This is a genomic window from Azospira sp. I09 (assembly GCF_009177135.1).
In the GTDB taxonomy this organism is placed as follows: Bacteria; Pseudomonadota; Gammaproteobacteria; order Burkholderiales; family Rhodocyclaceae; genus Azospira; species Azospira oryzae.
On the sequence record NZ_AP021844.1, the window covers coordinates 3138950 to 3195006 of the forward strand.

A 56057-nucleotide genomic window follows, 5' to 3' on the forward strand; every position below is an offset into this window, starting at 1 on the left:
TGCCGCAGCCACCGGGGATGATGCCGGGGAGGAAGCATGAGCCAGGGGCCCCTGCGCGTCGGCCTGGTCTCCATCAGCGACCGGGCATCCAGCGGCGTCTATGAGGACAAGGGCCTGCCGGCCCTGCGCCAGTGGCTGGACGGGGTGCTGCTGACCCCCTGGGAGGAAGAATCGCGCCTCATCGCCGACGACCAGCCGGGCATCGAAGCCACCCTCATGGAACTGGTGGACGATGAAGGCTGCCATCTGGTGCTGACCACCGGCGGCACCGGTCCGGCGCCCCGGGATGTGACGCCGGAAGCCACCCTGGCGGTGGCGGACAAGGTCATGCCCGGCTTCGGCGAGCAGATGCGGCAGATCGGCCTGCAGTTCGTGCCGACCGCCATTCTTTCGCGCCAGGTGGGGGTGATCCGCAAGCAGGCCCTGATCCTCAATCTGCCGGGCCAGCCCAAGTCCATCCAGGAAACCCTGGAAGGGGTTAAAGACGGGGAGGGCAAGGTGCTGGTGCCCGGCATCTTCGCTGCCGTGCCCTACTGCCTGGACCTCATCGGCGGGCCCTATGTGGAAACCCGGGAGTCCGTGGTGGCGGCCTTTCGTCCCAAGTCGGCACGGCGCCCGCCGGCCGCCTGAGTCGGCCTTCAGTTGTCGCTGCGCAGTTCCCGGTAGCGGGCGATTTCGTAATCGCTGCCGCTTTCCTGGATGTCCATGGGGGTCAGCAGCAGGTGCCGGCCTTCGGCTTCGCACTCCAGGTTTTCCCGCACGTCGAAGCTGGCCGGCGGCATTACCAGCCGCACTTCCCCTTCTTCCATGCCGTCCCGCAGCAGCATGCCCGGAATGCCCGCCGCCAGGGCGTAGGCCGAGGTGCTGCGGGGCCGCAGCTCCACCGCCAGGGCCTGGCGCGCCAGGGTCTGGATGCCGACCGCGGCCTGGGTATCCGATTCCCGGCCGTAGCGCCGCACCACGCCGAGCAGCCAGTTGCTGCCGCCTTCCGGCTGCATGGCCAGGAGGGCGCCGATGCGCAGCCAGTCGCCGCGCAGGTTCGGCACCAGGGCGCCGAAGCCGCCCAGGCTGACGTTGTCGGCGATCCAGCTTTCCGCCGCTCCGTCCCCGTCCGGCTTGCCGGAAAAGACCTGGAAGGCCGCCTCGAAACCGTTGACCACGGTGAGCAGGGATTTCACCTGGTGCCGCCGGTGTTCCCGCAGGGGCGGGGTCGGCGCCCAGTGCATGGCCAGATGGTGCAGCACCGGCAGGATCATGCGGGCCGGATACTGGCCCCCCAGATTCACCTCTTCCGGCACGGTGCCCAGTTCGACGCTGCGGATCAGTTCGGCCAGGGTCTGGGGTGCGTTGCCCGGGGCGAAGAAGCGCAGGGTCGGTGCCGCCAGGGGCTCCCGGGTGAGGCGCACGGGCGGCAGGGGCTGGGCCGGGTCGATCCAGTACACGCTTTCGGGACCGGAGCGGCTGCCGAACACGAACTGGGGCAGGCAATGGCCGATCAGCCTTTCCGCCAGTTCGATCTCCGCGGGCAGCAGGCTGTCCATGGAGGAGGCGTGGAACATGAGCACCTTCAGGTATTCCAGGGTGGCGGAGGAGGAACTGCTCTGCCCCGGATAGAGCAGCAGCAGGCGCCCGGCGACGCCTTCGCTTTCCGCCGCCAGATAGGCCTGGCCCAGGCGCAGCCAGATGTCGCCTTCCACCGGGCCGTAGTGGTACTGGCGCCACTTCAGCTGGTTGCCGTAGGCCAGGATGAGGCGGGCGTGGATCAGGGACAGGTGGGGCTTGAGGGCGTCGGCCCCCTTCTCCTTGCCGCGGTAGCGCGCCAGGGATTGTTCGTAGAGCCGTGCCAGCAGGTCCCAGAAGGCGGTGCTGGCGGTCCACAGGCGCCGCTCTTCGGTCTTGGATAGGCGGGGGGAGTGCAGGTAGTCCCGGGTCAGGCGGCGCAGGTGGGGCTGGGCCGCCTCGTCCAGCTGGCGCACGGTGTCGAACAGCTGCTCGGGCTTGAAACCTTCGGCGCTGAGCAGGGACTCGAACCAGGCCAGCACCTCGTCCACCGCCTTGAAGGCATTGTCCAGGGGCAGTTCGGCGATGGCGCGGCGCAGTTCCTTGGCGTCGGCCAGGGGGTGCTCCGGCTTGGCGGAAAAGAGGCTCAGAATCACGATGTTCCCCGTTGAAGTCGTTCCAGCGATATTGGCGGTCCTGTCGCCGCCTCCATGGACGGGTCCGCCTGTGCCGGCGGCTCCGGAGCCAAGCTTACGTCATTTTCCCCATGCTGCGAACTGTCCCCCAGGCGTTGGCGGCGGCGGGGTCTCCGTCAACGGCCCCGCCCGTCGCCGCCATGGGCGGGACGGGGGCAAACGGCTACAATGCCAGCGATAAAAAAGTAGCGGAGCCCCTCTCCATGCAGCAGTACCACGACCTCATGCGCCACGTGCTCGAGCACGGCCACGTCAAGACCGACCGCACCGGCACGGGCACCCGTTCCGTCTTCGGCTGGCAGATGCGTTTCAACCTGGCGGACGGCTTCCCCGTCATGACCACCAAGAAGCTGCACCTGCGTTCCATCATCCACGAACTGCTGTGGTTCCTGCAGGGCGACACCAACATCCGCTACCTCAAGGACAACGGCGTCTCCATCTGGGACGAGTGGGCCGACGCCAACGGCGACCTGGGGCCGGTGTACGGCAAGCAGTGGCGCCGCTGGGAAACGCCGGACGGGCGTCTCATCGACCAGGTGGGCCAGCTGGTGGAAAACCTGAAGAAGAACCCGGATTCCCGCCGCCACGTGGTTTCCGCCTGGAACCCGGGGGACGTGGATTCCATGGCTCTGCCGCCCTGCCACTGCCTGTTCCAGTTCTACGTGGCCGACGGCAAGCTGTCCTGCCAGCTGTACCAGCGCAGTGCCGACATCTTCCTCGGCGTGCCCTTCAACATTGCCTCCTACGCCCTGCTCACCCACATGATCGCCCAGGTCTGCGGCTACCAGGTCGGTGACTTCGTGCACACCCTGGGTGATGCCCACCTCTACAGCAACCACCTGGACCAGGCGCGCCTGCAGCTGTCCCGGGATTTCCGTCCCCTGCCCAAGCTGGTGCTCAATCCCGAGGTGAAGGACCTGTTCACCTTCCGCTTCGAGGACATCGCCCTGGAAGGCTACGATCCCCATCCTTCCATCGCCGCGCCCATCGCCGTCTGACCGGGAATACCGCCCATGCCCATGGACATCACCCGCACCGCGCCCTGGCAGGCCCTCCTGGCCCACCGGGAGCAGCTTCGTCCGCACCACCTGCGGGAGTTGTTCGCCCGGGAACCGGCCCGCTTCGAGAAGCTTTCCTTCCGCCTCGGCGATTTTCTCGCCGATTTTTCCAAGCAGCGCATCACTCCCGAAACCCTGGGTCTGCTCACCGACCTGGCCCGGGCGGCGGATGTGGAAGGCTGGCGCGATCGCATGTTTGCCGGCGAGCGCATCAACGTCAGCGAACAGCGGGCGGTGCTGCATCCGGCCCTGCGTTTCCTCGGCACCGGCCCCTTCCCCAGTGCGGCCAAGGACGTCATGCCCGAGGTGCGGGCGGTGCGGGCCCAGATGCGGCAGTTTTCCGAGCGGGTGCGCAGCGGCCTGTGGCGCGGTTACTCCGGCGAGGCCATCCGCCATGTGGTGAACCTGGGCATCGGCGGTTCCGACCTGGGGCCCAAGATGGCGGCCCGGGCCCTGTCGGCCTACGACCATCCGGCCCTGCACGTGCATTTCGTCTCCAACCTGGACGGGGCCCAACTGGCGCCCCTGCTGGAGACCCTGGACCCCCGCACCACCCTTTTCATCGTCGCCAGCAAGACCTTCACCACCCAGGAAACCCTGCGCAACGCCGAGACGGCCCGGGACTGGCTGCTGGCGGCGGCCGGTCCGGAGAACGAGGCGGCGGCCCTGGCCCGGCACTTCGTGGCGGTGACGGCGGCACCGGCCGAGGCGGGTCTGTTCGGCATCGGCCACGACAACATCTTCACCATGTGGGATTGGGTCGGCGGCCGCTATTCCCTGTGGTCCGCGGTGGGCCTGGCCCTGGCCCTGGCCATCGGCATGACCCAGTTCGAGCGGCTCCTGGCCGGGGCCCAGGCCCTGGACCAGCATTTCCTCAAGGCGCCCCTGGAGCAGAACCTGCCGGTGCTGATGGGCCTGCTGGGCATCTGGAACACCAACTTCCTCGGCGCCGAAACCCTGGCCATCCTGCCCTACAACGAGTCTTTGCGCACCCTGCCCGGCTACCTGCAGCAGCTGGAGATGGAGAGCAACGGCAAGATGGTGACCCGCAGCGGCAAGCCCCTGTCCTGCCATCCCAATCCCATCGTCTGGGGCGAGATCGGCATCAACGGCCAGCATGCCTTCTTCCAGCTGCTGCACCAGGGCGGCTGGCTCATTCCCAGCGACTTCATCGTCGCCGCCACCAGCGACTACCCCCTGCCGGGCCACAACGGTCCCCTGCTGGCCAACTGCCTGGCCCAGAGCTCGGCCCTGGCTTTCGGCCGCAGCGAGCAGGAGGCCCGGGCCGAGCTGGAGCTGGAGGGCTGGGCCGAGGCGGAGATCGCCGCGGTCCTGCCCTACAAGGTGTTTGCCGGCAACCAGCCGTCCACCACCCTGATGCTGCCCCGCCTGGACCCCTACCACCTGGGGCTGCTGATCGCCCTCTACGAGCACAAGGTGTTCGTCCAGGGGGTGGTGTGGGGCATCAATTCCTTCGACCAATGGGGGGTGGAGCTGGGCAAGAAGCTCGCCGGCCGCCTCCTGCCCGCCCTGGAAGGCACGCCCGACGAGGGGCTGGACGCCTCCACCCGGGGCCTCATTGCCTACTGCCGTCGCCATGGCCAACTCTGAACCGACCACTTCCTCCGAGGCTCCCCAGCTCGTCGCCCTGATCGTGGCGGTGGGGGCCAACCGGGCCATCGGCCTGGACAACCAGCTGCTCTGGCGCCTGCCGGAGGACATGGCCTATTTCAAGGCCACCACCCAGGGGCGCCCGGTGATCATGGGGCGCAAGACCTGGGAATCCCTGCCGGAGAAGTTCCGTCCCCTGCCGGGGCGGCGCAATGTGGTGGTCAGCCGCAACCGGGACTACCTGGCGCCCGGCGCCATCCTCTCCCATTCCCTGGAAGAGGCCCTGGCCGCCGCCGGCGGCGGCGAGGTCTTCGTCATGGGCGGCGCCGATCTCTACGCCCAGGCCCTGCCCCTGGCCCGGCGCCTCTATCTCACCGAGGTCCGGGATGAACCCCGGGCCGACGCCTTCTTTCCCGCCCTGGAAGCGGATGCCTGGGAGGAGCGTTCGCGCCGTCCCGGCAGCCCCCCCGCCGGCGCCCCGGCCTACGATTTCGTGGTCTGGGAACGCCGTCCCCGCTGATCCAGCCTCGCCTAAGTAGCGACTGCTAGGGAGGCTTCGATCGCTTAGTCATGCTCGATGCTACTGGTCAAAAAAACGGCGGGGAGGCCCCGCCGTTTTTGCGTGGTGGCAGCGCGTCAGCGTACGCAGTCCACGTAGTAGCCTACCTTGCCGTCTCGCTCTTCCTTGACCAGACCGTGGATGTCGGTCTCGAAGCCGGGGAATTTCTCGTTGAAATCCCGGGCGAACTGCAGGTACTGCATGATGGTCCGGTTGAAGCGCTCGCCCGGGATAAGCAGGGGAATGCCCGGGGGGTAGGGGGTGAGCAGCACTGAGGTGACCCGGCCTTCCAGCTCGTCGATGGGCACCCGGTCGATTTCCCGGTGGGCCATCTTGGCGAAGGCGTCGGCAGGCTTCATGGCTGGCACCATGTCGGAGAGGTACATCTCGGTGGTCAGGCGGGCCACGTCGTTGGAGCGGTAGACGGCGTGGATTTCCCGGCACAGGTCGCGCAGGCCGACCCGCTCGTAGCGCGGGTGCTTGGCGACGAAGGCGGGCAGCACCTTCCACAGGGGCTGGTTCTTGTCGTAGTCGTCCTTGAACTGCTGCAGTTCGGTCACCATGCTGTTCCAGCGGCCCTTGGTGATGCCGATGGTAAACATGATGAAGAAGGAGTAGAGGCCGCACTTCTCCACGATCACGCCGTGTTCGGCCAGGTACTTGGTGACGATGGCGGCGGGAATGCCCCGTTCAGCGAACTCGCCGTCCACGTCCAGGCCCGGGGTGATGATGGTGGCCTTGATCGGGTCCAGCATGTTGAAGCCGTCGGCCAGGTTGCCGAAGCCGTGCCAGCGGTCGCCGGGCTTGAGCATCCAGGCGTCCCGCTCCTCGATGCCTTCCTCGGAGAGGTCGTCCGGGCCCCATACCTTGAACCACCAGCCGGAGCCCCACTCCTCGTCCACCTTGCGCATGGCGCGGCGGAAGTCCAGGGCCTCGGCGATGGATTCCTCCACCAGGGCGGTGCCGCCCGGCTCTTCCATCATGGCCGCGGCCACGTCGCAGGAGGCGATGATGGCGTACTGGGGGCTGGTGGAGGTGTGCATGAGGTAGGCCTCGTTGAACACGTCCCGGTCCAGGTGGCTGTTCTCCGCGTCCTGCACCAGGATCTGGGAGGCCTGGGAAAGGCCGGCCAGGAGCTTGTGGGTGGACTGGGTGGAGAAGACCATGGACTCCTTGCAGCGGGGCCGGTCGGCGCCGATGGCGTGGTAATCGCCGTAGAAGTCGTGGAAGGCGGCGTGGGGCAGCCAGGCTTCGTCGAAGTGCAGGGTATCGATCTTGCCGTCCAGCTCTTCCTTGATGGCTTCCACGTTGTAGAGGATGCCGTCGTAGGTGGACTGGGTGATGGTCAGCACCCGGGGCTTGGCGTTCTTGTCCGTGGCGAAGGGATTCGCGGCGATCTTCTTCTGGATGTTCTCCCAGGCGAACTCGCTCTTGGGGATTGGGCCGATGATGCCGAAGTTGTTGCGGGTCGGCATGAGAAAGACCGGGATGGCGCCGGTCATCATGATGGCGTGCAGGATGGACTTGTGGCAGTTGCGGTCCACCACCACGATGTCGCCCGGGGCCACGGTGGAGTGCCAGACGATCTTGTTGGAGGTGGAGGTGCCGTTGGTGACGAAGTACAGGTGGTCGCAGTTGAAGATGCGTGCCGCATTGCGCTCGGAGGCCGCCACCGGGCCGGTGTGGTCCAGCAGCTGGCCCAGTTCCTCCACGGCGTTGCAGACGTCGGCGCGCAGCATGTTCTCGCCGAAGAACTGGTGGAACATCTGGCCCACCGGGCTCTTCAGGAAGGCGACGCCGCCGGAGTGGCCGGGACAGTGCCAGGAATAGGAGCCGTCCGAGGCGTAGTGGGTGAGGGCCCGGAAGAAGGGCGGCGGCAGGGATTCCAGGTAGGCCTTGGCTTCCCGCACCACGTTGCGGGCGATGAATTCCGGCGTGTCTTCATACATGTGGATGAAGCCGTGCAGTTCCCGCAGCACGTCGTTGGGGATGTGGCGGGAGGTGCGGGTCTCGCCGTGCAGGAAGATGGGAATCTCGCTGTTGCGCAGGCGGATTTCGCTGACGAAGGCGCGCAGGCCGGCAATGGCCTTGGCGGAAGCCTCGGGCGAGGAGAACTCCTCGTCGTCGATGGACAGGATGAAGGTGGAGGCCCGGCTCTGCTGCTGGGCGAAGGAGGTCAGGTCGCCGTAGCTGGTGACGCCCAGCACTTCCAGACCTTCGGCCTGGATGGCTTCCGCCAGGGCCCGGATGCCCAGGCCCGAGGCATTCTCGGAGCGGAAGTCTTCGTCGATGATGATGACCGGGAAGTGGAAGCGCATGGCTGTTCCTCAAAAGACGGCGACCCGCCGGAGCGGGTCACAGGATAAGTCGAAAATGTTGCGCGAAGGCGTCAGATCTTGGGCAGGGTGACGCCCACCTGGCCCTGGTACTTGCCGCCCCGGTCCTTGTAGGAGGTCTCGCAGACCTCGTCGGACTCGAAGAAGAGCACCTGGGCGCAGCCCTCGCCGGCGTAGATCTTGGCCGGCAGGGGGGTGGTGTTGGAGAACTCCAGGGTGACGTAGCCTTCCCATTCGGGTTCGAAGGGGGTGACGTTCACGATGATGCCGCAACGGGCGTAGGTGCTCTTGCCCAGGCAGACGGTGAGTACGCTGCGGGGGATGCGGAAGTATTCGACGGTGCGGGCCAGGGCGAAGGAGTTGGGCGGGATGATGCAATAGTCCGCCTCGATCTCGACGAAGGACTGGGGATCGAACTTCTTCGGGTCCACGATGGTGGAGTTGATGTTGGTGAAGACCTTGAATTCCCGGGCGCAACGGATGTCGTAGCCGTAGCTGGAGGTGCCGTAGGAAACGATCTTCTCCCCATTGACCTCGCGCACCAGCCCCGGCTCGAACGGTTCGATCATGCCGTGCTGCTCCGCCATGCGGCGGATCCATTTATCGGATTTGATGGCCATGCCAGCTACCCCAACACCTTGGAAAAAAGCGGATTCTACTTGGTGTTGGGGTGCACAAAAAGGGTTTTTACAGGAGGGGAAGCCCGTGGTGGGCGGGACGGGGGGCGGCGGTGCCGCTGCCGGGGGAAAAATGCAGGCAGATCAAGTGGATGGCGGGGGCTCGGGTAGTCCTTTGCCCCCGCCGGCGGCTCAGGTGTTCTGCACCACGATGTTGGGGAACTTGGCGGTCAGGTCCTTGGCCTTGTCGGCGATCTTCACCGCCACCCGGCGGGCGATGGTCCGGTAGATTTCCGCCGGGCGGGAATCGGGGGCGCCGACCACGGTGGGCTTGCCGGTGTCGGCCATTTCCCGGATGGCCAGTTCCAGGGGCAGGGCGCCGAGGAATTCCACGTCGTAGTCCTTGCACATCTGCTCGCCGCCGCCGTGGCCGAAGATGTGTTCTTCGTGGCCGCACTTGGAACAGATGTGGATGGACATGTTCTCGACGATGCCGAGGATGGGAATGCCCACCTTCTCGAACATCTTCAGGCCCTTGCGGGCATCGATGAGGGCGATGTCCTGGGGCGTGGTGACTACCACGGCGCCGGTCACCGGCACCTTCTGGGAGAGGGTCAGCTGGGTGTCGCCGGTGCCCGGCGGCATGTCGATCACCAGGTAATCCACGTCGCGCCAGTTGGTGTCCCGCAGCAGCTGTTCCAGGGCCTGGGTGACCATGGGGCCGCGCCAGACCATGGGGGTTTCCACGTCTTCCAGGAGGAAACCGATGGACATGGCCTGGATGCCGTGGGCTTCCAGGGGCTCCAGGCTCTGGCCGTCCTTGGATTCGGGCTGTTTGCCGGCCAGACCCAGCATCTGGGGCTGGGAGGGGCCGTAGATGTCGGCGTCCAGCAGGCCGACCGTGGCGCCTTCCTGGGCCAGGGCCAGGGCCAGGTTCACGGCGGTGGTGCTCTTGCCGACGCCACCCTTGCCGGAGGCCACGGCGATGATGTTCTTGACGCCCGGCAGCAGCTTCACGCCCCGCTGCACGGTGTGGGAGACGATTTTCACATAGACATTGGCGGAGACGTTGCCGGCGCCGGGCAGGGCCTTGATGGCGGCGATGACCCGGGCGCGGATGGCGTCGATCTGGGTCTTGGCCGGGTAGCCCAGCTCGATGTCCAGGGAGACGTCGTTGCCGTCCACCTTGATGTTGCGGGCGGCCTTGGAGGAAACGTAGTCCTTCTGGGTATTGGGGTCGATCAGGGACTGCAGGGCAGTGTGGACGTCGGCGACGCTGATGGTCATGGCAGGGAACTCCTGTGGGAAGCCTGATACTTGAGTTATTTTGTCGAGTATACCCCAGGGCAGGGGCCGGCCAAAAGCGCTCCTTGGCCGTCGGGCCAGCTTCTTTTCGTTCTTTTCCGGGGCCGGGCCGGGTCCTGGGCCCCGCGTTTGGTAAACTCCCGCCTTTGCTCCGACTTTTTCAGGCTCCCCCATGAAGCGCAAGATCCTCGTCACCTCCGCACTGCCCTACGCCAACGGCTCCATCCACCTGGGCCATCTGGTGGAGTACATCCAGACCGACATCTGGGTGCGCTTCCAGAAAATGCGGGGCCACGACTGCTGGTACGTCTGCGCCGACGACACCCACGGCACGCCCATCATGCTGCGGGCCCAAAACGAAGGCATCACCCCGGAAGCCCTGATCGAGCGGGTCTACGGCGAGCATACGCGGGACTTCGCCGGCTTCCTGGTGGGCTTCGACAACTACTATTCCACCAACACCCCGGAAACCCGCCGCTGCGCCGAAGACATCTACGGCAAGCTGCAGGCGGCCGGCCTGATCGAAGTGCGCTCCATCGAGCAGTTCTACGATCCGGTGAAGGAGATGTTCCTGCCGGACCGCTTCATCAAGGGCGAATGCCCCAAGTGCGGGGCCAAGGACCAGTACGGCGACAACTGCGAGGTCTGCGGTGCCGCCTACACTCCCAACGACCTGAAGGACCCGTACTCCGCCGTCTCCGGCGCCAAGCCGGAAATGCGTTCGTCCGACCACTATTTCTTCAAGCTCTCCGATCCCCGCTGCCAGGACTTCCTGCGCCGCTGGACTCGGGACGAGGGGCGCCTGCAGCCGGAAGCCGCCAACAAGATGCAGGAGTGGCTGGGGGCCGAGGGCGAGAATAAGCTCACCGACTGGGACATCTCCCGGGATGCGCCCTATTTCGGTTTCGAGATTCCCGGCGCCCCCGGCAAGTACTTCTACGTCTGGCTCGACGCCCCCATCGGTTACATGGGTTCCTTCGCCAATCTGTGCGAGAAGCAGGGCCTGGATTTCAACGAATACTGGAGCAAGGATTCGAAAGCCGAGCTGTACCACTTCATCGGCAAGGACATCCTCTATTTCCACGCCCTGTTCTGGCCCGCCGAGCTGGAGCAGGCCGGCTTCCGCACCCCGACCAAGGTTTTCGCCCACGGCTTCCTCACCGTGGATGGGCAGAAGATGTCCAAGTCCCGCGGCACCTTCATCACTGCCGAGAGCTACCTCAAGCAGGGCCTCAACCCGGAATGGCTGCGCTACTACTTCGCCGCCAAGCTGACCAACACCCTGGAAGACATCGACCTGTCCCTGCCCGACTTCACCGCCCGGGTGAATTCCGATCTGGTGGGCAAGTATGTGAACATCGCCAGCCGTGCTGCCGGCTTCATCGCCAAGCGCTTCAACGGCCAGCTGGCCGTGGCTGACGAGTCCCTGGCTCCCTATGCCGCTATCCGGGAAGCCGCCCCGCGCATCGCCGAATACTACGAGAACCGGGAATTCGGCCGCGCCCTGCGGGAAATCATGGCCCTGGCCGATGGCGTTAACCAGTATGTGGACACGGTGAAGCCCTGGGAGCTGGCCAAGCAGGAGGGCCAGGACCCGGCCCTGCACGCTGCCTGCACCAATGCGCTGAACCTGTTCCGCCTGCTCACCGTGCTGCTGAAGCCGGTGCTGCCGGTGCTGGCCGACAAGGTGGCCGCCTTCCTCAACGTCGCCCCCTTCGCCTGGGACGACGTCAATGCCGTGCTGGCCGCCGGCCATGCCATCCAGCCCTACGAGCACCTCATGACCCGCATCGACCCCAAGCTGGTGGAAGCCCTGGTGGAGGCCAACAAGGCTTCCCTGGCGCCTGCCGTTGCTGCAGCCCCGGCCAAGGCCGCGGAGAAGGGCGCCGAGCATTCCCAGCAGCGCCACGCCGAAAAGCAGCAGAAGGAAGCCCAGGTGGCCCAGGCCGCCGCCGAGACCGGCCCCCACATTTCCATCGACGACTTCATGAAGGTGGACCTGCGCATCGCCAAGATTGTGGACGCCAGCCACGTGGAAGGCGCCGATAAGCTGATCCGCCTGCAGCTGGATATCGGTGAGGAAAAGCCGCGCCAGGTCTTCGCCGGCATCAAGTCCGCCTACGATCCGGCCGCCCTGGTGGGCCGCCTGACGGTGATGGTGGCCAATCTGGCGCCGCGCAAGATGAAGTTCGGCATGTCCGAAGGCATGGTGCTGGCGGCCTCCGATCCGGAAGGCAAAACCGGTGGCCTGTACATCCTTTCCCCCGATGCCGGCGCCCAGCCCGGGATGCGGGTGAAATAACCAAGGGGTCTAAGTTTGCTAAAAATTCAGCCTGTAAGTTCTGTGTCAGGCCCAGGCCCTAGGCTGACGCCATGATCCTGCCCCAAGGTAAAAGGCGCTTTTCCCTGACCCTGCCCATCGTCGGCTTCGCCCTCCTGGACGTGGCCGGCATGGTGGCGTTCGCCGTCGGCCTGGCCTACCTGACGGGCAAGGAACCCCTGTTTTTCCGCAACTTCCCGTCCTCCATGGGCGAGGCCATCCTCAGCACCCTCGCCGGTTTGGGGCTCATGCTCTGGGCCGCCGCCCAGATCCTGCGCGAGACCCTGAAACAGGTTCCCCCACAAGACAGCACAGCACAACAATGAGCGCTTTCCGACCGAAGCTCCTGGACTGCCTGCCTGACTACGACCGGGCCCAGTTCGGGCGCGACGTGTCGGCCGGCCTCACTGTCGGCGTCCTGGCCCTGCCCCTGGCCATGGCCTTCGCCATCGCCTCCGGTGTCGATCCGGCGGCCGGTATATGGACCGCCATCGTCGCCGGTTTCATCATCGCCGCCCTGGGCGGCTCCCGGGTGCAGATCGGCGGCCCCACCGGGGCCTTCATCGTCATCGTCTACGGCATCGTCGCCCAGTACGGCCTGGCCAACCTGCTCATCGCCACCATGCTGGCCGGGCTGATCCTCATCGGCATGGGCCTGGCCCGCCTCGGCGCCCTGATCCGCTTCATCCCGGTGACGGTGGTGATCGGCTTCACCAACGGTATCGCCGTGCTCATCTTCATCAGCCAGATCAAGGAATTCCTCGGCCTGGACATGGAGGCCCTGCCGGCCGAGTTCTTCGCCAAGATGAAAGTGCTGGCGGCCAACCTGCCCAATACCGATCTGCCCACCCTGGCCCTGGCTTCCGCCTCCCTGGTGCTGCTGGTGCTGTGGAACAAGAAGGTGGCCGGCAAGCTACCCCTGCTGGGCAAGTTGCCCGGCCCCCTGGCGGTGCTGATCGCCGGCACGGTGGCCCAGTCCCTGCTCGAATTCCCGGTGGAGACCATCGGCAGCCGCTTTGGCGGCATTCCCCAGTCCCTGCCGGCCTTCGCCTTTCCCGAGCTGACCCTGTCCACCCTGCGCAACCTCATTTCCCCGGCCATCACCATTGCCCTGCTGGGGGCCATCGAGTCCCTGCTCTCCGCCCGGGTGGCCGACAGCCAGATCGACGACCGCCACGATCCCAACCAGGAACTGCTGGCCCAGGGCGTCGCCAATGTGGTGGCCCCCCTGGTGGGCGGTTTTGCCGCCACCGGCGCCATCGCCCGCACCAGCACCAATGTGCGGGCCGGCGGCCGTACTCCGGTGGCCGGCATGGTGCACGCCCTGACCCTGCTGGCGGTGGTGCTGGTGGCGGCCCCCCTGGCCAGCGACGTGCCCCTGGCCACCCTCTCCGCCATCCTCATGGTGGTGGCCTGGAACATGGGCGAGTGGCACGAGTTCAAGGAACTGCCCCGTTACTCCATGAACTACCGGGCCATCCTCCTTTCCACCTTCTTCATCACCGTGGTCTTCGACCTGACCCTGGCGGTGGAGATCGGCATGGTGCTGGCTTCCCTCTTCTTCATCTACCGCATGTCCGAGCTGACCAAGGTGGCGCCCCTGAGCCTGCCCGACTGGGCGGCGGGCCAGCCGGTGGCGGCCTACAGCCTCTACGGCTCCCTTTTCTTCGGCGCCGTGGGCAAGCTGCAGACCCTGCTGGACCAGCATGCCCAGGGCACCCAGGTGCTGATCCTGGACCTGCACCAGGTGATCAATCTGGACACCACCGGCCTGGACACCCTGGAGGCCCTGCAGCGCATGCTGGCCAAGCGGGGCGGCTGCCTGATCCTGGCCGGGCTCAATGCCCAGCCCGGTTCCCTGGTGTCCCGCTCCGGCTTTGCCGACGACGTGGGGACGGACAACCTGGTGGCCAGCCTGGCCGAAGCCTGGCAGCGGGCTGCCATCCTGTTGCCCCGGGATGAGGCAGCAGGCTCCCCGTCCCATGCCTGAACGGGCGGTGCGGCTGCGGGTGCGCGGCCTGGTGCAGGGTGTCGGCTTCCGCTGGTCCCTCTGCCGCGAGGCCCAAGGCCTGGGGCTGAGGGGCTGGGTGCGCAACCGCAGCGACGGTTCGGTGGAGGCCCTGGCCTGGGGCGAAGCCGAGGCGGTGACCGGACTGCTGGCGTGGGCCGCCCAGGGACCGCCGGCCGCCCGGGTGAGCGGGGTGGAGATCCTGGAAGCCGCGCCGGAAGCCGATCCGACAGAAGGTTTTGAACAGCGCCCCAGCCTCTGACACAATGCCGTCATGGATAATCTCCTGCGCGGCGCCGCCCCCCTCGAACTCTATGTCTGGCTAGAGCCGGAGGAGTCCTTGCCGGGATGGGATTTCCAGAGCGGCGGCCCCCATGCCGAGCCGCGTACCGTCTTTCCCTCCGGCATCAATCCCCAGCTGGTGCACAACTACTTCGCCGAATACAACCTGGAGTTCTTCCGCCAGCGCAGTTTCGAGCGTTATCCCTCCCGTCTGCACGCCCAGTTCCTCTTTGCCACCCGCACCGACGCGGAGAACTACCGCAACAAGCATCCCGGCCGGGTCTTCGGCAAGTTGCTGACCCGGGTCACCACCCGGGGCGCCTATACCTGCTCCTACCACGACGCCAACTGGATCGATTACCTGCACCTGCCCCACAACCTGGATCTGGATACCCTGGGCGAGATTTCCCGGGCCTACTGGGCGGGCACCCTGGTGGAAGAGGCTGGACTGACCTTCATGGACCAGCCCTGGCGGGAGCCGCCGGTGATCGAGGCGGTATTCCAGGGCAGCCTGGTGCCAGAACCCCTGCCGGCCCGGGCCATCGGTCTGTTGCCGGGCTTCGAGCCTTACCTGGCGCGAAATTGACAGCGTCCTGACCCTCGGTTAGATTCGAAAAGCACTGGCACGGGCGCCAACCATGGCGTCCGGCCTGGGGCTCAGACCCCGATCCCGATTCCCCATCCCCGTCATTCAGGAGAAAAACAATGGCCGTTCTCGTCGGTAAACAAGCCCCCGATTTCAAAGCCCTGGCCGTCCTCGGCAACAACGAAATCAAGGAAGTGACCTTTTCCGAGCACATCAAGGGCAAGTACGCCGTCCTCTTTTTCTACCCCCTGGACTTCACCTTCGTCTGCCCCTCCGAACTGATCGCCTTCGACCATCGCCTGGCCGAGTTCAAGCAGCGCGGCGTCGAAGTGGTGGGCTGCTCCATCGACTCCCAGTTCACCCACCTGGCCTGGAAGAACACTCCCGTCGAGAAGGGCGGCATCGGCCAGGTCGGCTATCCCCTGGTGGCCGACATCAAGCATGAAATCTGTCAGGCCTACGACGTGGAAGCTGCGCCCGGCGTCGCTTTCCGCGGCTCCTTCCTGATCGACAAGGCCGGCGTGGTGCGCCACCAGGTGGTGAACGACCTGCCCCTGGGCCGCAATATCGACGAGATGCTGCGCATGGTGGATGCCCTGCAATTCACCGAAGAGCACGGCGAAGTCTGTCCCGCCGGCTGGAACAAGGGCAAGAAGGGCATGACCGCCAGCCCCGAGGGCGTCGCCAAGTACCTGGCCGAGAACGCCGAGGCTCTCTGAGTCCTGCGTCCGCCCTCCGGGGCGTCGCCCGGAAAGCCACCGGCAACGGTGGCTTTTTTTATGGTGCAGGGCGTGCAGATGGCCTGGCACCACTTCGGTGCGACACCGTGTCACATTCCCGCCCGGCGCCGCTGCCGCCAGAATCCCACCCCTGAAAAGCAGTCAATAACATCTCAGGGGAGCATCATGCAGTTCATGCCTAGCCGGCTCAGTCTGGCCATTTTTCTCGCATTTCCACTGGTGGCCGTCGCTGAAGACGGCACCACCCTCGACACCGTGGTCGTCACCGCCCCGCGCATGGAAGAGCCGCTCAAGGTCGTCACCGACCCCAAGGCCCCGCGCCAGCCGCTGCCGGCCCACGACGGTGCCGACTTCCTCAAGACCATCCCGGGCTTTTCCGTCATCCGCAAGGGCGGCACTGACGGCGACCCGGTGCTGCGGGGCTTTTCCGGCTCCCGCCTGGGCATCCTCCTGGACGGCCAGGAAATCTACGGCGGCTGCGGCGGCCGCATGGACCCGCCGACGGCCTATGTCTATCCCGAATCCTACGACCGCGTGACGGTGCTCAAGGGCCCCCAAAGCGTGCTCTACGGCGCCGGCCAGTCAGCCGGGGTGGTGCTGTTCGAGAAGGACATCAAGCGCTTCCGCGAGGCCGGCTGGAAGGCCAACGGCAGCCTCACCTTCGGCAGCTTCGGCCGCAACGACCAGATGGCCGACATCCGGGCCGGCAACGGCAACTTCTACGTCCAGGCCGGGGCGACCCGGGCCGATTCGGACGACTACAAGGATGGCAACGGCAACACCGTGCACTCCCGCTACACCCGCTGGAGCAACAATGCAGCCATCGGCCTGACGCCGGACGACAACACCCGCATGGAACTGTCCCTGGCCCGCAGCGACGGCGAGGCTGCCTACGCCGACCGCTCCATGGACGGCTCCAAGTTCGCCCGGGAGAACGTGGCCCTGAAGTTCGAGAAGCGCAAGCTTTCCGCCCTGGTGGACAAGGTGGAGGCTCTGGCCTACTACAACTATGTAGACCACGTGATGGACAACTACAGCCTGCGCACCAAGCCGCCGACAGCCATGTACATGGCCAGCAATCCGGACCGCAAGACCCTGGGCAGCCGTTTCTCCATCACTCTGGCACCCGGCGATAGCACCAAGGTCACCATCGGCGTGGACCAGAAGGAAGATACCCACCGCTTCCGTTCCGGCATGTCCATGATGAGCGCCGCGGCGGCTGAAACGAGCTACCAGTCCAAGGCCTGGGCCGAGGACATGATCTTCAAGCAGCATGGCCTGTTCAGCGAAGCCACCCACCTGCTGGCCGAGGATCGCCGTGTCATCGGCGGCCTGCGTGTGGACTGGCATGAGGTGCAGGACAAGCGCGCCACCAGCATCACCCGGGGTAAGACCGACAAGGAGACCCTGGGCAGCGGCTTCCTGCGTTACGAGAACGACTTTGCCAAGGGTGCCGGCACCTGGTACGCCGGTCTGGGCCATGCCGGCCGGACCGCCGATTTCTGGGAGCGGGGCAAGGGCAATCCCCTGGCGCCGGCCACCAGCGTCTTCCTCGACGTCAAGCCGGAAAAGACCACCCAGCTGGACGTGGGAGCCAACTATCGCAACGGTCCCTGGAGCGGTGCGGTCTCCGGCTTCTACAGCAAGGTGCAGGACTACCTGCTGATCCGCTGGGTCGGCACGGCGGTGACGCGCAATGTGGATGCCACCATCTACGGCGGCGAAGCCGACCTGGCCTACCAGTTCAATTCCGCCTGGAAGGGCTACGGCACCCTGGCCTACGTGCGCGGCAGCAACGACACGGACGACAAGCCCCTGGCCCAGCAGCCGCCCCTGGAGCTGCGGGTCGGCCTGTCCTATGACGACAAGACCTATTCCGTCGGTGCCCTGGCCCGGCTCGTTTCGGCCCAGGACCGCTACGACGTGGGTTCCGGCAACATCGTTTCCAACGGCAAGGACCTGGGACGCAGCGGCGGCTTCGGCGTCTTCTCCCTCAACGCCGGCTATCGTCCCAACAAGAAGGCCCTGCTCAGTGCCGGCGTGGATAACCTGTTCGACAAGGTCTATGCCGAGCATCTGTCCAAGGGCGGCTCCGACATTGCCGGCTACCTTGGTGCGTCGACGTTACGCATCAACGAGCCCGGGCGCACCTTCTGGCTGAAGGCCCAGATCGCCCTCGACTGAGTTCCTGTACCACCTCTCGAAAGTTCAGGCCCGCTCCCCAGCGGGCCTTTTTTTAGCTTGCCGGGGCGGCGAAGAGGCGGGCCAGGGTGGCCTGGTAGGCAGCCGCTTCCACCTGGCCTTCCGCCGGGGCCCAGGGGGCCAGTTCGTCACCGGTGAGGGGCAGGTAGGGGCCGGACTTGGCTTCGAGGAAGACGGTGCCCGGGCACAGGGCCAGGACGGAGTGCCAGGTGCCGTGGGGGATGTCCACGCCCAGGGTGTGGCTGCCCGGGGCCAGCACGGCGGTGCCGGTGATGTTGCCCTGCCCGTCGAAGGTCACCAGGCCCAGGCGGCCGCTGAGGACCACCATGGTTTCATCCTTGTTGGGGTCCAGGTGGCGGTGGGGCGGCACGTAGGAGCCTGGTTCCAGGGCGTTGAGCAGGCGGTGGCCCGGGTAGTCGTCCCGGGGATGGAAGTTGCGGTTCTTGCGCAGCCGGGGCGAGGCCTGGGCTTCGGCTGTCACCTCCGCCAGCAGGGCGCCGTCGATGAGGCGGATGGACATGGGCCTACTTCAGGTTGCGGGCGGAGAGCAGGACCACCTGGCCGCCAAAGAAATTGACGGTGATGCCCTGCTGTTCGCTGCCCCAGGCGCAGGAACGCACCCCCAGGGTTTCGTCGCAGTGGCTGGGCTCGCCGATGATGGCCGTCACTTCCTCGTACTTCTGGCCCATTTTCAGCTTGCCGTAGTTTTCCAGGGTGACCTTGGAACAGGCGGCCAGGGCCAGTGCCAGGGCAACGGCGAGAAGGGGTTTGCAGTTCATGGCGGGCTCCTCAGGAGTGGGGGAAGCATGGCCCGGGGGCCGGGGTTAGTTGTACTGCAGCTCGACGCCGGCGGGGCTGAGCCAGTCCTGCAGGGTTTGCAGCAGGTCGTCGTCCGGTCGCACCCGGGTGCCTTCGCCCAGGATCAGCTCGCACTGGGCTTCGCCGTTGCGGTAAGCGATGCGTACCGGGCAGCCGCCTTCCATGCGGAAGGGGGTGAGCAGTTCCTGCAGCTTGCGCGCATCGGCCTGGCCGTTCATCGACAGGCGCAACTGGCGGGCGAAGCGGGTGCGGGCTTCGGGCAGGGTGTAGAGATTCTCGGCGACGATGCGCAGGCCGTCGCGGAAGTCGTCCTTGCTCACCTTGCCTTCGATGATCAGGGGTTCGTCCACCTTCAGCTTGTTGCGGTGGGCATCGAAGACCTCGCTGTAGACCGTCACCTCCAGCGACGGGCAGGAGCCGTCGTCCAGGATGATGATGCCCATGCGACCCCGGCTGGTCATCTTCACCCGCAGGTCCATGACCACGCCGGCCAGGGTCTGGGGCTCCCGGGCCGGGGCCAGGGCGCTCAGGGGGCGGCCGGCGAAGCGCTTGGCTTCGCTGCGGATGCTGTCGAAGGGGTGGCCGGAATAGAAGAAGCCGAGGGCGGTCTTTTCTTCCAGCAGGCGCTGCTTGTCGCTCCAGGGGCGGACGCTGACGTACTGGGGCGCTTCGGCCACGGCGTCGTCGCCGCTGCCGAACATCTCGAAGAGGCCGCCCTGGTGGGCGTTGCGCTCGGCCTGGTCGGCCGCTTCCATGGCGATGCTGACGGAGGCGATGAGCTGGGCCCGGTCCCGGCTCGGGTCCAGGGTGTCGAAGGCGCCGGCGCGGATCAGGGCTTCGATGGTGCGGCGGTTCACCAGGCGTTTGTCCACCCGCAGGCAGAAGTCGAAGAGGTCCTTGAAGGGGCCGCCTTCGGCGCGGGCGGCGAGGATGCACTCCACCGCCTGCTGGCCGGTGCCCTTCACCGCCCCCAGGCCGTAGCGGATGGTCTTGCCGTCCACCGGCACGAAGCGGTAGTCGGAGTGGTTCACGTCCGGCGGCAGCACCTTGATGCCGTTTTTCACCGTGTCTTCGTAGAAGATTTTCACGGTGTCCGTGTTGTCCATGTCCGAGGACATGGTGGCCGCCATGAAGGCCGAGCAGTGGTGGGCCTTGAGCCAGGCGGTGTGGTAGGTGACCATGGCGTAGGCGGCGGTGTGGGACTTGTTGAAGCCGTACTCCGCGAACTTGGTCATGAGATCGAACAGCTGTTCGGCCAGGGCCGGGTCGTAGCCCTTCTTCTTCGCCCCTTCGGCAATGGTCTCCCGGTGCTTGGCCATTTCCTCGGCCTTTTTCTTGCCCATGGCCCGGCGCAGCATGTCGGCGCCGCCCAGGGTGTAGCCGCCGATGATCTGGGAGATCTGCATCACCTGTTCCTGGTACACGATCACCCCGTAGGTGGGGTCCAGGCAGCCCTTCAGGTCCGGGTGGAAATAGTCGATCTTCTGCTGGCCCTTTTTGCGCAGGATGAAGTCGTCCACCATGCCCGAGCCCAGGGGGCCGGGACGGTACAGGGCCAGCACGGCGATGATGTCTTCGAAGCGGTCGGGGGCCAGCTTCTTCAGCAGCTTCTTCATGCCCTCCGATTCCACCTGGAAGATCGCCGTGGTGTTGGCGTCCTTGAGAATCTGGTAGGCGGCGGGGTCGGTGAAGGGCAGGGAGAGCAGGTCCAGCTTTTCGCCGGTGAGCCGTTCCACGTACTCCACGGCCAGCTCGATAATGGTCAGGTTGCGCAGGCCGAGGAAGTCGAACTTCACCAGGCCGACCTTTTCCACGTCGTCCTTGTCGTACTGGCTGACCACCGAGTCGGAGCCGGGCTGGGCGTAGAGGGGGCAGAAGTCGGTGAGCTTGCCCGGGGCGATCAGCACGCCGCCGGCGTGCATGCCCACGTTGCGGGTCAAGTCCTCCAGCTTCATGGCCAGCTCGAACAGCTCGGCCACTTCCTCTTCCTCCTCCATCTTCTCCTTCAGCTGGGGTTCCATTTCCAGGGCCTGGGCCAGGGAGACAGGCTTGTTGGCCTCAACGGGAATGAGTTTGGAGAGGGAGTCGCAGAAGTTGTAGGGCAGGTCCAGCACCCGGCCCACGTCCCGGATCACCGCCTTGGAGGACATGGTGCCGAAGGTGGCGATCTGGGACACCGCATCGACGCCGTACTTGTGGCGCACGTACTCGATCACGCGCCAGCGGTTGTCCTGGCAGAAGTCGATGTCGAAGTCGGGCATGGAGACCCGCTCGGGGTTGAGGAAGCGCTCGAACAGCAGGGCGTACTGCAGCGGGTCCAGGTCGGTGATGCCGAGGCTGTAGGCCACCAGGGAGCCGGCGCCGGAACCCCGGCCCGGGCCCACGGGGACGCCGTTGTGCTTCCCCCAGTTGATGAAGTCGGCCACGATCAGGAAGTAGCCGGGGAAGCCCATCTGCACGATGGTCTTGGTCTCGATTTCCAGGCGCTCGTCGTACTCCGGGCGCCGCCGCTGCCGCTCCTCCGGGTCCGGGAACAGCAGTTCCAGGCGCTTCTCCAGGCCGGCCTTGGCCTCGTTGATGAGGTGCTGGTCCAGGGAGATGCCGTCGGGGGTGGGGAACTGGGGCAGGAAGTTCTTGCCCAGGGTCAGGGTCAGGTTGCAGCGCTTGGCGATTTCCAGCGTGTTTTCCAGGGCCTCGGGCAGGTCGGCGAAAAGCTCCGCCATTTCCGCCTGGGTCTTGAAATACTGCTGTTCGGTGAAGGTCTTGGGGCGGCGCCGGTCGCCCAGGACGTAGCCCTCGGCGATGCAGACCCGGGCCTCGTGGGCCTTGAAGTCGTCGGCGTCGAGGAACTGGATCGGGTGGGTGGCCACCAGGGGCAGTTCCAGGTCGGCGCCGAGGTCGGCGGTGGCCGACACCAGTTGCTCCTGCTGGGGATGGCCGGCCCGCTGCACTTCCAGGTAGAAGGCCTGGGGGAACTGGGCACTCCAGGCCCTGGCCCGGGCCGCCGCCAGGTCCCGGTTGCCGGCCAGGAGGGCGTCGCCCACGTCGCCGTCCTTGGCGCCGGAGAGGGCGATGAGGCCGTCGCAGCCCACTTCGTCGAACCAGGCCCGCTTGATCTCGGCCCGGTCCCGCCGGCCTTCGGCCAGGTAGGCCCGGGACAGCAGTTCGCACAGCTGCAGGTAGCCCCGGTGGCTGCGCACCAGCAGCAGCAGGCGGAAGGGGCGGTCGGTCTCGGTTTCGTTGGCGATCCACACGTCGGCGCCGGCGACGGGCTTGACGCCCTTGCCGCGGCAGGCGTTGTAGAACTTCACCAGGCCGAAGGCGTTGGCCAGGTCGGTGAGGGCCATGGCCGGCTGGCCGTCGGCGATGGCGCGGGCCACGGCGTCGTCGAGGCGGACGATGCCGTCGGTGATGGAGTATTCGCTGTGGAGGCGGAGATGGACGAAGCGGGGATCGGTCATCCGGGAATTTTACCCTGCCCCCCAGCCGCGTGCATTGGCGACGACGGTATAATTCCCACGCTTCCCTTTGGGTAAACTAATGCTGCCTTTTCAACTATCCCCTTTCCCCACTGAACACCGCTGGCCTCTGGTGTTGCTATTGCTGTTGCTGCTGGCGGTCTGCGTGCTGGCGCCCGGCATCCAGTCGCCCACTGGCCTGACCGGCAAGGACGAGTACGCTCTGGGCCTACGTACTCCCCTGGAAATGATGGAGAAGGATGTCTGGCTGGTGCCCGAACTGAACGGTCAGCCGCGTCTGAAAAAGCCCCCCTTCCTCTACTGGCTGGGTCGAGCTAGTTACGAGACCTTTGGCGTTTCCCTGGTCTCGGCCCGAGGCATCGGCACCCTGTTCGGTGCCCTGCTGGTGGTGGCCGCCGCCGGTATCGGCCGGCGCCTCCTGGGGGACCGCCGCGCCGCCCTCTGCGGCGCCCTGCTGGTACTTACTAGCCTGGGGCTAAACAGCGAAGCCCGGCGCTTCATGCTCGACGTACCCACTGCGGCTCTCTCCGCCCTGGCCTTCTGGGGCCTGCTGCGCTGGTACCAGGATGGGCGCTGGGTGGGCATGCTGCAGGCGGCCCTATGTCTGGCCGCCGGCTTCCTAGTGAAGGGCCCCATTGTCGCCCTGGTCTGCGGCGGCGGTGTCCTGGCTTGCCTGGGCAGTGGCCTGTGGTCCTGGCGGGAGCTACTGCGGCGCTGGCCGGCCTGCCTCGGCGGCAGTACCCTGTTCCTGCTCCTAGCCCTACCCTGGTTCGTCTATGTACGCCTACACTACCCGGATGCCGCCGCTGCTGAATTTCAGGAGGAACTGGAGGCGCGGCAGCTCTTCTCCCTCTCTCCGGAGTCTCTGCTGGGCCTGGTGCAGATCGGCCTACCCTGGAGCCTGGCCGCCCTAGCTCTGCTGCCTCGGGCCTGGCGCGGCGGCCCGGCAGCACGGACCCTGGCCTTATGGCTGGCCGCCACTTTCATTCCTTTCCTCTTTATCCGCAGTTTCGACCGCTATCTGGTGGGGTCCCTGCTGTCCATGGGACTGCTAGCCGGCTGGTGCTGGGCGGGGGCGCAGCCCCTGCCCGTCTGGGGGCGCCGTCTGGGGACGCTCTTTGCCGGCCTCTTCGTGCTGATCTTCGTCCTCATGGCCTGGTGGTTCCGTTGCGGCGGCTGGCTGCCCACCGCCGCGGCCCTGCTGTGGTTGCTGTGGGAGGGCTGGCGCGGTGCCAGCCTGCTGCGGGGGGCTGCCGCCGCGGCTTTGGTGTGGATGACCTTCTACGCTTTCCTTTTTCCCGCCTTCGGCATCAACGTCCTGCCGCCCCAGGTGGCGGCCCTGGCGGCGGAGCGGCCGGTGCTGATGTTCGACGGCCCCCAGCCGGCCCTGTTGCCTATGGCTCTGGGGCGGGCCTTGGGACATTCCAGCCAGCTTTCCCCGGCCTTCCTGGAGCAGCCCGGCCTGTTGGTTTTTGCCCGCCTGGAGGATGTGCCCAAGCTGACCGGCCAGGCCGACGAGTTGGGGCGTGACCTGCGGGAAGCGGGACGCTATCGGGTCCTTTCTTCCCGCGGCTCCGGCATCCGCTTCGCCCGGGAGGGTAGCGGCAAGGCCGAGTGGCAGGCTGCCTTCGCCGCCCGTTCCCTGGCCCCCCTGGAGTCCACAGTGGTGTATTTTGAGGTGCAGCGGTGAGGCGTTCCCTGCGCTTCTGGGCCCGGCTTGTCCTTGGCCTGGGCATCGTGGCGGCGATCCTACGCCTGTTCTCTCTGCCTTCCCCCGGGGTGCCGCTGTCGCCAGCGACAGATGCCGTTGCTGCGGCGGTGGTGGATGGCCCATCGACGACCCTGCTGCTGCCCCAGGTGGCGCCCTCCTCCCATGCTGCAGCCCTAGCCGCTGATGCCGAGGGGCGGCCCCTGCTGGTCTGGTTCGCCGGTTCCCGGGAAGGGGCGGCAGATGTGCAGATTTATTTCTCCCGCTTTACCGCCGGCGTGTGGTCGGCGCCCCGGGCCGTCGCCGAGCGGCAGCAGATACAGGCCGTCGGTGGTCGCTACCTGCGTAAGCTGGGCAATCCCCTGCTGGCCCTGGATGGGGAAGGACGGCTGCATCTGTGGTTCGTCAGCGTCTCCATCGGCGGCTGGGCCGGGGCTTCCCTTAACCATCAGTCTTCCGCCGATGGGGGCATAACCTGGAGTCCCCCTCGACGGCTGGTCACGGCTCCCTTCCTCAACGTCAGTACCCTGGTGCGCAATTCGCCTCTGCTGCTGCAGGGGGGCGGCTTCGCTCTGCCGGTGTATCACGAGTTCATCAGCAAGCATGGGGAATGGTTACTCCTAGCGGCGGACGGGGAAACGGTCTTAGACAAGGCCCGCATGCCCGCTGCCCGGCCCCTTCTGCAGCCTGCCGTGGCGCCGACGTCGGAGGGACTGCTGGCCGTCCTGCGGGATGCCGGCCCCGGCCCCGGGGCCCTGCGCACCGCCCGCTCCAGCGATGGTGGAAGCCACTGGAAGGAGGGGCCTGCCCTAGCTATCGCCAATCCCAATTCCGCCGCCGCTATGATCCGTCTGGCGGATGGCCGGCTACTGCTGGCCTGCAACCCCATTGCCCAGAACCGCAACAAGCTGTCCCTGTGGCTGTCCGGGGATGCAGGGGCGTCCTGGCGGGAGTCCCGGGTAGTTGAGTCCAGCCCCAGCGGGCGCGAGGAGTATTCTTATCCGGCCCTGCTCCAGGGCGGGGACGGTCAGGTACACCTGGTCTATACCTGGAACCGCCAGACCATCAAGCACGTGCGCTTGCCCTTGGGCGTCCTGGCTGCGGGAGCGCCGTCATGATGGCCCCTGCCCTGTGGTTTCCTCCGGCCGCCCTGGCCTGTTGCATGGCGGCGTTGGCCTGGTGTCTCCTGGTCGGAACGCCCCTGGGTGCTCGGGCCCGGGGGGGGGTGGTACTGGCGCTGCTGCTGGCGGCCTGCCTGCCCCTGGGGCGTAGCAGTTCTTTCCTGGGCATGTTGTGGGGTGTCCTGGGCTCGCCCTCCATGCCCACCCTGGCGGTAGCCCTGGCCGCCCTGTCCGGCTCGGCCTCCCTGCGTCGGGATGTGGGCTGGGGTGCGGCGCTCCTGGCTCTGCTTGGCCTGTTGCTGCTCTATCCCCTGTCTCTCGGCCCTTGGGATCTGGACCCTTACCGCTGGGGTTTCGCTCCCTGGGTTCTGAGCGGGGCCCTGGCTGCCGTCGGCATTGCGGTTTCCTTTTGCCTACCGGCCCTGGCCTTGCTTCTGGGGCTGGCCCTGGCCGGTTTTGGCCTGCGCCTGTCGGGTTCGGACAATCTCTGGGATTATGTTCTCGATCCGATGCTGGTAATCTACTCCGTTTTTTTTCTCTCTAACCGGCTCCGTCGGGGCCCACTACCGAGGGGGGGCTTCGCCTCCTAGTACCCCATGTCCAGCGCCATTCCCGATATTTCCATCGTCATTCCGGTCTATAACGAGGCGGAGAACGTCACGGACCTGGTGGCCCGGGTCGAGGCGGCAATTCGCCCCACCCGCTACAGTTTTGAACTGATCTGCATCGACGACGGTTCCCGCGATGACACCGCCTACATCCTACAATCCCTGGCGGCGGAGCGACCCTGGCTGTGTCCCCTTTTCCTGATGCGGAACTACGGTCAGACCGCGGCTCTGCAGGCCGGTTTCGATGCCGCAGGTGGGCGCTACGTGGTGACTCTAGACGGCGATCTGCAGAACGATCCCCTGGATATTCCAGGCCTGGTGGACCGCCTGGAAGAGGATACTTCCGTGGACATGATTTCCGGTTGGCGCAAGGAGCGCCAGGATCGGGCGTTGTCCCGAAAGCTTCCCTCTATGCTGGCCAACCGGCTCATTTCCTGGGCCACAGGAGTGAGCCTGCACGACTACGGCTGTGCCCTGAAGGCGTACCGGGGGGAGATCATCGCTCGCATCCGCCTCTACGGCGAGTTGCATCGCTTCATCCCCATCTTGGCGGCAGAGGCCGGGGCCCGCATCGTCGAAGTGCCGGTGCGCCACCATGCGCGCACCCGGGGCCAGTCTAAATACGGCATCGACCGGACCTTCCGAGTCATTCTCGACTTGCTGCTGATGAAGTTCCTGATGCGCTACCTGCACCGCCCCCTGCATGCCTTTGGCGGCGTCGGCCTGGGCCTGCTCATCCCCGGCCTATCTATGCTCGGCTGGCTACTGCTGCAGAAACTGCTGGGGGCCGATATCGGCGGGCGTCCCCTACTCATGGCGGGGGTCACTCTAACCCTGATGGGGGTACAACTGCTGGGCTTGGGACTATTGGGAGAAATCCTCATCCGGGTCTACCACGAGCCCGAGGGACGAGCTCAGTATCGGTTGCGAGACGTGCCGCGACCGAAGTCCTGAGCCATGGCCCCGCGGCAGTTGCTCAAACTGATAGCGGCGCCACTGCTGCTCGGTGGCGTCCTCTGGCTGGCGCGCCCGGAAAAGGTGTTGTTGGCCCTCGGCAACGCCCATCGGGGCTGGCTGCTGGCGGGTTTTATCGCCGCTCTTGCGGCCAATGTCCTGTCTGCCTGCCGCTGGCGGCGCATGTGCCTGTGGCTGGGTTTGCAACTGTCCGGGAGAGGCGCTCTGAGTGCCTATTTTCAAGGGGTGGCAGCGAATGTGCTGCTGCCGGGAGCCACATTGGGGGGAGATATGCTGCGGGTGACCCAGGTGGTGCGCCTGGGTAATCCGGCCTGGGAATCCGGCTGGAGCGTGCTGTTGGATCGTCTCAGTGGCCTATGGGTACTCTGCGTACTGTCGGTCGCCACCCTGGCGACCTGGCTGGGAGCTGGGCGGGAAGTGCCGGGTCTGGCCGCTTGGCTGCCGGGCGGCTCAGGAGCGGGAGCCTGGGTCGGTGCTGCAGCCCTGCTTGGCTTGCTGCTACCGCCTCTGCTCTATGTGTGGGGCCGACACGGCCTGTTGCCCCTACTGACCCAACGCTGGCGCGAGCTTTTCACCCGCCTGCTGGTGCGAGCCGGCCCGGGCCGGTTGTATCTACAGCAGTTAGGGTTGTCCTGCCTGGTACAACTGCTGTCGGCGGGGGCTCTGGCCTGTGCCGGCTTTGCCTTGGGGCTGGACCTGGCTCCGGCCGTTTTTCTTATCGTTGCCGCCCCCATTTTCGTTATGGCGGCTTTGCCCGTCAGCTTCGGCGGTTGGGGCACCCGGGAGGCGGCGGCGGCGGTGAGTTTCGGTTTTTTCGGTGCTGCTGCGGATCTGGCAGTGGGGACTTCCCTGGTCTACGGCTTCTATGCGGTGGGCCAGGCTCTGCTGGCGATCGGGGGGGGGGTGCTGCCCCGACGTTGTGGAGACTGAGGCGCTACAGGCAGAGGTCCGGGCGTAGGCCCTGGGTGATCTCGGACTGGATGGCAGGCTCCTCCAGGGCCGCCAGGAACCAGGCCAGGGCACGACCTTCGTGGGAGGGGCGCCAGGCAATGTGGAGCGGGGTGCTGCCCTTGGGTTCGGCCAGGGTCCTGGTGATCAGGCGGCCTGCCGCCACTTCCCGCGCCACCAGCCAGGGTGGCAGGTGGCCGACGCCAAGACCGGCGGCCTGGGCCGCCGCCTTGCTCTGCATGTCCGGCACCCGCAGGGCGTCCTGGCCTTCCAGCAGGCCGCTGGTGCGGGCGGCCAGTTCCCGGGAGGTGTCGGCCAGCACCACGGCCCGGTATCGGGCCAGTTCGTGGGCCGGAATGGGCTCGGGCACCGTGCTCAGGGGATGGCCGGGGGCCATGGTGAATACCAGTTCCATGGTGCCCAGGGGCCGGGTAGCGATGCCGCCCCGGGCCGGCATGTCGCCGGGGGCGCCGATCACCAGGTCGGCCCGGCCCGTGGTCAGGGCGTCCCAGCAGCCCCCCAGGACTTCGTAGGAGAGGCGCAGGCGGGTGCCGTGGCCTTCGTCGTAGAAGCGCTGCAGCAGGGGATAGAGGCGCTCGCCGGGGATGACCGAGTCCACCGCGATGGACAGCTCCGTTTCCCAGCCGGTGGCCACCCGCTTCACCCGGGACTCCAGCTCCAGGGCGGCGCGCAGCAGATGGCGGCCGTCCTCCAGCAGGGTGCGGCCGGCGGCGGTGAGGACGGCCCGGCGGCCGCTCTTCTCGAACAGTTCCACCCCCAGCTCCCCTTCCAGCTTCTGCATGGCGTGGGAGAGGGCCGAGGGTACCCGGTGCAGGCGGCTGGCGGCGGCAGCGTAGGAGCCCTGGGTGTCGATGGCGTCGAGGATCTGCAGGGCGTCGAGGGAGATGCGCATAGGTGAAGGAAATTGAATGAATCGGTGAGTTCATTTCGCTGGAATCACTCTAATCCATTGCTTAGTATGGCTTCAACCCATGAATGCAAATGAACAATACTTCTTGCCAAGGAGCCCGACATGATCCAGCTACGTCCGTCCGACGCCCGGGGCCAGGCCGATCACGGCTGGCTCCAGGCCAAACACAGCTTTTCCTTCGCCGACTACTACGATCCCCGGGAAATGGGCTGGGGCGCGCTGCGGGTGATCAACGAGGACCGGGTGGCGCCGGGCACCGGCTTCCCCATGCACGGCCACCGGGACATGGAAATCGTCACCTACATCCTCTCCGGCGCCCTGGAGCACAAGGACAGCCTGGGCAACGGCGGCATCATCCGCCGCGGCGAGGTGCAGCGCATGAGCGCCGGCAAAGGCGTGCTGCACAGCGAGTTCAACCCTTCCGCCGATGAGGAAACCCATCTGCTGCAGATCTGGATCGAGCCGGCCCTCAAGGGAGGCAGGGCCAGCTACGACCAGCACCGGCTGTTCACGCCGGACAACGCCAGCCAGTGGGTGCTGGTGGCTTCGCCGGACGGCCGCGACGGCAGCGCCGTGATCCAGCAGGACGCCCTGCTGCTGGCGGCCCACCTGGGCCCGGCCGAGGCGGTGCGCCACGCCCTGGCGCCCGGCCGTCTGGCCTACGTCCATGTCATCCGCGGCCAGGTCAGCCTCAACGGCGTGGCCCTGGCCGCCGGCGACGGCGCCAAGATTGCCGACGAATCCGAGCTGGCCTTCCAGGGCGGCGCCGAGCCGGGGGAGTTTCTTCTCTTCGACCTGCCGCCCGCGGCCTGAGCGTTGCCTGCCGTTGGTCCTGATTTCCCATTCCCTACTTCCCAACCCCCGACAGACTGAAGGAGCGTTTCATGGCAAAGATCGCCATCGTGTATCACAGCGGCTACGGCCACACCGCCAAGCAGGCCGCCGCCGTCGCCGCCGGCGTCAATGAGGTGGCCGGCGCCAGCGCCCAGCTGGTGGCCCTGGACGACATCGCCGCCGTGCCCTGGGCCGACCTGGATGGGGCCGATGGCATCATCTTCGGCGCCCCCACCTACATGGGCGGCCCCTCCGCCAAGTTCAAGGAATTCGCCGACGCCTCCTCCAAGGCCTGGTTCACCCGGGCCTGGCAGGACAAGGTGGCCGGCGGCTTCACCAACTCCGCCTCCCTCAACGGCGACAAGCAGGGCACCCTGGGCGCCCTCGCCACCCTGGCCCTGCAGCACGGCATGATCTGGGTCAGCCTGGGGCTGCTGCCGGCCAACAGCTCCAAGGCCCAGCGCAACGACGTGAACCGCATGGGCGCTTCCTACGGCGCCATGGCCCAGTCCGACTCCGACGTCGGTCCCGACGTGGCGCCCCCCGCCGGCGACCTGGAAACGGCCCGCCTCTACGGCGCCCGGGTGGCCGCCACCACCCTGCGCTTCGTCCGCGGCAAGCAGTAAGCCGCCTCCGCCCCACTCCGGCCCCGGCTTCGTGTCGGGGTTTTTGCTATAGTGGCCGGCACAATAGAAGGAGGGGAGCCCCATGCACATGATTTCTTCCGTCGCCGACCTCTCGGTCGTGCTGGTGGAACCGTCCCACACCCAGGCCCATATCGTCGGCCAGTTCCTGCGCAACCTGGGCGTCGCCAACATGCAGACCGCCGCCAGCGGCGCCGATGCCCTGGCCCTGCTGCGCCGGTCCAAGCCTTCCGTGGTCATCAGCGCCATGTATCTGCCGGACATGACCGGCACCGAGCTGGTCTACGCCATGCGCGCCGACGATGACCTGGAAATGCTGCCCTTCGTGCTCATTTCCAGCGAAACCCGGCCCAAGGTGCTGGATCCCATCCGCCAGTCCGGCGCCTGCAGCATCCTGCCCAAGCCCTTCAGCGAAAAGCAGCTGCTCACCGCCCTGCGCGCGGTGATCGACTACCTGGAGCCGGAAGGCCAGCTGGAAGTGCCGGTGGACCTGGAAAGCCTGAAGGTACTGATCGTGGACGACAGCCCGGTGTCCCGCAAATTCCTGCGCCACATCCTGGAGAACCTGGGCATCGAGAACTTCCTCGAAGCGAGCAATGGCAAGGAGGCGGTGTCCGTGCTTGGGGAAACCATGGTGGATCTGGTGCTGACCGACTACAACATGCCGGAAATGGACGGCAAGGCTCTGGTGGAATACATCCGCCAGCAGAGTTGGCAGGCCACCGTGCCGGTGCTGATGGTCACCAGCGAATCCAATATGAGCCGCCTGGCCGCGGTGGAGCAGGCCGGCGTTTCCGCCATCTGCGACAAGCCCTTCGACCCCAAGACCGTCAAGGGTCTGATCGAGCGGGCCATGTGGGGCTGAGCCGGGGTTCTCCGGCCTGAAGCGAAAAGGGAGCTGCGGCTCCCTTTTTTATTGCCGCTCGTTCGGCGGAGTGGCCGGCGGCGGGCGAAAAAAAGCCCGCCGGGGTTGCCGGCGGGCACAAGCTAGGGATGAACCGGGGCTCAGTTGCTGTTCTGCTGCAGCTGCTTGAGCAGTTCGTTCTGACCCTCTTCGCCGGAGCCTCCGCCTTCTCCCTCCTGCTGCTGCATCAGGGAGTTGAGGTCCATGGCTTCGGATTCCTGCTGGGTCGGGGCCCGGTGGGCCGGATCGCCGTAGCTGACGATGCCCGGGAAGATGATGATGAGGGCCACCATGATGATCTGGATGCACACGAACGGCACGGCGCCCCAGTAGATATCGGTGGTCTTGATCGAGGCCGGGGCCACGGAGCGCAGGTAGAACAGGGCGAAGCCGAAGGGCGGGTGCATGAAGGAGGTCTGCATGTTCACCCCCAGCAGCACGCCGAACCAGATCAGGTCGATGCCCAGCTTTTCCGCCACCGGTCCCAGCAGGGGCACGATGATGAAGGACAGTTCGAAGAAGTCCAGGAAGAAGGCCAGGACGAAGACCAGGATGTTCACCACGATGAGGAAGCCCAGCTGGCCGCCCGGCAGGGAGGTCAGCAGGTGCTCCACCCACAGGTCGCCGTTCACTGCCCGGAAGACCAGGCCGAACACCGTGGAACCCACCAGGATGAAGACCACGAAGGAGGACAGCTTGGCGGTGGTGTCCATGGCCTGCTTGAGCAGGGAGACGGACAGCCGCTTGCGCATCAGGGCCAGGATCAGGGCGCCGCTGGCACCCATGGCGCCGCCCTCGGTGGGGGTGGCGATGCCCATGAAGATGGTGCCCAGCACCAGGAAGATCAGCACCAGGGGCGGCACCAGGGAGGTCAGCACCCGCATCAGCAGCTTGGCGCCGCGCAGGGAGCGGGCTTCCAGGGGCAGGGCCGGGGCGGCGTTGGGCTTGATGAGGGTGAGGATGACGACGTAGCCCACATACAGGCTGGTCAGGATCAGGCCGGGGACCATGGCGCCTTCGTACATGTCGCCCACGGACTTGCCCAGCTGGTCGGCCATGATGATCAGCACCAGGGAGGGCGGGATGATCTGGGCCAGGGTGCCGGAGGCGGCGATGACGCCGGAGGCCAGGCGCTTGTCGTAGCCGTAGCGCAGCATGATGGGCAGGGAGATCAGGCCCATGGAGATCACCGAAGCCGCCACCACGCCGGTGGTGGCCGCCAGCAGGGCGCCGACGAAGATCACCGCATAGGCCAGGCCGCCGCGCATGGGGCCGAAGAGCTGGCCGATGGTGTCGAGCAGATCCTCCGCCATGCCCGAGCGCTCCAGCACCAGGCCCATGAAGGTGAAGAAGGGAATGGCCAGCAGGGTGTCGTTGGCCATGATGCCGAAGACCCGTTCCGGCAGGGCCTGGAACAGGGCGGGGTGGAGCAGACCCAGTTCCATGCCGATGAAGCCGAAGACCATGCCGTTGGCGGCCAGGGCGAAGGCCACCGGGTAGCCGAAGAGGAGGAACAGGACGAGGGCGCCGAACATTACCGGCGCCATGTTGTTGATCAGGAATTCCATGGTTATGCCTCGCCTTTCTTGGCCTTGATTGCGGCCGCCAGTTCTTCTTCGGCGGAGGGGCCTTTGTGCTTTTCAGCGGGGTTGGCGATCAGGCCGCGCAGGAAGGCGATGCGCTTGATCAGTTCGGAGAGGCCCTGCAGCACCAGCAGCAGGAAGCCGACGGGAATCATCAGGCGGGCCGGCCAGCGGATCAGGCCGCCGGGGTTGGAGGACATTTCACCGGAGTCCCAGGCATTCATGAAAATGGGCCAGGACAGGTACATGATCAGGACGGCCATGGGCATCAGGAACAGCAGGGTGCCGATGATGTCGATCCAGGCCTGGCCGCGGGGGGAGAACTTGCCCGCCACCACGTCGATGCGCACGTGCTCGTTGCGCAGCAGGGTGTAGCCGGCGCTGAAGAGGAAGATCACGGCGAAGAGGTACCACTGGATTTCCAGCAGACCGTTGGAACTGTAATTGATGGTGTAGCGCATCACGGCGTTGCCGGCGCTGAGAATGGTCATGAGCAGCACCAGCCAGATCACGGCTTTGCCGACGCGCTCGTTGAGGGCGTCGATCCCGCGGGAGACGCTGAGCAGAAAGGTCACGGTTGGTTCCTCCAGAGATGTCGAAAATGCCGGGCTTCTTGGGCCCATCGCTTGTATTTCGGCTTGTGGCCAGGGCAGGCGTGCAGCGCGTCTGCCCGAGTCTTGCGGGAGGTGTCCTGGCCTCGTTGGTGGCGGCCGGGTGCCCAATCCCACAAATTGCGCGGCGATTGTGGCACAGGGGCCGGGGGCGGGCCATTGGTGGAAACCCTAGCCGGCAGCGGCTTTCCGGCCGGTGACGCTGGCATTTTGACGGCCTGTTTCCCTTCTGCCGCCGGGTCTGCTAAAACCCTGGTTTTTGCCCTGTGTTGCCGGAGCCGTCGATGGTCAAAGCCCCCACCCGCATCTGCGTCATTCGCCACGGCGAGACTTTCTGGAATGCCGACCGGCGCATCCAGGGCCATCTCGACATCGGCCTCAATCCCACCGGGCTGCGCCAGGCCCGGGCCGCGGCCCGGCGTCTGGCGACCGAGGCCGGCACGGTGACGGCGGTGTACAGCAGCGACCTGGCCCGGGCCCGGGTCACGGCGGAGGCCATCGCCGCCCATCTGGGGCGCCCCGTGTGCCTGCGGCCGGCCCTGCGGGAGCGCAGCTACGGCATTTTTGAAGGGCTCACCTACGACGAGGCGCGGCAGCAGCATCCGGGCGCCTATGCGGCCTTCGAGGCGCGCCAGCCGGAGCTGCCCATTCCCCAGGGGGAGAGTCTGGAGGACTTTTCCGCCCGGGTCAGCCGCTGCCTGGAGGCCCTGGCGGCGGAACACCGGGGCGAAACGGTGGTGCTGGTGTGTCACGGCGGGGTGCTGGACGTCATCAACCGCCACGTGCGCGGACGCCCCCTGGCGGCGCCCCGGGATTTCACCATCCCCAATGCCGGCATCACCTGGCTGGAAAGGGACGGGGCCGGCTGGCGCATCGTCCAGTGGAGCTGCACCCGGCACCTGGAAGACGGTGCCCTGGACGAGCTGCCGGGCTGACTCTGCCGGGCGGCGCCCCAAATTGGGGCAGGGTTTTCCCCGGGAGGGGTGGCGGCGGGGGTTGGCATGATACAATTTCCGCCTTTTTCAACGGCTTGAGAGGCAGCACCGATGTTCTCCGCAAACGACACCCTGGCGAAAGTGGACCCCGAACTCTGGAAGGCGATCGAAGATGAAAATCGTCGCCAAGAAGAGCACATCGAACTGATCGCCTCCGAAAACTACGTCTCCAACGCGGTCATGGAAGCCCAAGGCTCCCAGCTGACCAACAAGTACGCCGAAGGCTACCCCGGCAAGCGCTACTACGGCGGCTGCGAATACGTGGACGTGGCCGAGCAGCTGGCCATCGAGCGCCTGAAGAAGCTGTTCGGCGCCGAAGCCGCCAACGTGCAGCCCAATTCCGGCTCCCAGGCCAACCAGGCCGTGCTGATGGCCTTCGCCAAGCCCGGCGACACCATCATGGGCATGAGCCTGGCCGAAGGCGGCCACCTCACCCACGGCATGGCCCTGAACATGTCCGGCAAGTGGTTCAACGTCGTCTCCTACGGTCTCAACGAGAAGGAAGAGATCGACTACGACAAGATGGAAGCCCTGGCCCGCGAGCACAAGCCGAAGATCATCGTCGCCGGCGCCTCCGCCTACGCCCTGCGCATCGACTTCGAGCGCTTCGCCAAGATCGCCAAGGAAGTCGGCGCCATCTTCTGGGTGGACATGGCCCACTATGCCGGCCTCATCGCCGCCGGCTACTACCCCAACCCGGTGCCCTTCGCCGACGTGGTCACCTCCACCACCCACAAGACCCTGCGCGGTCCCCGCGGCGGCGTCATCCTGATGAAGGCCGAGCACGAGAAGGCCCTCAACTCCGCCATCTTCCCCGGCCTCCAGGGCGGCCCCCTGATGCACGTCATCGCCGCCAAGGCCGTGGCCTTCAAGGAAGCCGCTTCCCCCGAGTTCAAGAAGTACCAGGAGCAGGTGATCAACAACGCCCGCGTCATGGCCAAGGTCCTGGGCGAGGAGCGCGGCCTGCGCATCGTTTCCGGCCGTACCGAGTCCCACGTCTTCCTGATCGACCTGCGCGCCAAGAAGATCACCGGCAAGGAAGCCGAAGCCGCCCTGGGCAAGGCTCACATCACCGTGAACAAGAACGGCATTCCCAACGACCCGGAAAAGCCCTTCGTCACCTCCGGCATCCGTATCGGTTCCCCGGCCATGACCAGCCGCGGTTTCACCGAGATCGAAGCCGAGCAGATCGCCCACCTGGTGGCCGACGTGCTCGACGCGCCGAACGACGAAGCCAAGCTGGCCGAAGTGCGCGCCAAGGTGGCCGCCCTCTGCGCCAAGTTCCCGGTCTACGGCAAGTAAGACGGCCAAGGCGGCGCAGCGATGAAATGCCCCTTCTGCGGAGCGATGGACACCACGGTGGTGGACACCCGCATCAACGAAGACGGCGACATCGTGCGCCGCCGCCGCCGCTGCCTCAACTGCGACAAGCGTTTCACCACCTATGAGCGGGCGGAAATCCGCCTGCCCCAGGTGGTCAAGAAAAACGGCTCCCGGGTGGACTACAACCGGGACAAGCTCTCCGCCAGCCTGTGGCTGGCCCTGCGCAAGCGGCCCGTGACCACCGAGGCGGTGGACGGCGCCATTACCCGCATCGAAGAAAAACTGCTGGCCCTGGGCGAGCGGGAAATCCCCTCCGAAAAGGTGGGCGAGATGGTGATGCGGGAACTGAAGAAGCTGGACAAGATCGCCTACGTCCGCTTTGCCTCGGTCTATCGCAACTTCGAGGACGTGGACGAGTTCTCCCACGCCGTGCGCGAAGTGACCCCGGGCAAGCCTGTGCGTCGCCCCCGCGACGAGTAATTCTCCCCTCATCTCATGCCCGCCGCCCCCGGCACCGCTGCCGACCACGCCCACATGGCCCGGGCCCTGGCCCTGGCCGAACAGGGGCTGTACTCCACCTCCCCCAATCCCCGGGTCGGCTGCGTCCTGGTCAAGGACGGCGTCGTCGTCGGCGAAGGCTGGCATGTGCGGGCCGGCGAACCCCATGCCGAAGTCCATGCCCTGCGCGCCGCCGGCGAAGCCGCCCGGGGCGCCACCGCCTACGTCACTTTGGAGCCCTGCAGCCACCACGGCCGCACCCCGCCCTGCGCCGAAGCCCTGGTGGCCGCCGGCGTCGCCCGGGTGGTGGCGGCCATGGAAGACCCCAATCCCCTGGTGGCCGGCCGCGGCCTGGCCATCCTGCGTCAGGCCGGCATCGAAGTATGGGCCGGCGTGCTGGCCGATGAGGCCCGGGAACTCAATATCGGTTTCGTCTCCCGCATGACCAGAGGGCGCCCCTGGGTACGCCTGAAAGCCGCCTCCAGCCTGGACGGCAGGACGGCCCTGGCCAACGGCCAGAGCCAGTGGATCACCGGGGCCGAGGCGCGCCAGGACGGCCACCGCTGGCGGGCCCGGGCCTGTGCCATCCTCAGCGGCAGCGGCACCGTGCTGGCCGACGATCCCCAGCTCAATGTGCGGGGCGTCGACACGGAGCGCCAGCCCCGCCCGGTGGTGGTGGACAGCCGCCTGCAAACCCCGCCCACGGCCCGTCTGCTGGACGGCCGCCCGGTCCTAATCGCCACCGCCAACCCGGACCCGGCCAAGGCCGCGGCCCTGGCGGCCCAAGGTGCCGAAGTGCTGCTGCTGCCCGACGCCGCCGGCCGGGTGGATCTGGCCGCCCTGCTCTTGGAGCTGGGGCGGCGGGGCATCAACGAACTGCACGTGGAAGGCGGTGCCGGCCTCAACGGCGCCCTGCTGGCCGCCGGGCTGGTGGACGAACTGCTGCTCTATCTGGCGCCGACCCTGCTGGGCAACCCGGCCCTGGGCCTCTTCGGCCTGCCCGAGCTGACCTCCCTGGAGCAGCAGCAACGCCTGCGGTGGCACGACCTGCGCCAGGTGGGCGGCGACCTGCGCATCCTGGCCCGCCTGGCCTGAGCCGGCGGCGGATATTCCCCAAATACAGCGTCACTGAAAGGCAATAGGGACGCCATTCTTCGCCTATGCACGGCGGAAAGTGGCGTCCCTATTGCCTTTCAGGTCTGGTGCTTGCAGCAGTCCTTCATCGGCTCCCGCATACCGGGCAGCCCGGGTCCTTCTGCAGGCGCACCGTGCGCCATTCCATGGTCAGGGCGTCGAGTAGCAGCAGCCGCCCGCCCAGGGTCTGGCCGCAGCCGGCCAGCAGCTTGAGGGCCTCGGCCGCCTGCAGGGTGCCGATGATGCCGGTGAGGGGGGCGAAGACGCCCATGGTGGCGCAGCGCACCTCCTCCACGTCCTCGCCTTCGGGAAAGAGGCAGTGGTAGCAGGGTGCCCCGGGCTGGCGCGTGTCGAAGACGCTGATCTGGCCGTCGAAGCGCACCGCGGCGCCGGAGACCAGGGGCTTGCCCAGCTTGACGCAGGCCCGGTTCACCGCGTGGCGGGTGGCGAAGTTGTCGCAGCAGTCCAGCACCACGTCGGCCTTGGCCACTTCGGCCTCCAGGTCCGCCCCTTCCAGGCGGCGGGCGATCACTTCCACCCGGGTTTCCGGATTGAGGCGCTGCAGGGCGTCCCGCCCGGATTCGGCCTTGGGCCGGCCGACGGAGGCTTCCGTGTGCAGGATCTGGCGCTGCAGATTGGTCAGGTCCACCGTGTCGCCGTCGGCCAGGGCCAGGGTGCCGACGCCGGCAGCAGCCAGGTACAGCGCCGCCGGCGAGCCCAGGCCGCCGGCGCCGATGACCAGGGCCCGGGCGGCGAGAAAGCGTTCCTGGCCCTCGATGCCGATGGGGTCGAGGAGGATGTGGCGGCTGTAGCGGAGCAGTTGCTGGTCGTTCATGGCGAGGGGCTGGGCGGGGGCGAAAGGGCCGTCGGGGCGGCGGGGCAAAACAAAGGGGCCGCTGTGCGCGGCGAGGCAAAATAAAGGGGCCGCTGTCGCGGCCCCTGGGGCGTGGCCGGTGCGGCCTATTTGTATTCCCGCCATTCGGGCGGGGTTTCGTCGTGGTCCCCGTGGGGGTGGCGTTCCCAGGCCTGGGCGTAGGCCTTGGAGGAGGACTTGAGGGGCCGTTCGGGCGCTTCCAGATTGTGCAGCTGGGTTTCCTCGACATAGTAGATGAGGGCCCGCATCAGCTTGCTCATGAGGGTGTTGTCAAGGTGGAAGCCCTGGTCCACCAGGCCTTCTTCCAGGCCCCGGTAGGTGTAGTCGGTGAGGTCGTAGGCGACGGCCACGGCCCGCTTTTCCGTCTCGGGCACGGCGTCCAGGTTTTCCAGGCCGGTCAGCAGATCGGCGGCTTCAGGCACTTGCCCCGGGGGGAAGCGGGAAAACAGGATTTCCCGCTTCTTTTGAGTATCCAGACGGCGCGACAACTTGGCGGCGACTCGTTTCATGGCCCTCTCCCCGAGGTTCTGCTGTTAGGCTCGTTACGGCTTATTCTGCATGATCTGCAGACCCTTGAGAAGGTTGAGGGCCTGGTTCAGCTGGTAGTCGCTCTTGGAGGCGAACTCGGCCGGCGCCGGCAGTTCGGACTTCTCATCCTCTTCCTTGCCCTTGTTCTTGCCGTTGGCCTTGCCATCCTTGGATTTGGGCGCCGCGGCGGCTTCCTTTTCCTTGTCGTTGATCAGGTGGCGTTCCAGGTCGGCTTCCCGCAGGCGCTCCGGAGAGGCGCCGTTGGCGGACTCTTCCACGTTGATGTCCGGCACGATGCCCTTGGCCTGGATGGAGCGGCCGTTGGGCGTGTAGTAGCGGGCGGTGGTGAGCTTGATGGCGGTGTTGCCGGGCAGGGGCAGCACGGTCTGCACCGAGCCCTTGCCGAAGGTCTGGGTGCCCAGCACCACGGCGCGCTTGTGGTCCTGCAGGGCGCCGGCGACGATTTCGGAGGCGGAGGCGGAGCCGCCGTTCACCAGCACTACCAGGGGCACCTTCTTCACTTCGGCGGGCAGGTTCTTCAGGTAGTCGTCGCGGCTGCCGCGCAGGTAGTCCTCGGCGCTGGCGAAGTACTGGTGCTTGGCGTCCGGGGTGCGGCCGTCGGTGGATACCACCAGGGCCTTGGCCGGCAGGAAGGCGGCGGAAACGCCGACGGCGCCGTTGAGCAGGCCGCCCGGGTCGTTGCGCAGGTCCAGCACCAGGCCCTTGAGGGCGCCGTCCTTGTACAGGTCGGAGAGGTGCTTGACCAGGGAGGGGCCGGTGTTTTCCTGGAACTGGGTGACGCGCACGTAGCCGTAGCCCGGTTCCACCAGCTTGGACTTGACGCTCTGCACCTTGATCACTTCCCGGTTCAGGGTGACGACGATGGGCTTCTGCTCGCCCTTGCGCACGATGGTCAGGGTGATGGGAGTCTTGGGCTTGCCGCGCATGCGCTTGACGGCGTCGGAGAGGGTCATGCCCTTGACCGGGGTGTCGTCCAGCTTGACGATCAGGTCGCCGGCCTTGAGCCCGGCGCGGAAGGCGGGGGTGTCCTCGATGGGGGAAACCACCTTGACGAAGCCGTCTTCCATGCCGACTTCGATGCCGAGGCCGCCGAATTCGCCCTGGGTGCCGACCTGCAGTTCCTTGAAGGAATCCGCATCCAGGTAGGAGGAGTGGGGGTCCAGATTGGAGAGCATGCCGGAGATGGCATTGGTGATCAGCTTCTTGTCTTCCACCGGCTCCACATAGCCCTGCTTGATGGCGTTGAAGACTTCGGCGAAGGTGCGCAGCTCCTCGACGGGCAGCCCGGCCCGGGTTTCCTTGTCGGCGATGGCGGAAATCTGGACCGACAGCAGGATGCCGGCCACCATGCCGACCCCGATCAGTCCCACCTGTTTCAACGGCTTGCCCATCTTCACAAAAAGTCTCCTACTTCAAGCTCGCCCATTTGAGCGGGTCGAGCGGCTGGCCTTGATGGCGAAGTTCAAAGTATAAACCGGATTCCGGGTTGCCACCGCTGTTGCCGATGACGGCGACAACCTCGCCCGGCTTCACCGTTTCCCCCACGTGTTTGTAGAGGGATTCGTTGTTGCCGTAGATGGTCAGGTAGCCGTCGCCGTGGTCCAGGATCAGCAGGTTGCCGAAGCCCCGCATCCAGTCGGCGAAGACCACCCGGCCGGCGGCCACGGCATGGACGTCACCCCCGGCTGCGGCCCGGATGAAGAGGCCCTTCCAGGTGCTGCCTTCCTGGCGGGCAGTGCCGAAGCGGTTGCTGACGGTGCCCCGCACCGGCAGGCGCAGGGAGCCCTTGAGGCGGGCGAAGTCCCCGGAGAAGCGCGCCAGGCCTGCGTCGGGGGTCTTGTCGTTGTCGATGCCGGGTGTTTGACCGCCACTTCCGGCGGGCCGTTCCGCCGGCGCCCGGGGCTTGGTTTCGGGCTTGGGCGGCCGGGCCTTCTGCTGGGCGATGATGCGGGAGAGGCCGTCGATGAGGCGGGTCAGGCGCTTTTCGTCCTGCTGCAGGGCGCCGATTTCCTTTCGGCGGGATTCGATCTGCTGGGAAATCTTGGCCAGGGTGGCCTGGCGCTGGTTCTTCTGGGCCAGCAGCTGCTGGTGCTGCTCCTTCTGCTTGGCTTCCACCTCGGCCAGCTCGGTTTCCCGGTTGCGGGTGTCTTCGGCCAGGGCCTTCTTCTGCTTCAGGGTGCTGCCGATCTGTTGCAGCAGGGCCGTGCGCGCCTTGGCCACGGCCGACAGGTAGTAGAGGTCCCGCGCCATCTGGTTGGGGTTGTCGCCGTTGAGCAGCAGGCGCAGGGAGTCGGAACCCTCGCCCCCTTCCATGTACTGACGGATCAGGAGCTGCTCCAGCTGGGTGCGCTGGCCCGCCAGGGTGCCTTCCAGTTCCCGGGCCTGGCTGGCCAGTTGCTGCAGGGTGTTCTGCAGGTTGCCCCGCTGGCCGGACAGCTGGCGCAGGTCCCGGGACAGGTTGGAGATGCCCTTTTCCGCATCCTTCAGCTGGTCGGCCACGTCGGCCCGGGATTCCTCGGCGGTGGCCACCTCCTTGCGCAGGCTGTCGATGCGGCCCTGCAGCTCCTTCAGGTCGGCCTTGCTGCTTTCCGCCTGATGCTCCGGATTGGCAACGGCGCCGGCCGTCACGCCGGCGGCAACCGCCGTTGCTTTGCGCGGCGTGCTGGCGGCTTTGGTCGGGGCTTTGCCCGGCGCGGCCTTGGTCGCAGGCTTGGTCGTGGTTTTGGCAGGCGCCTTGGCCGGCAGTGCCGACTTTTTCAGCGGCGCCTTCTGTACCACCACCTTGGCGGGCGTTTTGCTGGAAGTGGCGGGTTTGGTCGCCGGCGTGGCGGCGAGAGTGGCGGACTGGTACAGGGCCAGGCCTCCCAACAGGGCCAGCAGAAGGGTTCGCCCGAGGCCGCTTGGCCGTGGCGAGGTGGATGTGCTGGAATGCCGCGTGCCGCTCACCCTGGCATTACCCGCGAAAAGTGGAGAGTGGGGCAGGTCAGGGGGCGCTGCGGCGATGCGGTCCTGTACATGGGGCTGTGGCCAGATTGGGGGTGGGGAGAGGTTTTTTGACCGCACTACTGCAAAGACGGTTGATGTGGATTAAATCGAGCCGGCACTCGGTAGGCTAGATTAATGGATTATTTTATAATGATTTCGCCCCAGCCACGAGCCTGTCCGGAGCTTCCGCGCCCGACGCAGCCGTTCGCCAGCCCGGGTTTTACTGGAGAAGTGCCGCGGTGGAAGCTTCCTTTAACTTGATTGAAAAGCAGGAACATATCGAACTGGCCGCCCGGGCGCTGAAGGCGATCGCCCATCCCTTGCGCCTGAAGATACTCTGCGTGGTCGGCGATCAGGAAGCCTGCGTGCAGGAAATCGTCGATGCCGTCGGTACCTCCCAAAGCAATATTTCCCAGCACCTGGCCATCCTGCGGGAGAAGGGCGTGCTGCTGACGCGCAAGGACGCCAACCGGGTCTATTACCGGGTGGGCGACGCCCGTACCCTGCAACTGATCGGCATGATGCGCGAGGTCTTCTGCGGCGTGCCCCAGGGCAGCGGCCACTAGAATCACCCCTGGGGGGCGTGGTTGCGGTAATCTCCCCGAGTCGTTTTCCCCTCATCACCCCTTACGGAGTCTGGTTTGGATTTTATTAAGCAGAACGCTTTTCTGGTCGGTCTGGTCCTGGCGAGTGGCCTGGCCCTGGTGGTTTCCCTGCTGCGCGGCAATGGCGGCAAGGCCGTTTCCGCCACCGATGCCACCCTGCTGATCAACCGGGAAGATGCCCTGGTGATCGACGTGCGCGATCCGGCCGAGTTCGCCACCGGCCACCTGCCCAATGCCCGCAACACGCCCCTGAACAAGCTGGACGAACACCTGGCTTCCCTGGACCAGTACAAGGACCGGGCCATCGTGGTCTGCTGCGCTTCCGGCATCCGTTCCGCCAAGGCCTGCGAGCAGATGCGCAAGGTCGGTTTTGCCAAGGTGGTGAATCTCTCCGGCGGTGTCGGCACCTGGACCCAGGCCGGCCTGCCCCTGTCCCGCGGCAAGGCCTGAGGAGTCCGTCATGAAACGTGTTCTGATGTATTCCACCGCCGTCTGTCCCTACTGCATCCGCGCCGAGCAACTGCTCAAGAGCAAGGGCGTGGCCGAAATCGAGAAGGTCCGGGTGGACCTGGAGCCGGCCCGCCGCGAGGAAATGATGGAAAAGACCGGCGGCAAGCGTACCGTGCCCCAGATTTTCATCGGCGACACCCACGTCGGCGGCTGCGACGACCTCTATGCCCTGGACCGTGCCGGGGGGCTGGTGCCCCTGCTGGCCGACGAGTCCTGAGTCTCCCTTTCAACCGAATCACTGGAAATCCAAACCATGAGCCAAGCCGAATCCCCCGTTTTCGCCATCGAAAAGCTGTACGTCAAGGATCTGTCCGTCGAAGTGCCGAATGCGCCCCAGATTTTCCTGGAGCAGACCTCCCCCCAGGTGGACATCCAGCTGCGTAGCGAAGGCTCCGGTCTGGGCGACGGCATGTTCGAAGTGGTGTTGACCGTCACCGTCACCGCCAAGCTGGAAGACGGCAAGACCGTGTTCCTGGTGGAAGCCGGCCAGGCCGGCGTGTTCCAGATCCGCAATGTGCCGGAAGAAAACCTGGAGCCCCTGCTGGCCATCGCCTGCCCCAATGTGCTCTTCCCCTATGCCCGGGAAGTGGTTTCCAGCGCCATCGCCCGCGCCGGTTTTGCCCCCGTGGTGCTGCAGCCGGTCAATTTCGAGGCCCTCTACATGGCCCGTCAGGCCGAAGCCCAGCAGGCTGGCGCCAACGAAGTTCCCATCCAGTAATTCAACCGGCAGCCGGAGGTAGGACATGTGCCAGCGCGTATCTTCTTGGATGACGGTTTTGTCGCGTGCCCTGCTTCTTTGCCTGCCGGTCCTGGCCGTCCAGGCGGCTGACTACCGTTCGGTGGAGCCGGGCGAAGGCTCGGCTGCCGCCATCCTCTACGATTCGCCCTCGAAGAAGGGGGTGCCCCAGTTCATCATCCGCCGCTATACCCCGGTGGAAGTGGTGGTCAATCTGGAAGGCTGGGCCAAGGTCCGGGATGCGGCCGGCGGGCTGGCCTGGATTGAGCGGGCGGCCCTGGCCGATCGCCGTACCCTGCAGGTGACGGCGGACCGGGCCGAGGTGCACCAGGCCGCCGATACCGCCTCGCCCCTGGCGTTCCAGGCGGAAAAGGGGGTTGCCCTCGAGCTTCTCGAAGCAGGTCCGGCCGGCTGGGCCAAAGTCCGGCATCGCGACGGCCAGACCGGCTATCTCCGGGCCAACCAGGTCTGGGGCCTTTAAGTATTGATCCATCCATGAATATTGCCGTTCTAGGTGCCGGCGCCTGGGGAACCGCGCTGGCCATCGCCTTTGCTCCGGCCCACCGGGTCCGTCTGTGGTCCTGGGAGCAGCCCCAGGCCGAGATCATGGCCCGGGAGCGGGCCAACAGCCGTTACCTGCCGGGTGCTTCGTTCCCCGAGGGGCTGGAGGTCGGCTCCGACCTGGCCTGGGCGGCCGCCGATGCGGACCTGTTATTGGTGGCGACGCCCCTGGTCGGTCTGCGTCCCACCCTGCGCAGCCTCAATGCTGCCGGCCTGGCCGGCACGGTACCCGTGCTGTGGGCCTGCAAGGGCCTGGAGGCTGGTTCCGCCAAGCTGCCGCACCAGGTGGTGGCGGAAGAGTTGGGCGCCGATCATCCCTGCGGCGCCCTTTCCGGCCCCAGCTTTGCCGATGAAGTGGCGCGGCAGCAGCCGACGGCCATCACCCTGGCTTCCGCCGATGGGGAACTGGCGGCCCGCCTGGCGCGGCAGCTGCATACGCTGCGCCTGCGCATCTACGCCCACGATGATGTGGTGGGGGTGGAGGTGGGCGGTGCGGTGAAGAATGTGCTGGCCATTGCCACCGGCATCGCCGACGGCCTGGACCTGGGGCTCAATGCCCGGGCGGCCCTGGTGACCCGGGGGCTGGCCGAAATCGCCCGTCTCGGCGAGGCCCTGGGCGGGCGGCGGGAAACCTTCATGGGCCTGGCGGGGATGGGTGACCTGATCCTCACCTGTACCGGCGACCTGTCCCGCAACCGCCGGGTCGGCCTGGCCCTGGGGCAGGGCAAGACCCTGGCCCAGACCCTGGTGGATCTGGGGCATGTGGCGGAGGGCGTCAGCACGGCCGCCGAGGTGGCCGGACTGGCCCGTCGCCTGGGTATCGACATGCCCATCACTGCCGCGGTGGATGCGGTGCTGCACCACGACCTGCCTGCCGCCGAGGCGGTGAGCCAGCTGCTTTCCCGGGACCCCAAGCCCGAGCAGGGCTGATTTGCCGATGACCTAACGGCCGCCGGCAAAGTCCAGTTGCCGCCAAACTTCAAACGCCATCACGGCGGCGGCATTGGAAAGATTGAGACTGCGCTGGTCCGGCAGCATCGGCAGGCGCAGTCGTTGCTCCGGGGCAAACTGGCCCAGGATTTCCTCAGGCAAACCTGCCGTTTCCCGACCAAAAACGAAGGCATCGTCTTGCCGATATCGCACCGTGTCGTAACGTTGTCCGCCGCGGGTGGATAGGGCGAAAAGACGCCGTCCCGCCATGGCTACCAGGCAGCTCTGCCAGTCTCCATGGCGTGTGACTTTGGCATATTCGTGGTAGTCCAGCCCCGCCCGCCGCAAATGTTTGTCCGAAAGATCGAATCCCAAAGGTTCGATGAGATGTAATTCACAGCCAGTATTGGCGCAAAGGCGAATAATGTTGCCGGTGTTGGGCGGGATTTCGGGCTGGTAAAGAATGATGGCGGTCACGAAGGCACGATGCGGCTTGGGTTGGTTGGTAAAAAAGCGCTATAGTTCAAAAAATTAAGCGTCAATCTTAAAGCAGATTGGAGATTTTATGGCGCGGCCGGAGAAAATCCGACTCGGTGACCTGTTGATTCAGCAAGGGCTGCTGACCGAAGCACAGCTCAAGCTGGCCCTGGAAGAGCAAAAGCTGACTGGCCGCAAGCTGGGCCGCATTTTCGTGGATGGGGGGTACGTCAGCGAGGAGCAGATTTCCCAGGCGCTGGCCCGCCAGTTGCGCATCCCCTTCTTCGACCTGAAGACCTTCAACGTCAAGCCGGACCTCACCAAGCTGCTGCCCGAGGCCCAGGCTCGCCGCTTCCGCGCCATTCCCCTGGAAGATCGGGGCAGCGCCCTGCTGGTGGGTCTGGTGGATCCCACCGACCTGCTGGCCTACGACGAAATCGTCCGCCTCGTCCGGCGGGATATCGAGCTGGCGGTGGTGACCGAGAGCCAGCTGCTGGTCACCATCGACCGCCTGTACCGGCGCACCGAGGAAATCTCCGGCCTGGCCAAGGAACTGCAGGCCGAGCTGGGCGACATGCCCATCGAATTCGGCGAATTGCTGGGGCTGACCCCGGGCGCCGAAGATGCGCCGGTGGTGAAGTTGCTGCAGACCGTGTTCGAGGAAGCGCTGCGCACCCGCGCGTCGGATATCCACATCGAGCCCCAGGAGGCGCGCCTGCGCATCCGCTTCCGCATCGACGGCGTGCTGCACATCCAGACCGAGGCTGACCCGAAAATCGCCACTGCCGTGGCTCTGCGCCTGAAGCTGATGTCCGGCCTGGACATCTCCGAAAAGCGCCTGCCCCAGGACGGACGCTTCAACATCAAGGTGCGCAACAATCCGGTGGACGTGCGGATTTCCACCATGCCCACCCAGTACGGCGAGTCGGTGGTGATGCGGATCCTGGCCCAGTCCAACGGTATCCTCGGCCTCGACAACATCCACATGCCGGCCCATATCCTGGACCGTCTGCGGCATGCCATCCACCGCCCCAGCGGCATCGTCCTGGTCACCGGACCCACCGGCTCCGGCAAGACCACTACCCTGTATGCGGCCCTGTCCGAACTGAATACCACGGAAAAGAAGGTCATCACCGTGGAAGACCCGGTGGAATACCGGCTGCCGGGCATCAACCAGGTGCAGGTGCACGAAAAGATCGACCTTTCCTTCGACCGGGTGCTGCGTACGGCCTTGCGCCAGGATCCGGACATCATCCTGGTGGGCGAAATGCGCGACCAGATGACGGCCGAAATCGGCATGCGGGCCGCCATGACCGGCCACCTGGTGCTGTCCACCCTGCACACCAACGATGCCATCTCCACGCCCATCCGCCTGCTCGACATGGGGGTGCCGCGCTACATGGTGGCCCTGTCACTGCAACTGGTCCTGGCCCAGCGTCTGGTGCGCGTGATCTGTGATTCCTGTGCCGCGCCCCATGTGCCGGAGCCCCACGAGCGCGAGTGGCTGCGTTATGAACTGGGCGAGCAGCTCGACGGTCACCACTTCAAGAAGGGTACCGGGTGCCCCCACTGCGGCGGAACCGGTTACCAGGGGCGTACCGGTGTATGGGAAATGCTGGAAATGACCAGCGAGGTGGTGGAAGCCACCAATCAGGACGATCCTTCCATCTTCATGCAGGCAGCCCGCAAGCAGATGGGCGGCAACACCCTGCGCCGGGATGCGGTACGCCTGGCCCGTCAGGGCCGCACCACCATTGACGAGGCCATGCGCGTGGCCAGCCAGACGGAAGATTGAGCGTGGCCAATTTCAGCTATCGGGGCCGCAGCAGCGGCGGTGGCCTGGTCAATGGCTCCCTGGAGGCCATGTCTGCCTCGGCCGTGGCCGATCAACTGTTGTTGCAGGGGATCACGCCGCTGGAAATCAAGCCTGCCCCCAAGCAGGAGGACGGGGCCGGCCTCAAGTTCAACCTGACCCTGTTTGCCGAAAAAGTCCGTCACGTGGACGTGCTGCTTTTCAGCCGCCAGATCTATACCTTGCTCAAGGCCGGCGTGCCGATCATGCGCGCCTTGGCTGGCTTGCAAGAGTCCAGCAGCAACGGCGCCATGAAGCGGCTGTTGCAGGAAGTGCGGGAGAGCCTGGATTCCGGCCGTGAATTGTCCGCGTCTCTGGCGCGTCACTCGACTGTTTTCCCCCCGTTCTATCTCTCCATGGTGCGGGTGGGGGAAATGACCGGTCGGCTGGAGGAGATATTCCTCCGTCTCTTCTACCACCTGGATTTCGAGCAGTTCATGCGCAACCAGGTGAAGTCGGCCCTGCGTTATCCAAGCTTTGTCGTGGCAGCCATGGCGATTGCCATTGTGGTGGTGAATATCTGGGTGATTCCTGCTTTTGCCCAGGTGTTCAAGGGCTTCAACGCAGAGTTGCCCTTCATGACCCGGTTGCTCATCAATTTCTCCGATTTCATGGTGGCCGACTGGCCTTACCTGCTGGCGGGTTTTGTCGGTACCGTTTTCGCCTTCCGTGCCTGGGTGGCAACACCCGTGGGGCGTTACCTGTGGGATCGGACAAAGTTGCGGGTTCCCATTGCCGGAAAGATCGTGGAAAAGGCCACGCTGGCGCGTTTTTCCCGCAGCTTCGCCCTGGCGATACGGAGCGGCGTGCCGGTAGTACAGGCCATGAGCGTGGTGGCCCAGACGGTGGACAATGTTTTCATCGCCGACAAGATCGAGAAAATGCGCGAGGGCGTGGAGCGGGGTGAATCTGTCCTGCGCACCGCCATCAGTGCCCGCGTATTCACTCCTATCGTGTTGCAGATGGTGGCCGTCGGTGAGGAATCCGGCGCCCTGGACGACATGATGGAAGAGGTGGCGGACATGTATCAGCGGGAGGTCGAGTACGAACTGAAAAACCTCTCCCAGCAGATTGAGCCGATTCTCATCGTCGCCCTTGGCATCCTGGTGCTGGTTCTGGCGTTGGGCATCTTCCTGCCGATCTGGGACCTGGGCAAGGTTGCCTTCAAGCGTTGATGGCGATGGATCGCCGGGTCAGGGGGGCGTCCCGTTTCGAGTTGCTGGTCGTTTTGCTGATTGCGCTGGTGTTGCTGGGAGCAGGGCTGCACCGTTTTCGTGAAATGCAGATGGCGGTGGAGCGTACTGCAGTGGTTTCCGTACTGGATACCATACGAGCGGGTGTATGGTTGGAGGCAGCCGCCCGTATCGGTACGGAAGGGGATGGTGCTCTGGTGCGTCTGGCAGCAGAGAATCCATTCCCACCCCTGCATGGCGCAGTTCCTGCCTATGCTGGCGTAGTTGCCGGGGATTACCGGAATTTACAAATCGGGGCCTGGTACTTTGATTCGGAGAGAAAGAAAATCCTTTATCAGCCAAGGTTCTCCGAGAACTTTTTCACAAACGAAATGACGTTTGACAGCGTAGAGTTCACAATCGACGCCGTGTACCGGGAGTCCCCGGCCCATGGAAAGGTTTTTGAAGGAATGCGCCTCACCGGCCAATGTGCGTGCGGGTGGTTGCCAAAACATTATGCGGTTTCGCCCGCAGGGAGAAAGCGGTGAAGTTGATCAAAGCCAAGCAGAAGGGTTTTACCCTTATCGAATTGATCGTGGTGATCATCATCTTAGGCATTCTGGCGGCTACGGCTTTGCCCCGTTTCGTTAATCTGCAGGTCCAGGCGCGGCAGGCCAAGTTGCAGGGAGCTGTCGCTTCCGTGCGTGCTGCTTCTGCCCTGTTTCACGCGACCTGCTTGGCTCGTACAGGAAATGGTGGTACTTGCCCAGCCGATACGAGTGTAATAAATGTCCCAATGGAAGGTCTCAATATCACGGGGGTTACCCAATATCCGACTGCGGATGCGAACGGCATCGTTGCCGCCGCCGGCCTGTTGGCTGGGGATACTGCCGGTTCTGGAGTGGATTACGTCACCAGCACCACCGGCGCAACCGGAACCATGACCATCGTTGTTCCTGGTGGCACTGGCACTAATTGCCAGTTCACCTACCAGGCTGCGCAAATGTCAGGTACTACGACGGTCATTGCCCCGGTTATCAGCACTGCAACCACCAATTCTGAATGTCTGTGATTTTTTTTCTAAAATTTTTTTCTAAAGGAGTCTTTACTGTGAAAAGCCAACAAAAAGGTTTCACCCTGATCGAACTGATCGTGGTAATCGTCATTCTGGGTATTCTGGCTGCGACCGCCCTGCCCAAGTTTGTTGACCTGAGCGGTGATGCCCGTGCCGGCGTGATCCGTGGCGTGGAAGCTTCCATGCGTTCCGCCAACGTCATGCTTTACGGCAAGGCTGCCGCTCGTAATGCCCTGGGTGCCGGTCCCACCCCCATCTCCGCTACCAACACCATCAACGTCAATGTGGATTACGGCTATGCTGCGGCTGTTGCTGATCTGAGTGCCGTGATGGATCTGAGCCCGGCATCCGATTTTGTCATCGATACCACTAATAATGTTATTCAACACAACGGTGCTACTACTAAGACTAGCTGCCAAGTGAAATACGAAGCTGCTACCGCTACCACTCAGCCTAAGTACACGGCAACCACTAGCGGCTGCTGATGCATGATGGAGAGGAGGGCCTGATGGTCCGCTACGGCCGGTGCCCCCTCTCTTTCTCCCGGGGCTTTACTCTGCCCGAACTCGTTGTGGTCATGATTGTGCTCGGTATCCTGGCGGCCTATGCGGCGCCCAGGTTTGCCGGGCATCACGGCTTTGAAGGGCGGGGGTTTTCCGACCAGTTGCAGATGCTGTTGCAGGATGCCCGCCGTACCGCCGTCGCCCAGCGTCGGCAGGTGTGTGTGGTCGTGGCGGGGGCTACGGTTAGCGTCAGCAAGTCAGCCTTCTCCGGCGATGCCTGCAATACTTCCTTGGCCCATCCCAATGCCTCGGGCGACTACATTCTGGCGATTCCCAGTGGTGTGGTGCTGGCTCCGATGCAATTGAATTTTGATCCTCTGGGGCGTCTGTCGCCGACAACCAGCGTGACCGTTAATGTCAGCGGGCAGGAGGGTGGTTTCACTTTGACGGTGGAAGGCGAAAGCGGCTATGTCCATCGTTGAGGCCCCGTTTCCTCTCGGTTGTACCGTGAGCCGCCGCCTGGGCGGTTTTACGCTTATTGAAACCATCGTTTTCCTGCTGGTGGTCGGCATCGGCGTGGCCGGGCTGCTGTCGGCCATGAGTACGGCCATCCGTTTCAGCGCCGATCCCTTGCCGCAAAAGCAGGCCCTGGCTCTGGCCGAATCCCTGATGGAAGAAATTACCTCCGCCGGATTCACCTTTTGCCAGCCCCAGGACCCCAACTTTCTTTCTGCCACCAATACGGCCCAGTGCACTGCCGGTATGGTCGAGAACGTGGGGCCGGATACTTTCTCCGGGGTGCTCGAGGCTCGTCCGTACGACAACGTCAATGATTATGTTGGTGAATTCGGTAAGCCGCTGAAAATTGATGCAACGGATTTGTCCTCCGGCATCGCGGCCCCTGCTGGCTATGATGCCTGGGTCACCATCTCCCAACTCGGTATCGCCGGCATCTCGGCGACTGAGTCTCTGCTGGTCAATGTCATGGTGACTGGGCCCGACAATACGCGGATCAGCCTCGACGGCTTCCGAACCCGCCATGCGCCACGGGTGTCGCCATGAGCCAGGCACGTCCTAGTCAGCGGGGCTTCACCCTGATCGAAGCCATTGTCGCCATGGTACTGCTGGGGATTGCCGGCTCCCTGGTGGGCATGTTCATCCGGATTCCCATCGAAGGCTATTTCGATACGGAGCGTCGGGCCCGTCTGACGGACACGGCGGACACCGCCCTGCGCCGCATGGCGCGGGATTTGCGCCTGGCCCTGCCCAACAGCATCCGCATAACTGCCGTCGGCAACGTGCGTTACCTGGAGTTCCTGCAGACCCGGGTTGGCGGGCGCTACCGTACCGATCCAACGGCAGCCGGTGGTGGCAATCCGCTGGAATTTGGCATTGCGGACACCAACGGCTTCGACGTACTGGGTACTCCACCGGTTTTTCAGGCGGGGGACCATGTCGCCATTGCCAATCTGGGGACGGATTCGGGGGCGGATGCCTATACCGGCAACAACATGGTGCCCATCACGGGCATTACCCCAGCCGGTGTGGTTCAGTTTGCAGCCTTCCGTTTTCCGGTTCCTTCTCCCGGCGCCCGCTTCTTCATCGTGAACCAGCGCGTGACCTATGAATGTAATCCGGATGCCGGGTTGCTGCGCCGCTATTCGGGCTACGCCCTGGTGGGGGCGGCCCAGCCCACCCCTCCCGGCGTGGCGCCGGTGCTGCTTGCTCAGCGGGTGGCTAACCGCGCCAATGCCTGCACCATGACCTACGATGCCAATGTGGCCAATACCCGCATGGGCGTCGTTTCCATGTCCCTGACGCTGGAGGAAGCCGGCGAGTCGGTGACCCTGTTGCATCAGGTGCATGTGAGCAACGTGCCATGAAGCGCATTCTGCCTGGTCGTCAGCGGCAACGCGGGGTGTCGATCATCGCCGCGGTGTTTCTGCTGATTCTCTTTGCCGCCCTGGCAACTTACATGCTGTGGCTGACCTCGGCCCAGAACCGGGGCAGCGCCCAGGATGTGCAAGGGGCGCGGGCCTACCAGGCGGCCCGGGCCGGCGCTGAGTGGGGGCTGTTTCAGCTGTTGCGGGCCGGTCAGTGTGGTGGCGGGACCGATATCACATTTGCCGGGACTGAGCTTGCCGGGTTCGTGGCCAGTGTGGTCTGCGAACGTGTTGCCAGTACAGACGAAAGTGGTTCGGCTGTTAATGTCTATGAGATTACGTCCACGGCTTGCAACGTGCCTAGCTCCGGCTCTTGCGATGGAATTGAAGCAGTTGGTAATGACTACGTGGAACGGCAAGTTCGCGTGACAACCGGCTGTGCCGTTGATGGTGTGACGCCAGTGTGCCCTCCGTAGCGCAAGAATGACTAAGGTGTCGTTATGAAACAGACCGCTTTGAGTCGAACCCAGTTCCGTTTCTTGGGTCAATGGAAGCAGGCGTTTAAGTGCCTGTTGCTCGTTCTCGCCTCGTTTCTCGTTGTTGACCTCGCGTGGGCGAACCGGACTATCACGGGCGCATCGGTCAACGCGACAGCCAGTGTCACTGTTGCTTCTGGGGCCACGGTTGCTCTGACTGTGAACGTGACTACAAACTCCACTGGAAGTAGTCGCTGGCGTGGTACACGTTGGGCTATTGCGGCATCGGCGCCTGCCGCCTCCGCATATGCCTGTTATGACAATCCAAATCATAATTCTTCAGGCAGTTACAGCGAGACGTTCAATATCACTGCCCCTGCATCGCAAGGGACGTACAACGTCTATGCGATCGCCTACGACAATGATGGCTGTTCTAGCGGTGCGAGTCCAACCTATACGTTAGTTGGCGCCATTATTGTGGCTCCACGAAACTGTGTTTCAGCCAATGCAGGGGATTGGAGTGCCGCCGCCACCTGGAATTGTGTAAGTTCGGGTGACGGCCCCCCCACCAGTATCGACAGCGCCACCATTAATAACCACGCGGTTGCCTTCAACACCAGCAGTACGGTTGCCTCCCTGACCATCAATTCCGGTTCCCTGACCCAGAAGGTGGGGACTGGGGCCTTGACGCTTACGGTGAATGGCAATATCACCAATTCCGGCTCCATCCTGGATAACGGCAGTAATGGCAGTTTCGACATTACTGCCGGCGGTAGCGTTTCCAATACGGGGTCAGCCTTTACCGTCGACAATCTGACGGTGACGGGGAATGTGACCAGCAGTAGTCCGATGACAGTGCGCACTGCGCTTTCCGTCAGCGGCGACCTAAACAATAACGGCAGCGCCGGCCTGACGGCCGGCACCATGACGGTGAGCGGGACTGCCACTTCCAATGCGCCATTAACGGCTACGACTTTCAACGTCGGTGGCGACCTGACCAGTTCAAATGCGCTGACCGTCACCAATCTGATTTTCCAGAAAGCGGGTACCCAGGCCGCCACGTTCTACAACAGCCAGAATGTGGTGACCAACTTTACCGTCAATAGCGGCAGCACGGTTTCTTCATCCAACTACTCGACGTTGAACATCAAGGGGGCGCTGACCAATAACGGCAGCATCGCCCTGCCCAATACCAGCTGGATCTTCAATGGCACCTCGGCCCAGACCATTGGCGGCAGCTCGGATTCCAGCCTGGGCAACATGACCATGAACAACAGCGCCGGTGTGACCTTGAGCCGCAATGTCACGGTGCCCGGCACGTTGACCCTGACTTCGGGAAACATCACTGCCGGCAGCTATGTGCTGGCAGTTACCGGAACCTATTGCCCGGCCAGCATCAGCGGCGGCAGCGCCGCCAGCTACGTCATCGGCAATCTTCGCCTGAGCTTCCCGCCCTATAACGCCACCTGCACCTATCCCATTGGCGATACCAGCGCCTATGCCCCCATGACCATTGCCTTCCCCTGGTTTGCCGGCATCAGCGGGGGCACCCTGACCGGGAGCACGACCAAGGGGCAGCATCCCCAGATCAACACCTCCGGTATCAATCCCCTGATGGATGTGAATCGCTACTGGACTCTTGGCGTTACCGGAGACACTCTTACCTCCCTACCCAGCGGCGGGTCCTACAATGCAACCTTCCAGTTTGTTGCTGCCGATATTCTGGGTGGGGCCCAGGTGTCCACTTTCGCTGGAAGCAGGTACACCAGCGGTGCGTGGACATCTCCGGTGCTGGCCTTGAGTTCCTATACGGCGAACAGCGTCAGCCTGTCCGGGCTTACGCTGTTCGGCAGTTTCGTGACCGGCCAGCCCGGCTCTCCCAATCCGGGGCAGTGCTCTGTTCCCCCGTTTGTCCCGTCCGGCGTCACCTGCTATTGCGACAGTTTCACCGGTTCCAATCTGACCTCCGGTATCTTCAATTCCAAGTGGACGGTCAGTACGCTGGGGCCGCGCAGTTATACGCCGTCATTTGTCAGTGGCCGTTTGCGCCTGACGGACAACAATACCAACGAGGCTACCTCCGCAACCCTGGGGGCCATTTTCCCTGCGGCCGGTAACTACATATCCGTGGAATTCCGGCAGTTTGCCTATAACGGTAGCGGTGCGGATGGTCTGGCCGTCACTCTGTCCGATTACAGTGTGGCGCCGAATCCGGGAGCGTTTGGTGGTTCTCTGGGGTATGCACAGAAGTCTGGGATCGTTGGCTTTGCCGGAGGTTGGATCGGCGTCGGCTTCGACGAGTTTGGCAACTACACCAATCCCACTGAGGGGCGTATAGATGGACCGGGCTACTTCAGCCAAGTGGTTGCCGTACGCGGTTCGTACGCTGCGACTACGCCGGCCAATCTCTACAGCCTGGGCTACCCCTATCTGGCCCGCTCTGCAGTGCAGAGCGGAAGCAATACCATTGACAACCGCACATCCTCGGTGGCGTCCCGCGGGTACTACTATCAAGTGGTCATTGACGCCAGAAACTACACGACAGCCAACAAGACGGCCCAGATTCAGGTGAATCGGGATACCAGTTGCAGTACCGATTTTTGTCCGACCACTGGTTATGTAAATCTTCTGGCCCCCTTTGATGCCTATGCCCCAGGTTTTACCCCGACCACTGCCCAGGTCCCGGTGCCGGACAACTGGCAGATATCCTTTACCGGCTCCACCGGGTCCTCAACCAATATCCATGAAATATCCGGTCTGCGGGTCTGCGCTCAAACCATCATCCCGCCCAATGGCACTACAGCAAGCGGATTCAATGCCATCGACAGCGCCATGGCCCGAACGGATATCAATGTGCAGCAGGCCGGCGCCCACATCTATACCAAGCTTGTTGGCGTTGATTTCGCATTGAATATCGCCGTCTTGAATAGTGCGGGGACCGGTATCGACTCCAACTACGCGCTGACCTCCAACAAGACTGTCACCGTGGAGTTGATCGACAACAGTACGACGGCCAACCAGGCGGCAACTTGTTCGGCCAAGTCCAGTTTTGCCTCGACGACGATGTCGTTTACTTCGACCGACAAGGGCTTCAAGTTGTCGCCGACTTTCAAGATCAATTCGGCTTACAGCAACGTCCTTGTCCGGATGAAGGACAGCACGACCACTGCCTGCTCCTCCGATACCTTTGCCATCCGCCCCCTTTCGCTGACCAACGTTACAGCCAAGGTTGGCAGCACGGATCTGGTGGCTTCAAGCAATGGGGCCGGTGCAGCCATGACCGTGAAGGCCGGCTCAGATTTTTCCCTTTCGGCGACGGCCAGTCCGAGTAGCAATTACAGCGGAACCCCCAGTATCGTCACCGCCAATGTCGTCGATGTGGCCAGTAGTGGCGTCATTTCCCCTGCACCCCTGTCGTGCGCGTTTTCAGCGGCAGACACTTCTTCGGGAACTGCCAGTGGTACCTGTCAGTATCGGGAAGTTGGCTATTTCTCCTTGCCGGTGGATGCGCTGATCGATAATACCTTCACGACCGTTGACCAAAACGGGCGGGATGACTGCATCGTCAATAGCACCTCCAATACGCTGAGTAACGGCAAGTACGGCTGCAACATCGGGACGCCGTCCGCCACCAGTTGGGGGCGTTTCATCCCCGATCATTTCGAGTTGTCGGCCGTTGCTCTTGATAACCGCAGCGAACTGACGACCTGCAGCAACCGGAACCTGGATGGTTTCACCTATATGGGGGAACCCATCGGACTTGGCTTCTCCATAGCGGCCAAGGCTGTTGGCGGTTCTACTACGGAGAACTACGACTTTGGCCGCGGCTATTCCCGCTTGACCATGGGTAATTGGCTGGCGGCAGCCGGCGCCACCCCCCTGGATAGCAACAACTTCAATCTCTGGGCCTTGGATAATCCTGCCACCGGGAGTGC

55 protein-coding genes (2 of these 55 running past the window's edge) are annotated in these 56057 nt (G+C 65.0%); 40 read left to right on the forward strand and 15 right to left on the reverse strand.

What is annotated here, in order from left to right; all coding sequences use genetic code 11:
* Both yjgA and mog read left to right on the forward strand, forming a co-directional pair.
* A protein-coding gene (gene yjgA, locus AZSP09_RS14710) for a ribosome biogenesis factor YjgA (protein WP_014236336.1) crosses the window boundary here: on the forward strand, nt 1-40 show its end. Its footprint begins 518 nt before the window's first position; the window shows 40 of its 558 coding nt (coding positions 519-558); its start codon lies beyond the left edge, outside the window; it ends in the stop codon at nt 38-40.
* The gene (mog, locus tag AZSP09_RS14715; protein WP_152090461.1) at nt 37-630 is read left to right on the forward strand and encodes a molybdopterin adenylyltransferase; all 594 of its coding nucleotides are present in this window, start codon (nt 37-39) and stop codon (nt 628-630) included. The genes yjgA and mog overlap by 4 nt, the downstream gene beginning before the upstream one ends.
* A gap of 8 nt (nt 631-638) precedes the next feature.
* Here mog and AZSP09_RS14720 read toward each other — a convergent pair whose 3' ends face one another.
* The gene (locus AZSP09_RS14720) at nt 639-2156 is read right to left on the reverse strand and encodes a hypothetical protein (protein WP_152090462.1); all 1518 of its coding nucleotides are present in this window, start codon (nt 2154-2156) and stop codon (nt 639-641) included.
* A 242-nt stretch (nt 2157-2398) separates the two neighbouring features.
* Between AZSP09_RS14720 and AZSP09_RS14725 the strand changes: the two genes are divergently transcribed.
* The 3 genes from AZSP09_RS14725 to AZSP09_RS14735 are packed head-to-tail and all read left to right on the forward strand — an operon-like array spanning nt 2399 to nt 5384.
* Entirely contained in the window at nt 2399-3193 is a 795-nt protein-coding gene (locus AZSP09_RS14725) for a thymidylate synthase (RefSeq protein WP_152090463.1), read from the forward strand.
* 15 nt (nt 3194-3208) lie between these two features.
* Nucleotides 3209-4864, forward strand: a complete 1656-nt coding sequence (gene pgi / locus AZSP09_RS14730) for a glucose-6-phosphate isomerase (protein ID WP_152090464.1) — start codon at nt 3209-3211, stop codon at nt 4862-4864.
* Entirely contained in the window at nt 4851-5384 is a 534-nt protein-coding gene (locus tag AZSP09_RS14735; RefSeq protein WP_130459376.1) for a dihydrofolate reductase, read from the forward strand. The genes pgi and AZSP09_RS14735 overlap by 14 nt, the downstream gene beginning before the upstream one ends.
* A 116-nt stretch (nt 5385-5500) precedes the next feature.
* Here the strand turns inward: AZSP09_RS14735 and AZSP09_RS14740 are convergent, their stop codons facing one another.
* The 3 genes from AZSP09_RS14740 to apbC all read right to left on the reverse strand — a co-directional run bounded on the left by AZSP09_RS14740 (nt 5501) and on the right by apbC (nt 9663).
* Nucleotides 5501-7741, reverse strand: coding sequence for an arginine/lysine/ornithine decarboxylase (locus AZSP09_RS14740; protein ID WP_014236346.1), 2241 nt, complete (start codon nt 7739-7741; stop codon nt 5501-5503).
* A 71-nt stretch (nt 7742-7812) separates the two neighbouring features.
* Nucleotides 7813-8379: a dCTP deaminase gene (gene dcd / locus AZSP09_RS14745; protein WP_014236347.1), complete on the reverse strand. Its 567-nt coding sequence runs from the start codon at nt 8377-8379 to the stop codon at nt 7813-7815.
* A gap of 189 nt (nt 8380-8568) precedes the next feature.
* Complete coding sequence (gene apbC / locus AZSP09_RS14750) at nt 8569-9663, reverse strand: iron-sulfur cluster carrier protein ApbC (protein ID WP_152090465.1); 1095 nt, start codon at nt 9661-9663, stop codon at nt 8569-8571.
* A gap of 190 nt (nt 9664-9853) precedes the next feature.
* Here apbC and metG point away from each other — a divergent pair, with 190 nt between their 5' ends.
* From metG to AZSP09_RS14785, 7 genes are all read left to right on the forward strand, one after another.
* On the forward strand, nt 9854-11983 hold the full coding sequence (gene metG, locus AZSP09_RS14755) for a methionine--tRNA ligase (RefSeq protein WP_152090466.1): 2130 nt from the start codon (nt 9854-9856) through the stop codon (nt 11981-11983).
* Nucleotides 11984-12054: 71 nt separating this feature from the next.
* On the forward strand, nt 12055-12327 hold the full coding sequence (locus AZSP09_RS14760) for a hypothetical protein (RefSeq protein ID WP_014236350.1): 273 nt from the start codon (nt 12055-12057) through the stop codon (nt 12325-12327).
* Nucleotides 12324-13991, forward strand: coding sequence for a SulP family inorganic anion transporter (locus AZSP09_RS14765; protein ID WP_014236351.1), 1668 nt, complete (start codon nt 12324-12326; stop codon nt 13989-13991). Before AZSP09_RS14760 ends, AZSP09_RS14765 begins: the two co-directional genes overlap by 4 nt.
* Nucleotides 13984-14271 (forward strand): acylphosphatase, encoded by a 288-nt coding sequence (locus tag AZSP09_RS14770; protein WP_152090467.1) that lies wholly within the window; start codon nt 13984-13986, stop codon nt 14269-14271. The genes AZSP09_RS14765 and AZSP09_RS14770 overlap by 8 nt, the downstream gene beginning before the upstream one ends.
* A gap of 12 nt (nt 14272-14283) precedes the next feature.
* Entirely contained in the window at nt 14284-14877 is a 594-nt protein-coding gene (locus AZSP09_RS14775; RefSeq protein ID WP_014236353.1) for a hypothetical protein, read from the forward strand.
* Nucleotides 14878-14996: 119 nt separating this feature from the next.
* Nucleotides 14997-15596: a peroxiredoxin gene (locus AZSP09_RS14780; RefSeq protein WP_014236354.1), complete on the forward strand. Its 600-nt coding sequence runs from the start codon at nt 14997-14999 to the stop codon at nt 15594-15596.
* 186 nt (nt 15597-15782) lie between these two features.
* Nucleotides 15783-17801, forward strand: a complete 2019-nt coding sequence (locus tag AZSP09_RS14785) for a TonB-dependent copper receptor (protein WP_152090468.1) — start codon at nt 15783-15785, stop codon at nt 17799-17801.
* A gap of 52 nt (nt 17802-17853) precedes the next feature.
* Here AZSP09_RS14785 and AZSP09_RS14790 read toward each other — a convergent pair whose 3' ends face one another.
* From AZSP09_RS14790 to dnaE, 3 genes are read right to left on the reverse strand one after another with little or no spacing between them, the layout of a single operon-like run.
* A complete protein-coding gene (locus tag AZSP09_RS14790) occupies nt 17854-18339 on the reverse strand; it encodes a WbuC family cupin fold metalloprotein (RefSeq protein WP_152090469.1) in 486 nt (161 codons plus the stop codon).
* Between the two features lie 4 nt (nt 18340-18343).
* Nucleotides 18344-18598 carry a hypothetical protein gene (locus tag AZSP09_RS14795; protein ID WP_014236357.1) on the reverse strand — a complete coding sequence of 85 codons (255 nt, stop codon included), beginning with the start codon at nt 18596-18598 and terminating at the stop codon, nt 18344-18346.
* A gap of 45 nt (nt 18599-18643) precedes the next feature.
* Complete coding sequence (dnaE, locus tag AZSP09_RS14800; protein WP_152090470.1) at nt 18644-22099, reverse strand: DNA polymerase III subunit alpha; 3456 nt, start codon at nt 22097-22099, stop codon at nt 18644-18646.
* Between the two features lie 79 nt (nt 22100-22178).
* Here dnaE and AZSP09_RS14805 point away from each other — a divergent pair, with 79 nt between their 5' ends.
* Genes AZSP09_RS14805 through AZSP09_RS14825 form a run of 5 tightly spaced genes read left to right on the forward strand, consistent with a single transcriptional unit; the run spans nt 22179 to nt 27459 of the window.
* On the forward strand, nt 22179-23807 hold the full coding sequence (locus AZSP09_RS14805; RefSeq protein ID WP_152090471.1) for an ArnT family glycosyltransferase: 1629 nt from the start codon (nt 22179-22181) through the stop codon (nt 23805-23807).
* The gene (locus AZSP09_RS14810) at nt 23804-24943 is read left to right on the forward strand and encodes a sialidase family protein (RefSeq protein WP_152090472.1); all 1140 of its coding nucleotides are present in this window, start codon (nt 23804-23806) and stop codon (nt 24941-24943) included. The genes AZSP09_RS14805 and AZSP09_RS14810 overlap by 4 nt, the downstream gene beginning before the upstream one ends.
* Nucleotides 24940-25536 carry a hypothetical protein gene (locus AZSP09_RS14815; RefSeq protein WP_152090473.1) on the forward strand — a complete coding sequence of 199 codons (597 nt, stop codon included), beginning with the start codon at nt 24940-24942 and terminating at the stop codon, nt 25534-25536. Before AZSP09_RS14810 ends, AZSP09_RS14815 begins: the two co-directional genes overlap by 4 nt.
* Nucleotides 25537-25542: 6 nt before the next feature.
* Nucleotides 25543-26508, forward strand: a complete 966-nt coding sequence (locus AZSP09_RS14820) for a glycosyltransferase family 2 protein (RefSeq protein ID WP_152090474.1) — start codon at nt 25543-25545, stop codon at nt 26506-26508.
* 3 nt (nt 26509-26511) lie between these two features.
* Complete coding sequence (locus tag AZSP09_RS14825) at nt 26512-27459, forward strand: lysylphosphatidylglycerol synthase transmembrane domain-containing protein (protein WP_152090475.1); 948 nt, start codon at nt 26512-26514, stop codon at nt 27457-27459.
* 4 nt (nt 27460-27463) lie between these two features.
* On the opposite strand, the gene AZSP09_RS14830 is transcribed toward AZSP09_RS14825, so the two are convergent.
* A complete protein-coding gene (locus AZSP09_RS14830; protein WP_152090476.1) occupies nt 27464-28390 on the reverse strand; it encodes a LysR family transcriptional regulator in 927 nt (308 codons plus the stop codon).
* A gap of 120 nt (nt 28391-28510) precedes the next feature.
* Here AZSP09_RS14830 and AZSP09_RS14835 point away from each other — a divergent pair, with 120 nt between their 5' ends.
* The 3 genes from AZSP09_RS14835 to AZSP09_RS14845 all read left to right on the forward strand — a co-directional run bounded on the left by AZSP09_RS14835 (nt 28511) and on the right by AZSP09_RS14845 (nt 30751).
* A complete protein-coding gene (locus AZSP09_RS14835) occupies nt 28511-29221 on the forward strand; it encodes a pirin family protein (RefSeq protein ID WP_152090477.1) in 711 nt (236 codons plus the stop codon).
* Between the two features lie 71 nt (nt 29222-29292).
* Complete coding sequence (locus AZSP09_RS14840; protein WP_130459362.1) at nt 29293-29868, forward strand: flavodoxin family protein; 576 nt, start codon at nt 29293-29295, stop codon at nt 29866-29868.
* 82 nt (nt 29869-29950) lie between these two features.
* Entirely contained in the window at nt 29951-30751 is an 801-nt protein-coding gene (locus tag AZSP09_RS14845; RefSeq protein ID WP_014236362.1) for a response regulator, read from the forward strand.
* 140 nt (nt 30752-30891) lie between these two features.
* Here the strand turns inward: AZSP09_RS14845 and AZSP09_RS14850 are convergent, their stop codons facing one another.
* The gene (locus tag AZSP09_RS14850) at nt 30892-32358 is read right to left on the reverse strand and encodes a TRAP transporter large permease (protein ID WP_014236363.1); all 1467 of its coding nucleotides are present in this window, start codon (nt 32356-32358) and stop codon (nt 30892-30894) included.
* Between the two features lie 2 nt (nt 32359-32360).
* Entirely contained in the window at nt 32361-32948 is a 588-nt protein-coding gene (locus AZSP09_RS14855; protein WP_014236364.1) for a TRAP transporter small permease subunit, read from the reverse strand.
* A gap of 320 nt (nt 32949-33268) precedes the next feature.
* On the opposite strand from AZSP09_RS14855, the gene AZSP09_RS14860 reads away from it, so the two are divergent.
* The 4 genes from AZSP09_RS14860 (at nt 33269) to ribD (ending at nt 36895) form a co-directional block, all read left to right on the forward strand.
* Nucleotides 33269-33919, forward strand: coding sequence for a histidine phosphatase family protein (locus tag AZSP09_RS14860; protein ID WP_152090478.1), 651 nt, complete (start codon nt 33269-33271; stop codon nt 33917-33919).
* Between the two features lie 111 nt (nt 33920-34030).
* Nucleotides 34031-35281, forward strand: coding sequence for a serine hydroxymethyltransferase (glyA, locus tag AZSP09_RS14865; protein WP_014236366.1), 1251 nt, complete (start codon nt 34031-34033; stop codon nt 35279-35281).
* Between the two features lie 21 nt (nt 35282-35302).
* Nucleotides 35303-35782 carry a transcriptional regulator NrdR gene (nrdR, locus tag AZSP09_RS14870; protein ID WP_043797837.1) on the forward strand — a complete coding sequence of 160 codons (480 nt, stop codon included), beginning with the start codon at nt 35303-35305 and terminating at the stop codon, nt 35780-35782.
* Between the two features lie 15 nt (nt 35783-35797).
* Entirely contained in the window at nt 35798-36895 is a 1098-nt protein-coding gene (ribD, locus tag AZSP09_RS14875; RefSeq protein ID WP_152090479.1) for a bifunctional diaminohydroxyphosphoribosylaminopyrimidine deaminase/5-amino-6-(5-phosphoribosylamino)uracil reductase RibD, read from the forward strand.
* Nucleotides 36896-37019: 124 nt separating this feature from the next.
* Here ribD and AZSP09_RS14880 read toward each other — a convergent pair whose 3' ends face one another.
* From AZSP09_RS14880 to AZSP09_RS14895, 4 genes are all read right to left on the reverse strand, one after another.
* Entirely contained in the window at nt 37020-37769 is a 750-nt protein-coding gene (locus AZSP09_RS14880) for a HesA/MoeB/ThiF family protein (protein WP_130459358.1), read from the reverse strand.
* A gap of 125 nt (nt 37770-37894) precedes the next feature.
* On the reverse strand, nt 37895-38317 hold the full coding sequence (locus AZSP09_RS14885; protein ID WP_014236370.1) for a hypothetical protein: 423 nt from the start codon (nt 38315-38317) through the stop codon (nt 37895-37897).
* A 33-nt stretch (nt 38318-38350) separates the two neighbouring features.
* Entirely contained in the window at nt 38351-39748 is a 1398-nt protein-coding gene (locus AZSP09_RS14890) for a S41 family peptidase (RefSeq protein ID WP_043798861.1), read from the reverse strand.
* Nucleotides 39749-39764: 16 nt separating this feature from the next.
* The gene (locus AZSP09_RS14895) at nt 39765-41303 is read right to left on the reverse strand and encodes a murein hydrolase activator EnvC family protein (RefSeq protein ID WP_232058804.1); all 1539 of its coding nucleotides are present in this window, start codon (nt 41301-41303) and stop codon (nt 39765-39767) included.
* A 278-nt stretch (nt 41304-41581) separates the two neighbouring features.
* Between AZSP09_RS14895 and AZSP09_RS14900 the strand changes: the two genes are divergently transcribed.
* From AZSP09_RS14900 to AZSP09_RS14925, 6 genes are all read left to right on the forward strand, one after another.
* Nucleotides 41582-41908, forward strand: a complete 327-nt coding sequence (locus AZSP09_RS14900; protein WP_014236373.1) for an ArsR/SmtB family transcription factor — start codon at nt 41582-41584, stop codon at nt 41906-41908.
* A 75-nt stretch (nt 41909-41983) separates the two neighbouring features.
* Nucleotides 41984-42397, forward strand: coding sequence for a rhodanese-like domain-containing protein (locus AZSP09_RS14905; RefSeq protein WP_014236374.1), 414 nt, complete (start codon nt 41984-41986; stop codon nt 42395-42397).
* Nucleotides 42398-42407: 10 nt separating this feature from the next.
* Nucleotides 42408-42674: a glutaredoxin 3 gene (gene grxC / locus AZSP09_RS14910; RefSeq protein WP_014236375.1), complete on the forward strand. Its 267-nt coding sequence runs from the start codon at nt 42408-42410 to the stop codon at nt 42672-42674.
* Nucleotides 42675-42710: 36 nt separating this feature from the next.
* Nucleotides 42711-43175, forward strand: coding sequence for a protein-export chaperone SecB (gene secB / locus AZSP09_RS14915; RefSeq protein ID WP_014236376.1), 465 nt, complete (start codon nt 42711-42713; stop codon nt 43173-43175).
* A gap of 49 nt (nt 43176-43224) precedes the next feature.
* Nucleotides 43225-43674: an SH3 domain-containing protein gene (locus AZSP09_RS14920; RefSeq protein ID WP_232058906.1), complete on the forward strand. Its 450-nt coding sequence runs from the start codon at nt 43225-43227 to the stop codon at nt 43672-43674.
* Between the two features lie 14 nt (nt 43675-43688).
* Nucleotides 43689-44684, forward strand: coding sequence for an NAD(P)H-dependent glycerol-3-phosphate dehydrogenase (locus tag AZSP09_RS14925; RefSeq protein WP_152090481.1), 996 nt, complete (start codon nt 43689-43691; stop codon nt 44682-44684).
* A gap of 12 nt (nt 44685-44696) precedes the next feature.
* Here AZSP09_RS14925 and trmL read toward each other — a convergent pair whose 3' ends face one another.
* Nucleotides 44697-45161, reverse strand: a complete 465-nt coding sequence (gene trmL, locus AZSP09_RS14930) for a tRNA (uridine(34)/cytosine(34)/5-carboxymethylaminomethyluridine(34)-2'-O)-methyltransferase TrmL (protein ID WP_152090482.1) — start codon at nt 45159-45161, stop codon at nt 44697-44699.
* A 124-nt stretch (nt 45162-45285) separates the two neighbouring features.
* On the opposite strand from trmL, the gene AZSP09_RS14935 reads away from it, so the two are divergent.
* The 10 genes in view from AZSP09_RS14935 to AZSP09_RS14980 are tightly spaced (at most 25 nt apart) and all read left to right on the forward strand, a layout consistent with a single transcriptional unit that may run on beyond the window.
* Nucleotides 45286-46956 (forward strand): GspE/PulE family protein, encoded by a 1671-nt coding sequence (locus tag AZSP09_RS14935; protein WP_232058805.1) that lies wholly within the window; start codon nt 45286-45288, stop codon nt 46954-46956.
* 2 nt (nt 46957-46958) lie between these two features.
* The gene (locus AZSP09_RS14940; RefSeq protein ID WP_152090483.1) at nt 46959-48188 is read left to right on the forward strand and encodes a type II secretion system F family protein; all 1230 of its coding nucleotides are present in this window, start codon (nt 46959-46961) and stop codon (nt 48186-48188) included.
* A complete protein-coding gene (locus AZSP09_RS14945; protein ID WP_152090484.1) occupies nt 48188-48733 on the forward strand; it encodes a hypothetical protein in 546 nt (181 codons plus the stop codon). The genes AZSP09_RS14940 and AZSP09_RS14945 overlap by 1 nt, the downstream gene beginning before the upstream one ends.
* Nucleotides 48730-49257: a prepilin-type N-terminal cleavage/methylation domain-containing protein gene (locus tag AZSP09_RS20630; protein ID WP_269473817.1), complete on the forward strand. Its 528-nt coding sequence runs from the start codon at nt 48730-48732 to the stop codon at nt 49255-49257. The genes AZSP09_RS14945 and AZSP09_RS20630 overlap by 4 nt, the downstream gene beginning before the upstream one ends.
* Nucleotides 49248-49745, forward strand: a complete 498-nt coding sequence (locus AZSP09_RS20635; RefSeq protein ID WP_172974773.1) for a type II secretion system protein — start codon at nt 49248-49250, stop codon at nt 49743-49745. The genes AZSP09_RS20630 and AZSP09_RS20635 overlap by 10 nt, the downstream gene beginning before the upstream one ends.
* Nucleotides 49746-49768: 23 nt before the next feature.
* Nucleotides 49769-50245, forward strand: a complete 477-nt coding sequence (locus AZSP09_RS20640; protein WP_172974774.1) for a prepilin-type N-terminal cleavage/methylation domain-containing protein — start codon at nt 49769-49771, stop codon at nt 50243-50245.
* A gap of 25 nt (nt 50246-50270) precedes the next feature.
* Nucleotides 50271-50825, forward strand: a complete 555-nt coding sequence (locus AZSP09_RS14965; RefSeq protein WP_152090486.1) for a type IV pilus modification PilV family protein — start codon at nt 50271-50273, stop codon at nt 50823-50825.
* Entirely contained in the window at nt 50822-51646 is an 825-nt protein-coding gene (locus AZSP09_RS14970; RefSeq protein ID WP_152090487.1) for a type II secretion system protein, read from the forward strand. The genes AZSP09_RS14965 and AZSP09_RS14970 overlap by 4 nt, the downstream gene beginning before the upstream one ends.
* Nucleotides 51643-52122 (forward strand): agglutinin biogenesis protein MshP, encoded by a 480-nt coding sequence (locus AZSP09_RS14975; protein ID WP_152090488.1) that lies wholly within the window; start codon nt 51643-51645, stop codon nt 52120-52122. The genes AZSP09_RS14970 and AZSP09_RS14975 overlap by 4 nt, the downstream gene beginning before the upstream one ends.
* 24 nt (nt 52123-52146) lie before the next feature.
* On the forward strand, nt 52147-56057 hold the 5' portion of the coding sequence (locus AZSP09_RS14980) for a DUF6701 domain-containing protein (protein WP_152090489.1). 721 nt of this gene lie beyond the right edge of the window; only the first 3911 of its 4632 coding nucleotides appear in the window; the start codon lies at nt 52147-52149; its stop codon lies beyond the right edge, outside the window.

Coding starts and splice junctions, on each gene's coding strand:
- apbC (WP_152090465.1), bottom strand. CDS start 9,663: ATGACCATCAGCGTCGCCGACGTCCACACTGCCCTGCAGTCCCTGATC.
- AZSP09_RS14760 (WP_014236350.1), top strand. CDS start 12,055: ATGATCCTGCCCCAAGGTAAAAGGCGCTTTTCCCTGACCCTGCCCATC.
- grxC (WP_014236375.1), top strand. CDS start 42,408: ATGAAACGTGTTCTGATGTATTCCACCGCCGTCTGTCCCTACTGCATC.
- AZSP09_RS14780 (WP_014236354.1), top strand. CDS start 14,997: ATGGCCGTTCTCGTCGGTAAACAAGCCCCCGATTTCAAAGCCCTGGCC.
- AZSP09_RS14850 (WP_014236363.1), bottom strand. CDS start 32,358: ATGGAATTCCTGATCAACAACATGGCGCCGGTAATGTTCGGCGCCCTC.
- AZSP09_RS14970 (WP_152090487.1), top strand. CDS start 50,822: ATGAGCCAGGCACGTCCTAGTCAGCGGGGCTTCACCCTGATCGAAGCC.
- AZSP09_RS14845 (WP_014236362.1), top strand. CDS start 29,951: ATGCACATGATTTCTTCCGTCGCCGACCTCTCGGTCGTGCTGGTGGAA.
- AZSP09_RS14890 (WP_043798861.1), bottom strand. CDS start 39,748: ATGGGCAAGCCGTTGAAACAGGTGGGACTGATCGGGGTCGGCATGGTG.
- metG (WP_152090466.1), top strand. CDS start 9,854: ATGAAGCGCAAGATCCTCGTCACCTCCGCACTGCCCTACGCCAACGGC.
- AZSP09_RS14795 (WP_014236357.1), bottom strand. CDS start 18,598: ATGAACTGCAAACCCCTTCTCGCCGTTGCCCTGGCACTGGCCCTGGCC.
- AZSP09_RS14770 (WP_152090467.1), top strand. CDS start 13,984: ATGCCTGAACGGGCGGTGCGGCTGCGGGTGCGCGGCCTGGTGCAGGGT.
- mog (WP_152090461.1), top strand. CDS start 37: ATGAGCCAGGGGCCCCTGCGCGTCGGCCTGGTCTCCATCAGCGACCGG.
- AZSP09_RS14805 (WP_152090471.1), top strand. CDS start 22,179: ATGCTGCCTTTTCAACTATCCCCTTTCCCCACTGAACACCGCTGGCCT.
- AZSP09_RS14885 (WP_014236370.1), bottom strand. CDS start 38,317: ATGAAACGAGTCGCCGCCAAGTTGTCGCGCCGTCTGGATACTCAAAAG.
- AZSP09_RS14775 (WP_014236353.1), top strand. CDS start 14,284: ATGGATAATCTCCTGCGCGGCGCCGCCCCCCTCGAACTCTATGTCTGG.
- ribD (WP_152090479.1), top strand. CDS start 35,798: ATGCCCGCCGCCCCCGGCACCGCTGCCGACCACGCCCACATGGCCCGG.
- AZSP09_RS14975 (WP_152090488.1), top strand. CDS start 51,643: ATGAAGCGCATTCTGCCTGGTCGTCAGCGGCAACGCGGGGTGTCGATC.
- AZSP09_RS14860 (WP_152090478.1), top strand. CDS start 33,269: ATGGTCAAAGCCCCCACCCGCATCTGCGTCATTCGCCACGGCGAGACT.
- AZSP09_RS14740 (WP_014236346.1), bottom strand. CDS start 7,741: ATGCGCTTCCACTTCCCGGTCATCATCATCGACGAAGACTTCCGCTCC.
- AZSP09_RS14835 (WP_152090477.1), top strand. CDS start 28,511: ATGATCCAGCTACGTCCGTCCGACGCCCGGGGCCAGGCCGATCACGGC.
- AZSP09_RS14945 (WP_152090484.1), top strand. CDS start 48,188: ATGGCGATGGATCGCCGGGTCAGGGGGGCGTCCCGTTTCGAGTTGCTG.
- AZSP09_RS14735 (WP_130459376.1), top strand. CDS start 4,851: ATGGCCAACTCTGAACCGACCACTTCCTCCGAGGCTCCCCAGCTCGTC.
- nrdR (WP_043797837.1), top strand. CDS start 35,303: ATGAAATGCCCCTTCTGCGGAGCGATGGACACCACGGTGGTGGACACC.
- AZSP09_RS14925 (WP_152090481.1), top strand. CDS start 43,689: ATGAATATTGCCGTTCTAGGTGCCGGCGCCTGGGGAACCGCGCTGGCC.
- pgi (WP_152090464.1), top strand. CDS start 3,209: ATGCCCATGGACATCACCCGCACCGCGCCCTGGCAGGCCCTCCTGGCC.
- secB (WP_014236376.1), top strand. CDS start 42,711: ATGAGCCAAGCCGAATCCCCCGTTTTCGCCATCGAAAAGCTGTACGTC.
- AZSP09_RS14920 (WP_232058906.1), top strand. CDS start 43,225: ATGACGGTTTTGTCGCGTGCCCTGCTTCTTTGCCTGCCGGTCCTGGCC.
- AZSP09_RS20640 (WP_172974774.1), top strand. CDS start 49,769: ATGGTCCGCTACGGCCGGTGCCCCCTCTCTTTCTCCCGGGGCTTTACT.
- AZSP09_RS14815 (WP_152090473.1), top strand. CDS start 24,940: ATGATGGCCCCTGCCCTGTGGTTTCCTCCGGCCGCCCTGGCCTGTTGC.
- glyA (WP_014236366.1), top strand. CDS start 34,031: ATGTTCTCCGCAAACGACACCCTGGCGAAAGTGGACCCCGAACTCTGG.
- AZSP09_RS14825 (WP_152090475.1), top strand. CDS start 26,512: ATGGCCCCGCGGCAGTTGCTCAAACTGATAGCGGCGCCACTGCTGCTC.
- dnaE (WP_152090470.1), bottom strand. CDS start 22,099: ATGACCGATCCCCGCTTCGTCCATCTCCGCCTCCACAGCGAATACTCC.
- AZSP09_RS20635 (WP_172974773.1), top strand. CDS start 49,248: ATGTCTGTGATTTTTTTTCTAAAATTTTTTTCTAAAGGAGTCTTTACT.
- AZSP09_RS14790 (WP_152090469.1), bottom strand. CDS start 18,339: ATGTCCATCCGCCTCATCGACGGCGCCCTGCTGGCGGAGGTGACAGCC.
- AZSP09_RS14840 (WP_130459362.1), top strand. CDS start 29,293: ATGGCAAAGATCGCCATCGTGTATCACAGCGGCTACGGCCACACCGCC.
- AZSP09_RS14820 (WP_152090474.1), top strand. CDS start 25,543: ATGTCCAGCGCCATTCCCGATATTTCCATCGTCATTCCGGTCTATAAC.
- dcd (WP_014236347.1), bottom strand. CDS start 8,379: ATGGCCATCAAATCCGATAAATGGATCCGCCGCATGGCGGAGCAGCAC.
- AZSP09_RS14785 (WP_152090468.1), top strand. CDS start 15,783: ATGCAGTTCATGCCTAGCCGGCTCAGTCTGGCCATTTTTCTCGCATTT.
- AZSP09_RS14725 (WP_152090463.1), top strand. CDS start 2,399: ATGCAGCAGTACCACGACCTCATGCGCCACGTGCTCGAGCACGGCCAC.
- AZSP09_RS14830 (WP_152090476.1), bottom strand. CDS start 28,390: ATGCGCATCTCCCTCGACGCCCTGCAGATCCTCGACGCCATCGACACC.
- AZSP09_RS14880 (WP_130459358.1), bottom strand. CDS start 37,769: ATGAACGACCAGCAACTGCTCCGCTACAGCCGCCACATCCTCCTCGAC.
- AZSP09_RS14765 (WP_014236351.1), top strand. CDS start 12,324: ATGAGCGCTTTCCGACCGAAGCTCCTGGACTGCCTGCCTGACTACGAC.